The following is a 54,115-nucleotide window of genomic DNA, read 5'->3' as shown; positions in this document are numbered from 1 at the left end:
AGCCACTTGATCATTCTGACGGTCCGGTGCCGCCCGGAACAGCAACCGGGCGACACGTCACGACGAGGCGAACGTTGCCTGATGCGGCACTAGCGACGTCCCTGATCCTGGCAATCAGTCGCTTCATCTTCACCTCCCCTCGGAGCGACTGGGGTTCCTCCTGTCGTCCTAAAGCGTCAGAGTAGCAGCTCCCAGAGACTCGTTGCAGGGCATGATGAGGCATCAAGTCCTTATAGATCATTTGGAGTTGGGCTACCGCATTGCGCGACCTGGCCAAGGCGGTGATCGCGTCTTTCCCGAAGTCGGTTGACGAGCGATTCCCGTGTGGAATCGGGGCCGGCGCCCGCAGTCCGCTCCCGGGAAGTTGACGTTGTCGGGTTGGCCCCCCAACTGACGTGGGGCCCAAGATCAAGTCGCCTGTGCGGAGTTGGGCTGTGGTGGAGTGATCTCGCGAGCGTGAGGCCGACTGCGGTGTGCCCGGGTAGCTCCTCCCGTCGAAGCGCGATCGACCCCCGTGGGTGCGGGGTGGACCACGTGCAGGCAAAGGGCCGCGGTGGCTCCGGGACATACCCCCGCGAGCGCGGGGCCGACGTGTGGAGTTGGGCTACCGCGGAGCAACCCCCGCGAGCGCGGGGCCGAGGGTAACAATACGGGACGGTGCTGTCGGGGAAGACGACGACGCCCTCCTCCACGACGGGCTGCTTGTCGGCGACGGCGTGCAGCTGGGCGTCGGCGTCATCCGGCAGCTGAGGGTCGGGCGGTCGTCGGTGTCGTCCCGCCGCTCTCACGCGCGGACCAGGGCGTGCCGGTGAGAAGGAGGGAATTTGCTACCGCTGTTACCGTCGCCCCACTGTCGAGGCGCCCTGTGTGGTCTGCGGCCAACAACGCCCGTGCTACCGGGAGCGAGGCGGCACCTTGACGTGCTGGGCCTGCCGGCCCCTGCCCGAGCGGACCTGTACCCGCTGCCGCCGAGCACGGCCGGTAGCCGCCAACTGGCCGTGGGCCCGGTCTGCACCCCCTGCTACCAGCGCATCCGCACCCGACCCGAGCCCTGCCCGCAGTGCGGAACCCGTCGTCCTCTCATCGGCACCGCCCAGCTCCCGGGCACCGGGGAGACGCCGATCTGCGGACCGTGCGCCGGAGCCGACACCAGCTACCGCTGCACCAACTGCGGCAGCGAAGAAGGCGCCTACGCCGGCGGCCAGTGCCTGCGTTGCGTTCTGCATCACCGCCTGCGCGACCGCCTTGCTCGGCCCGACGGAGCACCGCACCCCCAACTCAAGCCTCTGGTAACCGCCTTGACAGATTCGACGGAGGGTGCCAACACCTTGCGTTGGCTATCCGAGAGCCCCTCCGCTCGGCTCCTGACCCGCCTCGCCGTCGACGACCGGCCGATCGGCCACGACCTGCTGGACGAACTTCCTCCCGGACATGCCGAGCGCTACCTTCGCCACACACTGATCGCCACCGGCGTCCTACCGCCCCGCAACGACGACCTCGAACGCATCCCCGTCTGGCTCGACACCCACCTCGCCGAAAGACCCCCGCACCACGGCCAACTCCTCCGCCCGTTCACCACCTGGGTACTGCTCCGCCGAGCCCGCCGCCAAGCCGCCGGCAGTCTGCACACCACCTCCGCGGCCCAGCGGATCCGCCGCCGCGTTCGGCTGACCCTGGGGTTCCTGGACTGGCTCGACGCGCACCACCTCGACCTGGCCGCCCTCGACCAGAACCGGCTGGACTCCTGGCTCCTTGCGAAACGCTCCCACTACGAGATCAAGCCGTTCCTCGACTGGGCCGCCCAACGCGGCCTCACCAGCCCGCACACCATCGCCAACCCTCCCGCCGCCGCCATGGCCCCGATCCTGACCGAGGAAGAACGCTGGCAACAGCTCCGCCGATGCCTGACCGACACCAACCTGTCCCTCGAAGTCCGCGTCGCCGGATCCATCATCCTGCTCTACGGCATCCCTGGCGAACGGGTTCGCACGCTGACCTCCAAACAGATCCACGGCATCACAGTCGAGAAGACAGCCCTTCAACTCGGCCAGTCCAGACTGTGGATCCCACCCCGCCTGGCCGAACTCCTTCACCTGCTCGCCAACGCGCCTCACCAGCGCTCCACCATGACACGAAACCTCACCGACCAGACGCCCTGGCTGTTCCCCGGCGTCGTTCCTGGCCACCCGCTCAGCCGCAAAGCGTTCAACGACCGGCTCGCCCGCCAGGGCATCCACACCAGACCCGCCCGCACCGCAGCCCTCATCGCCCTCGCCACCGAACTCCCCACACCGGTACTGGCCGACCTCCTCGACATTCACATCCACACGGCACTGAAGTGGGCCCGCCGCGCGCAACGCGACTGGAGTACCTACCTCACCGCGAGGGCCACCGACCTCACAGCTGCCACGCAACCGGCTCGGCAATGAGCAGCCGGGCGGCGGTAGCGAAACGCTCTGCACCACAACCCGGTGGCGTCGTTGGAGGGTGGCGTAGAAGACTGCGAGCGTGTATCTCACCGACACAGGGCGAGAATTGACGTTCATTCCGATGGTTTCGTTCAGTGTGGGGCTGTCGGGTGGCACCCTGCTCATCCATCGTAAGGAGACCTGGCTTGACTGTCTCATGGGATCTGCTGATATCCACCGCAGGTGGTGTCACCGCAACGGTCGTGGGTGTCATCGCCGGCGGTGTCGTCGGGCGCCGCGGCCAGCACCAGCAGTGGCTGCAGGGGACGCAGACCGCTGCCTACGAGAAGTTCCTGCAGGCGTTCGGGGCCGTGGAGGCGGAGCTGCGTGAGGCATTCCTCGACGAGCGCAGGCCCGCCGTCGACTGGGTGCCTTTCGTGGCCGCCCAGCACTCGGTCAGCCTCGTTGCCGACCCGGCGACCAGCGCAGCAGCCGAGCGGGTCTGCGAGATCCTGGAGGACTTCACCATCCTGTTCCACGGTCGTCAGCCGACCGACCTTGAGGAACTGCGGCCGATTCATACCGCGCTGGGCGAGGCCCACTTGAGCTTCGTCAATGCGGCCCGGCGTTCCCTCGCCCCGTCCCAAAAGCACCTGGACCGATCACTGGGCGGCCCCTCGCCCTGGCGGGGTGTCGAGTCCTTCTACACCCGACCTGACAGAAGCCTCGACTGACCCTCGGCTAGACGTCCGACTGAAAGGCAGGAACATCAATGGATCTTCCGTGGGGAACCCTCATATCCACCGCCAGTGGAGCGGCGGCGACAATCCTGGGCATCCTCGTAGGTACCCTGGCCGGGCGCCGCAATGAATCCAGGCAGTGGATACGCGATCGGAAGATCGCGGCGTACGAGCGTCTGCTTCAGAGCTTCGGCGCGGTCGAGATCGGCATGCGCCACGCGTACTGGGAGCAGCGCGACCCGGAGGGGGTCGACTGGGAGGAGTGGAACGCCGCCTTGGTGTCGGTCAGCCTGGTTGCCGATACCGATGTCGGGGTGGCTGCGGAGCAACTCGGCATGGTCATCGGAGAGTTCAGTGCCTTCCCATTCGGGGAGCCGAAGGACATGGCGAAGCTTCGTCACATTCATACGAAACTCGATACCGCACAGCGGGAGTTCCTTCATGCCGCCAGGCGATCGATCCACGCGGCAGACACGAAGCAGGTCTCGTGGCGCCTGGGTGGTCCGCCACCCTGGGCGGAGCTTGAGGAGATCCATCAGCGCGACAATGAGACCGGCCGCGTCCTGCCCTGAACCGCATTGGCTCAGAGCGGCGTGGGACGTGCGCTGAGGTAGCCCGGCCCAGGGTGTGCGAGACCAGTAGGCATCACCCAACGCCGGTGCCGAGGCACACCGTGTCGGGCCGAAACAGTCATGCGAACGACGGCCACCGGTTGGCGGCCCACTCCCGCCAGCCCGCCCAGCCGAGGGGCGGGTTGGCGGCCCTGCAGCCTCCCGGCTCTGCCGCATCGGGCTCCTCGAAGTGCGCCCGCCCGTGCAGAATGTCGGCCTCGGTCATCGGGAACGTCTCCTCGGGAGTGGTCGCCCAGCGATGGGCGATCCGGGCGCGTTGGGTCTCATCGTTTACCGGCAGGTAGACCATGCGGAAGCACGCGTCCTCGGTCTCCACCAGCCAGCGGATCGCGGACCGTTCGTCTCGGGACCAACAGCCGTAGTCCACCACAACGTTGGTGCCCAGTCTGATCGCCTCCAAGGCGAGCCAGAGCATGCGCCCCTCCAGCACGTCACGCTTCCCGTCCGCCTCCGCCTCGCCAAACAGGGGAATCATCCAGTCGTCGGGCGTCAGGCGCAGCGCGCCGTGCTCATCGGCGAGCTGCCGAGCCCTCGTGGTCTTTCCGGCCCCTGGCAGGCCGACCATCAGGAACAACGTGGTCACGCCCAGATCGTGGCAGGGAAGCCGAGTGGACGACCACCGCTATATCTGCCTGATCCGGTCAGATCGCCCCGCCCCACGACCCGAACAAAGGCTCGATGTGACGCGTCACGTGGTCCGCCGGACAGAACCAAGCCCAAGGAATACTCCCCATGCTCAAAAACCCCACTGCACCAGTTGAACAGCGGCTGCGCGCCGAGCTGGCCCAGGACGACTTCGTCCTCGCCGGACCGGAGGCGTGACCGTGAGAACCCCGGGCAGCCGGCCTCGCACCGTCCGCAGGCGCAGAAGGGCGGCTGGAGCATGATGCTCCAGCCGCCCTCGCTCCTTCATCAGGCTGCCTGAACCGCTCGCCGGATCAGTGGTACTACCTTCTCCAGAGCGGCCGCCCCGCCGATCCGTACCTCCAGGTCCCCGGTGCCCAGGTGCCCGATCCCGCGCATGTCGCGAGTGAAGCCCTCCTCCAGCTCCACGGTGTCCGGGTCCAGCCGCAGGTTGAGCAGGATCACCTGGTGGCCCGGACGAAACACGACGCTTGCCACATTCCGCAGGCGGCGATAGGCGATGTAGTGCTTCTTGGCGAGGACCTCCACCTCGCCCGACGCGGTGAGTACCTCGTCTAGCTCGTCGTACAGATCCCGGAGGCAATCCGGGACGTCGCTGAGAACCGACAACTCGTCGGCCTCGGCAGCGGCGGTCGGCATCACGGCCACGCTCGATCTGCGCCCCGCCGCCGGGCTGACGGCTCCGGAAACCGGCTCGACGAGCTGGAGGCTCAGCAGCCCGCCGTCGAAGATCCGGTAGCGCACCAGCTCGATCCGCCAGGACCGGCCCAGGTCTCCGACCGCGACCCGGTCGTGATGCGAGTACCCGGCCGCGATGCACAGCGCCCGCGGAGCGCGCCAGTCGATGGACTTGGCCGCCTCCGCGCCCAGCTTCTCTCTTACGAGGGCCTCGAACTCGTGGCGGCAGCTCTTCAACCAGGTGAGGTAGGAGACGGCCTGCGAGATGACACCGGTGTCGTTGCCCTTCTTGAACTCGACCACGACGGGCACGTTGTTCTGGTCCAGGCCGAGCGAGTCCACCCGCCCTCGGTGCCAAGGGCCGGTCGAGTACTCCGACGCCAGGAACCGGATGCCGAGCATGATTTCCATCCCGGCCTCCACTCGGCGCTGCAACTGCACTTCCAGCGCCACCGTCGAGCCACGCAGCTCCACGTCCTGGCCGTCTGCCCCGAGCTGAAACACCTTGAGATCGCTCACCCAGTCCCCTTCGCACGATCGTACGAAGGGGCCAATCCAAGATGGCACTCCCATATTCCGCTTCGACTATGGCCGGAAGAAGGAAGATCGACCTTTCAAGGGAGGCGCCGGAGCGAGCCGCCGGTTCGCGGTCGCCCCCCGGACGGCTCGAAGACGCGACGGCAGTTGTGCCCGGTACGCCAGAACGGCGCGACGAACACGATCGCCGCGAGCACCTCGCTGGTCCCTCTACCGGACGGCCAGCACAGACTGTCACGCGCAGGAGGACAGAACCGGCCGTGCCGAAGATCGGCGCCGCCACAGTGGGCGAGCACCGCGCCCAGCAGCAAGCGGCGCTGATCCGGGCCGCCGTCGACGTCCTGGTGGAACGGGGGCCGCCGCCGTCACCTCGGCGAGCATGGGGGCTCGGGCGGGGCCCGCTTGACCCAGCGTGAGGTCGAACCGGATCATCACCAGCCGGCCCCGCTCGCTGGACGTCGGCCTGGTGGAGCTCCACCGTTCGAACAAGCCGAAGCAGGACGGCGACGTCCTGGCGGCGGACGAGGCCCGAGCCCGGTTAGTCGCCGACCTGATGTGCCAACAGGCTAGTGACTTCTGCACGTTGGTGGTGTGCAACACGGTCCGCTCCGCACAGCACACCGTCACCGCCCTCGACCACCTGCTCGATCAGGACGTGGAGGTCTTCCTGGTCCACGCCCGCTCGGCCTTGAGGCTCTCCTCCCCGTACAGACGGAGCTGCTCCAAGCAGATGAATGTGATGGTCCCAGCACTGCGTCTCCTCGCCGCGCGACGGCTGCGAGAGGAACCGCGGCTACTGGATCGATTTCGCTGACGCAATCGAACTGCGCGCTGACGAGTGGGTGGAACCACTCCCCGTGACCATCTTGGTCGTCCTTGCGGCAGGAAGCTGACGTGATTACGGGCGGTCCGACTTCGATTGTTCATGCCACAAACGTCTGGCGAGCGCGCAACACTTGGGACATGTCGACGCAACGTGACCTTCAACGGCAGATCCGACTGCTCTCCGAGGAAGAAGCAGTCAGAGCACTGGCTGCTGTGGTTGAGGATCGCGGGCTCCTCACCGCGGCTGGGGAGCTTCCCGCTCGCGGTGAGGAACTGCGGGACGCCGTAGGGGCTGAGGACCTGGCCGTATACGGGCGGCCGGAGGAGCCGCGCACGTCCGACGGGGAACTGGCGCGACTTGTGCTGGCGTATGCGGCGGATCGGGACGAGATGCTGGCTGGGACGGTCGGCGAGGCCGTCGAGTACGCGCGGGAGCCGGCCGAGCGCTTCGACGGGGCCATGCTCGGGGCTGCCGTGCTGGCCCTCACGCTGTTGCAGACCGATGTGCTCGTCAAGCGCGAGTCGAGCGGCCGATGGAGCTTCACCATCCGGAAGCGGGCGCTTCGGGAGTCCACCCTGGGGAAGGTCCTGACGGCGCTGCTGTCCCAGATCACCGGCAGCAAGTAGCCATCGGTGAAGGGAGGTTCGGCTGTGACGGTATCGGCGAGGGCCCTGTACGCATGGAACTGCCCGGAGTGCGGCCAAGGGTGCCAGGAGCCGGTCTGGCACATCATCGACGCCCGCGAGCGGGCGGACGTGCTGGAGGCCGACGGCCCAGGCGTGTCCTGGGTGGCCTGCACGGGCTGCGGGGCGCGAGCGCACATCGACGCGCCCGTGCTGGTGCTGCGCCCCGACGTGATCGTCCAGGTGCTGTTCGCGGCGTCCGTCGAGGACCTCCAGGCCGGCACCGGGGACGCCGCCTCCCGCATCCTGGCGGAGGCCGGGCGGGCCGGGGCGTTCGACGGCGGAACCATCACCGGGCAGACCATCCCCCTGCCACGCAGGGCGCTTCCGGTCGTGCTGGCCCGCGATGTCGACCGGGACCTCGACGACCCGGAGACCGCACGCCGTGAACTCCTCCGAGAGGGCCCGTCGACGGTCGCCAACTACGAGGTCTTCCTCGAATTTGCCCGGGCGGAGCGCGAGGCGGCGCGGGTGCGGTACCTGCTGCGTGCCGTGATGGTGACCCCTCCTGCCGCGTTCGCCCGACTCGTCGAAGACCACCCCGAGTTGACCACCTCCACTGACATCCGTGACGCCGCGAGGGAGGAACTGCGCTCGATGGCCGGCGCGCCCGTGGAAACCCTGCTCCGCGCGCGCCAGCGCCTGCTGGACGGCCTGTGCCGGAGCGACCCGCCACAGGAGGAGGTGATCCGCCGGTATTTCGGAGAACTGGAACGCTTCGGTCAGGGGCTGCGGGAACGGCTGGCGGTGCTGGACCGCAGGGCGCGGGAGACCAGAGGGGCCGAGGGCGTGCCAGCCGCGCGGGAGGCACTCGCCCTCGCCCGCCAGACCGGCGAGGCCGCACTGGAGACCGAACTCGCCGCGCTGCTAGGGTCCCGGCTGCTGGACGTCGTGCACGACGGGCTCGACACCGACCCGTCCGAGGCGATCGCCCTACTGGAACACGCCCTCGGCCGGCTCTCCGAGGGCAGCCTGGCCTGGGCCCAGGTGGCGAGCAACCTCGCCTCCGCGCACGAGCGGCGTCAGGACGGTGACTTCATGGAGAACTGGCTCACCGCCAGGGACCTCCTGGCTCGCGCGGCCGAACTGGACCACGACCTGCACCCGGACACCTGGGCGGTGATCCAGACGAACTACGGCTGGCTGCTAGCCTCGCGGCCCGGCGGCGGCCCGGAGGACCTCGGCCTCGGAATCGACCGCCTCCTGCTCGGCCTGCGAGCCCGCTCACCGGAACGCAACGCAGTCGACTGGGCCTACTCCATGCTCAACCTCGGCATGCTGCTCTTCCGCCGCGGACGGCCGGAGGACCTGCTCCAGGCGGAGCAGCGCTACCGCAGCGCACTCACCCACCTGCGCCCCGGAGACCACCCGCGACTGTGGGCGCAGCTGCAGTGCAACCTCGCGGACCTCCTGCTGTCACGGGCACCAGCGGACGCACTCGGCGCCCGCGCGGCGGTAACCGCCGCACTTGACCTGTCAGCCGCGCGGCCCGGCCTGGTCGACTCCGCGCGCGTCAAATGGCTGCTCGCGCGTTGTTATGACCGGCTCGACGGACCGGGCAGCGCAGAAGGACTCCGGCTGCGACGGGAGGCCCTTCTCGCCGCGCCGCCGACGGTCTCGCCGAGCCTGCACCTCGGCATCGGCAACGAGGTGCTCACGGCCCTCACCGACACCGAGCGGTGGACGGAGGCAGCCGACCTCGCCACCGGCCTGCTCACCGCGCTCGACGCGCTCTATGACGCCCAGGTCACCGGCCCCGGCCGCCAGGACGTACTCACCCGCTGGCCACCGCTCACCCGCTTCACGGCGTACCTGCTGACCCGGGCGGGGCGTCCAGAGCAGGCGGTCGAAGTGATCGAGCGCGGACTGGCGCGCGAGCTGTCGGTCGCGACCGGACGCGGCGCGGTGGCGCTGGCGGCCCTGGAGCGGATCGATCCCGCGCTGGCCCGTCGGTACCGGCAGGCGCAGGCGCGCTACCGGCGCGCCGCCGAACCGGCCGCCGCGGCACCGCACGGGCTCGACCCGGGAACGGCCGAACAGGCCGATGCGGAACGCGAGCTGCGGACGGTCACCGCGCAGATCAGGCGGATCCCCGGCATGGAACGCTTCCTGTCCACCAGCGGACCGGAGGACATCATCCGCGCCGCTGCCGGCAGGCCGCTGGCCTACCTGGTGCACACGCCGTGGGGCAGCTGCGTCCTGACGATCCCGCGGATGCCGGACTGCACCCCGCCCTCACCGGGCGCGAGCGCGAAGCCGCAGGTGGAAGCGCGGCCCCGGGTGCTGGGCACCGTCGTACCCGAGGTCTCCGGCGCCACCGTCCTCAGCCTCCTGATCACGGGGCAGGAGGACGAGCATGCACCCGGGGTGCTCCTGACCCAGCACGCCGGAGCCCTCAGACGGCGCAAGGACCTGCCGGCCGCCCTGGAGCGCCTCAGCCTGCTGGAACCGCTGCTGCGCCCGGTCGCCCGGCTCCTGGCGGAGGACCCGAGGCACGAAGCCGTGCTGATCCCGACCGGGTTGCTCGGCATGGTCCCGCTGCACGCAGTACCGGTCGGCCCCGGCCGGGCCGACGTGCTGGACGACGTCGGCACCCTCTACGTCTCCCCGTCGGCGGCAGTTCACGCGGCCTGCGGAGCAAGAGCCGTGAGTCCTCCGGAGGGGGCCCAGCTCCTGGTGGCGGTGGGCGACCCGGACGGCTCGCTGCCCGGCAGTCGGGCCGAACTCGACGAGGTCGTCCGTGTCTTCGAGCCGCTGGGGGAGGTCCACCGGGCGATGGGGGCCAACGCCACCGTGGGGTGGCTGCTCGACCACGTCTCGGAGGCGTCCGTGCTACACCTGAGCTGTCACGGCAGCGCGGACGTCGGCAGCCGGGGTGCCTCGCTGGCGCTGGCCGACGGACGGCTGGACGTCGAGGTCCTGGCCCGCCGCCAACTGCGCCGCTGTCGGCTCGTGGTGGCCAGTGCCTGTCAGTCCGGCCACTTCGAGATCGTACGGATGCCCGACGAGTTCGTCGGGCTCCCGGCCGGGTTCCTCCAGGCCGGGGCGGCCTGCGCGGTGACCAGCCTGTGGCAGGTGGATGACCTCGCGACAGCGGTGCTGATGACGCGCTTCCACGAGTTGCTCGCACCTGCGGGTGCCGCCGGGAGCGACCCGGTGCGGGCGCTGCGCGAAGCGCGGTCGTGGTTGCGCGGCCTCACCGGGGCAGGGCTCGCGCAGTACATGGCCGGCCGCCCCGGGCTGGCCGGACTGGCCGACCGCTACGCCGCGCCGGCCGCCGACGGGCAGCCGTTCGCGTCGCCGCGGCGCTGGGCAGGGTTCACGGCCTGGGGAGTCTGACCGCCCCCTTGGTCAGTCCAGTGACATGGGGCCGCCCGGTCGCAGCAGGTAGGACGCGAAGGTGTGCGGGGAACCAGGGGAATTGATCTGCATCCGCGTGTACCGGCCGCCCACCAGACCAGTGACGGTGACCTTGGCCGGGGCGTGGACCGGCCGACCCAGCGCGCAGTTGGGGACGCACGGCACCTCCTCCTTGGTGCCGATCGCGGTGGCGGTGGGCGTTCCCCAGCCGGACCAGGTCAGGTCCAACAGCGAGAGCTTGCCGTCCCCGCAGGCGAGTAGCAGGTACGTCGGCTCGACGACGTTCCCCTCGTAACAGCTGGCGATCAGGGCCGGCTGCGTGCTCGGTTTCGTGTCGGGTGGCGGGGCCGGTGTCCTGGTGGCCCGTTCCGGCTCCGCCGTCGGGGTGGGGGTGCGCTCGGGGACCACCGTGGGGGTGGGAACGACCACGGGTGGTGGCGTGGAACTGGGCGTCCCCACCGTCGGGCTGGGCGTCGCCTGCCGCAGCGGGGGCTGGGTGACGACCGGGACCGGCTTGCCGACCTCGCGGATGCCACCGTCGGACAGAAGTTGCGGTACGAGCAGGCCGCCGGTCACCGACAGGGCGGCGGTGACGGCGCCGACCACCAGGAGTTCCCGCCGGGCGGCGCCCGACCACTTCCGGAGGGCAGGCTTCCGGGCAGCAGATGCGCCGGGCGCCGGACGCTTGGATTCCGTACGTGCCGCCTCCGCACGTTTCGCCTCTGCGCGGAACCGGGCGACCTCGGTTTGCTGGTGTTCGATCAGCTCGTGGACCGCAGCCGGCCAGGGCCGGTGAACAGGAGCGGCGAGCCGGGCGAGGGAGTCCAACAGACTGCCGACGCTCGGCCGTAGTCCGGGATCCTTGGCCAGACAAGGAGCGGCGATGCGCTGGATCTCCTCGGGAAGCCTTCCGAGATCCGGTTCGGTGTAGACGATGTTGTACAGCGTCTGCGGAATGGACGGTCCGATGAACGGGCACGCGCCGGTGTAGGCCAACAGTAGGACGGCACCCAGCGAGAACACGTCGCTGGGCGGGCCAGCCGGAAGCCCCTGGGCTTGTTCGGGGGACATGAAGGCTGGGGAACCGACGAGCAGCCCCGTGTGGGTGAGGGTGGTCCCGTCCTCACTGTCGGCCGCGCGGGCGATGCCGAAGTCGATGAGCTTGGGACCCTCCTCGGCGAGCAGGACGTTCGACGGTTTGATGTCCCGGTGCACCAGTCCGGCGTGGTGGATGTCGGCCAGCGCCGTGGCGAGCCCGGTGGCCAGTGACAGCAGGGATGGCGCGGGCAGGGTGCCGACCGTCTCCACGGCTTCGTGGAGGGAGAGTCCTGGGATGAAGCCCGAGGTCAGCCAGGGCTCGGGCGCGTCCGGGTCGGCGTCGAGGACCGTCGACGTATTGGCGCCGGTGAGGCTCCGGGCGGCCTCCACCTCACGGCGGAAGCGGGCCCGGAAGCCGTCGTCCTCCAGGAACCGCTGGTGCACCTGCTTCAGCGCGACCAGCCGTCCGTCCGGAGCGGTACTCAGCAGCACCCGGCCCATCCCACCCCGGCCCAGTTCCGCGATCGGTCGGTACGGACCTACCGCGATCGGATCGGTCGGCATCAGCTGCTTCATTCGGTCCCCCGAGACCGGTAGACAGTTCTGCTGGAAGTCTGGCTGTCCCGCGCGGCTGATCGCAAGGAACACGTGGAGAAAAATTGCTGCAGACTAGGCACTTGATCGACGATCATTTCCGTCAAGTTAGGCCCCTGGAAGGTTCGCAACTGGTTCGCCTTTGCCACCTTGTCGTTCGTGGTGGCTGAGTCATGGCGCAGCCCTGGAAGGCTTGACGTACCAGGGCCTCTATCGCTGTTCACACAACGGGGCGTGCATCGGACCTGTCCTCTGGCTTGGAGAGGACCGATGCCCGAATCAGGTGTTGCGTTGCGCTGGGCGCGGCTCGATCATGGGCTCCAGCCAGGCCAGCATCTGCTGCAGCCGAAGCCGTTTCAGTCCGCTGAGCTCGGGATTCTTGATCATCTCACGCAGCCAGGTGGCCGATTCCAACCCGGCATCGGCGGCCCAGGATGTCCTGGAGGAGAGCGAACTCCTGATCATCCGGCGGCCGGAGGAATTCCAAGGCGTGGCGCCAGCAGTCGAGGGCGGCCTCTCGTTGGCCGAAGCTGGCCAGACCTCTGGCGATGTCCCGGAGGTCCTCGGTGTAGATCTGTGGTCGACTCTTGAGCGTCGTGAGCAGTGTGGGAATGTAGCTCAGGCCCTCGATCTCGGTCAGGGTGAGGAGTGCCTCGATGACGGGCCGCCCGACTGTTGTCGGGGCTGCGAGTAGCCGGTGCGCCAGCGTCGCGGCGAGAGAGGCGAAGGAATCGATCGATTCTGTCGTGAGCGGCGCCAATACACCTCTCATCCATTCGGGATCGCACTCAGGCCGCTCGGCCAGAAGCTTTGCCAGGAATGGGCCACACTCGTCGGGCTGCGCCTTGATCAGGATGCCTACGGCTTCCTCGTAATTCGTCTTTCCCTGCTGTGAGCTGTCCGTGAACAGGTCTCGTCGCGGACCGCGCCGACGCCGTGTAGGCCGGGCGGCCATCCACCTCGCCGGTATCTTCATCTGGTTTGCTCGGTGATCCGCAAGAAACGGCTTGTGGTGTCCGGGGGCTCGGGTTCAGGCGGTGCGGGTGGCGGTGATGAGGTGGTAGTCGAGGAGGCCGTGGCGCCAGGCGTGGAGGAAGTTGCGGGTCCAGTGGTCGGTGGGGACGGTGTCGGCGAGGTAGCGGTCGAGGCCTGGCCAGACGTCGGGGCCGATGGTTTCGGTGGTGACGTCGGTGAAGCTGGCGTTGGTGAGGTCGGTGGTGAAGCCGTCGAGGGTGTGGGGGACGTCGAGGCCGTCGGCGAAGCTGGCGAGGAGGATCTTGAGGCGTTCGGTGATCTCGGGGCCGGGGGTGGCGAAGAAGGTGGTGACGACCAAGCGGGCGCCGGGACGCAGGACACGGGCGGACTCGCGGACGAAGCCGGTGAGGGCGCGGAAGTGCTGGACGGCCTCGACCGAGTAGAGGCCGTCGAGCGAGGCGTCGTGGAAGGGGAGTTCGTCGGCCGAGCCGATGGTGTAGCCGAGCCGGTCCGGATAGGGCCATCGCGCGGGCGTTGACGGCGCGGGCGCGCCCGACCTGGTCCGGATGGATGTCCACGCCCGTCACCGAGGCGAAGCGGAACTCCCGTAGCGCCAGGGCCGCACCCAGCCCGCGCCCGCAGCCGACCTCCGCCAGCCGCAGCCGCTCGCGCGGCTCCGGGAAGGCGCGCAACACCCGCCGGTACAACTGCTCCTGGCTGCGCACCCGGTCCTCGGCGGTGGGGGCGGCGAGGTTGATCCCCTGCCAGTCACCGAAGTTGATAAATCCGCCGCCGAAGCTGGCCGCTTTGGCGAGGTCTTCGGCGCCGTAAGTCCGGCGCACGGTCGGGGGAATGGGGTCCTGGTTCATGGTCTTCGGTTCCTCGGGGTGGCGTGCAACCCCCGCGAGCGCGGGGCCGACCTCCGTCACTGCCGGGATGGAGCCGGCGCTCGGAGCAACCCCCGCGAGCGCGGGGCCGACATGACCACCCTCACCTCGTACGGGCCGCGCCAGGAGCAACCCCCGCGAGCGCGGGGCCGACTCGGTGTGGGCCTGGCCCCAGGCGACGAGCTCGGAGCAACCCCCGCGAGCGCGGGGCCGACTTCGGGACCGGCTGGGCCAACTTCGGCGGCCAGGAGCAACCCCCGCGAGCGCGGGGCCGACCGCACGGGCGCCTTGGAGCTGCCAGCGAGTGCGGAGCAACCCCCGCGAGCGCGGGGCCGACCCGCCGGGGTGGGTGCTCTGGCCGCGCCACACGGAGCAACCCCCGCGAGCGCGGGGCCGACGCCGCGCGAGGGTTCTCCCTGCGGTGCTGCTGGGAGCAACCCCCGCGCGTGCGGGGCCGACGGGAACCGGCCTTCGAGGAGGCCCTTGTAGAGGGAGCAACCCCCGCGAGCGCGGGGCCGACCTGCCGATGCAGGATCCGAGCAAGGCCCCCGTCGAGCAATCCCCGCGAGCGCGGGGCCGACTGCTTCTTGTCGAGCGGCTTGATCACGATCTTCGAGCAACCCCCGCGAGCGCGGGGCCGACGCCGGTGGCGACGATGGCCATGACGGCGAGGAAGAGCAACCCCCGCGAGCGCGGGGCCGACGGCAGGGGAGTCGGCGACGTGCTGAGGGTGACGGAGCAACCCCCGCGAGCGCGGGGCCGACAACCCGACCCGGGGCAGGGGCGCCGACGCTCTGGAGCAACCCCCGCGAGCGCGGGGCCGACTGGGAGCCGTCCGCCGTCGTCCACAGCGTGCAGGAGCAACCCCCGCGAGCGCGGGGCCGACCCCATGCTCCTCCTCCTCCTCGACGACGGCCAGGAGCAACCCCCGCGAGCGCGGGGCCGACGGTCGGCCGGTCGGGCGAGCTGTGGTGCTCGCGGAGCAACCCCCGCGAGCGCGGGGCCGACGTCGAGCGGCGAAGCGCGGCGCAAACAGTGGGGGAGCAACCCCCGCGAGCGCGGGGCCGACTGCGGCACCTGGAGGCCGGACCACCGGCACTGGGAGTAACCCCCGCGAGCGCGGGGCCGGCCGGGCAGGGGCTGCTGGGTGGGCTGCTGGTCGGGAGCAACCCCCGCGAGCGCGGGGCCGACAGGACGCCGGGGGCGGCGATCCCGCACATCAAGGAGCAACCGCCGCGAGCGCGGGGCCGACGGTACCAGCTGATAGCCGAACTTCTCGGCTACGGAGCAACCCCCGCGAGCGCGGGGCCGACGGAGGAGTTCAAGGCACACGGGAGCTGACCGACGAGCAACCCCCGCGAGCGCGGGGCCGACGACGCCCGACTGACCGTCCTGTGTGGGCACGCGGAGCAACCCCCGCGAGCGCGGGGCCGACCGCGTGCCGCTCGTCCCGGTCGCTGATGCCGACCGAGCAACCCCCGCGAGCGCGGGGCCGACCTCTCGGCCGCCGCCGGACGCGGCCACGCCGACGAGCAACCCCCGCGAGCGCGGGGCCGACGCGGTCGCGAACACGTACCGGAACCTGCTCAAGGAGCAACCCCCGCGAGCGCGGGGCCGACGTGATGGCGGGGTGGGTGAAGGTGTGGCGCTGCGAGCAACCCCCGCGAGCGCGGGGCCGACCGTACGGGCCCCGTACCGGCGCCTGACCTGCGGGAGCAACCCCCGCGAGCGCGGGGCCGACGTGGTGGCCGCGTTCGGCGCCGTCACCGCCGCGGAGCAACCCCCGCGAGCGCGGGGCCGACTTCGGCGGGTCGGACGGTGAACCGGCCGGGCCGGAGCAACCCCCGCGAGCGCGGGGCCGACGGTCTGCCCGGGCCTCGGCTGGGGTCCACCTTGGAGCAACCCCCGCGAGCGCGGGGCCGACCCCCGGCCCGACACGCCGGGCGCGTCGATGGAGGAGCAACCCCCGCGAGCGCGGGGCCGACCCCCGGCCCGACACGCCGGGCGCGTCGATGGAGGAGCAACCCCCGCGAGCGCGGGGCCGACACCAACACCCGTGCCAGCGGCGGGAGTTGGGGAGAGCAACCCCCCGCGAGCGCTACAACACGTAGCCCCCGTACGAGACGTTGTAGCCGGAGCAACCCCCGCGAACGCGGGGCCGACCGGCCGCCGCCCGGGGGGGCCGACGACCACCGGAAAGAGCAACCCCCGCGAGCGCGGGGCCGACAACAACAGCCGTTCCATCGGCGGGAGTTGGGGAGAGCAACCCCCCGCGAGCGCGGGGCCGACAACACGTAGCCCCCGTACGAGACGTTGTAGCCGGAGCAACCCCCGCGAGCGCGGGGCCGACCGCTGCAACAGCCTCTGGAACACCTGAAAGCGAGAGCAACCCCCGCGAGCGCGGGGCCGACCGGGAGGCAGTCGACCGGGCGGTGCGGACGGCGGAGCAACCCCCGCGAGCGCGGGGCCGACGTCCACGCGCCATGCGAGCACCACGGGAAGCTGGAGCAACCCCCGCGAGCGCGGGGCCGACACCAGCACAGCCGGCGGGAAGCTCACCGCCCGAGAGCAACCCCCGCGAGCGCGGGGCCGACCTCTCGGCCGCCGCCGGACGCGGCCACGCCGCCGAGCAACCCCCGCGAGCGCGGGGCCGACGTCAAGGCCGGCGCCGACGCGGACGGCTCGCTGGAGCAACCCCCGCGAGCGCGGGGCCGACGGCCTTCACCTGACCCGCGAGCAGGAGGCCGCGGAGCAACCCCCGCGAGCGCGGGGCCGACGAGACGCACCACCTCCGCCTGGACCGGGGAAGAGAGCAACCCCCGCGAGCGCGGGGCCGACCGAGCATCGGCCAGCTGACGAGTGACTGGTGTCGAGCAACCCCCGCGAGCGCGGGGCCGACGTCGCAGTCGCGGCCCGTTGCAGCGGGTCGCTGGAGCAACCCCCGCGAGCGCGGGGCCGACCGCAAGACCCGTGAGCTGACCGGGCGTTCGCCGGAGCAACCCCCGCGAGCTCGGGGCCGACACTGACCCCCCAACTGGAGCTCCCCTTGGCCGAGAGCAACCCCCGCGAGCGCGGGGCCGACGCGCAGCATCTCCGTCGGCGTCAGCAAGAACCGGAGCAACCCCCGCGAGCGCGGGGCCGACCGCAAGACCCGTGAGCTGACCGGGCGTTCGCCGGAGCAACCCCCGCGAGCGCGGGGCCGACTGGTCGGGGGAGCCGGTGCCCTGCGTCCAGCTGGAGCAACCCCCGCGAGCGCGGGGCCGACTGGTCGGGGGAGCCGGTGCCCTGCGTCCAGCTGGAGCAACCCCCGCGAGCGCGGGGCCGACCACGTCAGTCGACTTGCGGATGATCCTGACGTTGAGCAACCCCCGCGAGCGCGAGGCCGACGAGGGTCAGGTCAGCGCCGTAGAGCCGGACGTGGAGCACCCCCGCGAGCGCGGGGCCGACAGCGGGGCGGACGATGCGAAGGTGTACCACGCGGAGCAACCCCCGCGAGCGCGGGGCCGACTTCCCCAAGCAGCCCCCGGCCGACTCGCCGTGGGAGCAACCCCCGCGAGCGCGGGGCCGACCACGTCCGGGCCCTGGCTGCGTACGACGCCGGGGAGCAACCCCCGCGAGCGCGGGGCCGACCCTCTGACCTGCGGCGGAGTCCTGAAAGTGGGGGAGCAACCCCCGCGAGCGCGGGGCCGACGGTGCCGTCCTTGTGGCCGAGGATGTGGCCCAGGAGCAACCCCCGCGAGCGCGGGGCCGACGCGACGGCGGCTTTGTTGTTCGACTGCTGGGGGGAGCAACCCCCGCGAGCGCGGGGCCGACCCTGCGCGTATCTGCTGCAGCGGTGCGCGCAGAGAGCAACCCCCGCGAGCGCGGGGCCGACTGTTCCTTATCCGCCGGGCGCTGGGCTGGCACGGAGCAACCCCCGCGAGCGCGGGGCCGACACGTCGCGGCGGCCGAGGATCTCGCACAGCACGGAGCAACCCCCGCGAGCGCGGGGCCGACCAGGTGGCGCTGGCCGTCCGCGTACGCGCGCAGGAGCAACCCCCGCGAGCGCGGGGCCGACGAAATGTGCGGACGGACATGGGTCGTCCTGCCGGAGCAACCCCCGCGAGCGCGGGGCCGACCCTTCACTGCCAGTCAGGCCGTCGACGGTGCCGGAGCAACCCCCGCGAGCGCGGGGCCGACGAAGCCCACGGCGTCGGCACCCTGGGCGCCATGGAGCAACCCCCGCGAGCGCGGGGCCGACAGACGCTCGGCCGAACCCGTCGGCGCGTGCCCGGAGCAACCCCCGCGAGCGCGGGGCCGACTGGCGTGGTGGCGGCGGAGAAGGGTGAACACGGGAGCAACCCCCGCGAGCGCGGGGCCGACAACTTTTTGCGCTACCCGAAGCTGCCGAACCTGGAGCAACCCCCGCGAGCGCGGGGCCGACTTCTGCCCGCTTCCGGACTCGTCACGTGACGAGGAGCAACCCCCGCGAGCGCGGGGCCGACCTCGGTGGCGCCACGGCGCTGGCTGGCCGCGCGGAGCAACCCCCGCGAGCGCGGGGCCGACGAGCCTTCGCCACGTCTCGGGGCCCGGGTAGCCGAGCAACCCCCGCGAGCGCGGGGCCGACCGCCGCCCCTTGCCGGGCGGAAGTCGCAGCGCGGAGCAACCCCCGCGAGCGCGGGGCCGACTTCGAGCGAGCCCGGGGTGTCGATCAGCACATCGAGCAACCCCCGCGAGCGCGGGGCCGACACTATCTGACCTGCAATGATTGGCGTCAGGAGGAGCAGGTTGATTCAGTTCGATCGGTGGGTAGTCCGGAGACGACTCGATGCATTGCCTCCATCTCTCCCTGTTCCGAACCGACTTGTCAGTGATGTGCTCTACGCTCCGCAGCGTACTCGTACGTGGAGGTTGGGGCATGGTCGAGGACCGTTGGCAGTGGTATCCGCCCGAGGTCAGGGGTTGGTTGGGTGCGTTGTGGGGCAAGTCTGCGGGGCGGGCCGGGGGGACGGTCAACCTTCTGCTGTCACACATGCTGGACACCGCCGCGGTGGCGGAGATCGTCTGGGACCGTTACCTGCCGCAGGTGACGCGGTGGCGTCTGGATTCTGTGGCCGGCGGCGCGGGCAAGGGGCGGCGTCTGTTCGCGTGGTTGTGCGGGATTCACGATCTCGGCAAGGCCACTCCGGCGTTCGCACGTCTCGATCCGGCTGGCGAGGCTGATGTTCGCCGGTCGGGGCTCTCGTGGGACAAGTACGTGGTGAATGCGACGGCTTGGCGGCACGACAAGGCCGGCGGCCGGCTACTGCGGGCGCTGCTGGAGAAAGCGGGCTGGGAAGAGGGGCAGGTCGACTGGGTGTGGCCGCTGGTCGCCGGCCACCACGGGTTGTTCCCCACGTTGGGGCAGTTGGCTCCGAAGAGGGAAGACCTGCAGGGGAAGGGGCCGTCGTGGAAGTTGGCGCAGTCGGCGCTGGTGGAGGTGTTCTCCCGGGAGCTCGGCTACGAAGGTGAGTCGCCGCTTGCCGGTGTGGAGCCTGCGCTGGTGCCGAGCCGTGCGGTGCAGCTCCAGTTGTCGGGCTTCGTGGTGATGGCGGACTGGATCGCCAGCGATGAGCTGCACTTCAAGGGTGTGCCCGAACTGGCGAAGGTGACGATGTTTCAGGCGCGGCAGCGGGCCGCGGACGCGTGGTCCAGGCTCGGTCTGCGCGGCGGGTGGGGCGCGTTGGCGGTGCCCGGCCCGGAGACGTTCCGGGACCGATTCGGCCACGGGCCCAGGCCATCGCAGGAGTTGGTCTTGGACGTGGTGCGTCGGATGGGCGGGCCGGGCCTGGTGATCGTCGAGGCGCCGATGGGGGAGGGGAAGACGAAGGCGGCGCTGGCGGCGGGCGAGCTGCTGGCCGCGCGTTACGGCGCGGACGGCGTGTTCCTTGGGATGCCGACCCAGGCGACCGCGGACCCGATGTTCACTCAGCTCCGATCGTGGCTGCGCAAGGTCGAGGAGGGGCTGGAGGACCAGGTCGCGCTGCTGCACGGCAAGCGGATGTTCAACAGGAAGTGGCGCGCCCTGCTGGAGGATGCGGGGGAGTGGGGACAGAACGCCGACTGCCGCTTCTCGTCGGTGGACGAGTTCGGAATGCGGGACGACTGCTTCGACGGCTGCGAGGGCGGCGAGCGCAGGGCTCCCGCCGAGTGGTTCCTCGGCCGTCGCCGTGGTCTGCTGAGCCCGTTCGCGGTCGGCACCATCGACCAGCTCCTCTACGCCGCGACCCGCACCAAGCACGTGATGCTGCGCATGGCCGGCCTCGTCGGCAAGGTCGTGATCCTGGATGAGGTCCATGCCGCCGACGTCTACATGTCGCAGTTCCTGCTGGAAGGCCTGTGGTGGCTCGGACAGGCCGGGGTGCCGGTGGTATTGCTGTCGGCGACGCTGCCGCCGGAGCAGCGGCGCCGCTTGGTCGCCGCCTACCTGGCCGGCACGCAGTCGGCGGAGGCTTCGCAGGTGCTGGAGGTCCCCGAACCGCAGGGCTATCCGAGCGTGACGGCGGCCTGGTCGGGGCAGGACGGCCGGCTGGAACTGCTGGTCGAGAGCACCGAGTCCTGGCGCGATGATCTCGCGGTGCGGGTCGAGGTGCTCGACGAGCCACCAGCGCAGACCGATTCCCGGCCCTCGGAAGACGCCGGCAAGGCGGACGCGGCCGTGGTTGACTACCTGAAGGAGCGCCTGGTCGACGGCGGATGCGTCCTGGTCATCCGCAACACCGTGGCCCGCGCCCAGTCCACGTTCGAGGCCCTGCACAAGGAATTCGGCGCCGACGTCCACCTCCTGCACGGCCGCCTGCACGCAGGCCACCGGGCCGACCGCACCCAGGAGGTCCTGAAACTCCTCGGACCGCCCGCCGAAGGCTCCCAGCGCCCCGAGCGGCTCATCGTCGTCGCCACCCAGCTCGCGGAGCAGTCCTTCGACGTCGACGCCGACCTGCTGATCACCGACCTCGCACCGATGGACCTGCTCCTCCAGCGCATCGGACGTCTCCACCGCCACGACGGCGTCAAACGCCCCCGCCTGCTGTCGAGGCCCACCGTCGCAGTCACCGGCATCCACCTCGACGATGACCGCGCGCCGCACATCCTGCGCTCGTCCGAGGGAATCTACGGCCGCTACCTCCTGCTGCGCACTGCCGCCGAGGTCGAGCGGGCAGCGACAGCCGACGCAAGCACGTGGAGCATCCCCGGTCAGGTGCCCGACCTGGTTGCTCGGGTGTACGGCACCGAGCCCATCGTCCCGGCCGAGTGGACCGAGGCAGAGGAACAGGCCCGGCAGGACTGGGAAAAGCGGCAGGCTGAGCGTCGCGCGCAAGCGTCCCAGTACCTGCTGACCCGGGCCGGCGAGCACGGAGCGCCAACCCTGGAGGGCCTGCACTTCGGAGCCCACAGCAGGCTGGCCGAGGGGCAGTTCGAGGCGCTCGTGCGCGACGGGGACCGGAGCGTGGAAGTCATCCTGGTACGCCGCACCGGGGATGAGGAGATCCACGCGATGACGGGCCGCAAGCTTGGGCCGAACGGCGAGGTGGCGGCCGAGATTTTGGACGACGTGCTCTCCGGAACGGTACGCCTGCCCACCAAGCTCACCGGGGTGGCCGAGCAGGCTCTCGGTCCGCTGCCGGGCTGGCGCGACCATCCGTGGTTGCGGTACAGCCTGGCCCTGGAACTCGACGAGCAAGGGGACGCGGTCCTCGGCGACTTCCGTCTACGCTACGACGACCTGCGAGGCCTCGAGGTGAGCGGCGGGCCCGAGTACCGGTAGAGCGTGCGGGCAGAACAGGCGGAGTTCCCGTTCCGCCCACGCGCCCCAACCCCGCGACCGCGGGGCCGACTTGCAGCCGAAACCAGCTCGCAGACAGAGCCAGGGGCCATCCCCGCGCACAAATCCTGCGGGGCCGAAAGGCAATTCAAGCATTCGCCCCACAACAGACCTTCGCCGGTGCCACGATGAACCAGCAACAAGCTAGACAGAGCTAGTTGGGAGAAGTTCGCGTGCCTGGGTACAACCTCGTCGACGAACCGTGGCTGACGGCGCGACCGGTCAGCGGCGGGCCGCCCGTAAGTCTGGGGATCGCCGAGGTCCTGGCCCGGGCCCACGAACTCGAGGGCCTTGTCGTCGAGCTCTCCACCCAGCTGCCAGCCGTTCTACGCCAGGTGTTGCTGCCCGTAGTCGCCCATGCCGCGGGTGCACCCCGAACCCTCCGCGAGAAGGCCGAACGGCTCACGCAGAAGGGCGGGTTCACGAAGGACGAGCTGGGTGACATCCAGGCCTACCTCGACGAACACCGAGGGAAGTTCGACCTCTTCGATCCCGAGATGCCGTTCGGGCAGGTCGCCGGGCTGCGCACCGCCAAGGGCGAGACGAAGGGCTCCGCCGCCTTGGTGGCGACGGCGGCGAGCGGTAACAACGTCCCACTGTTCGCCAACCGCACTGACGCGGACCCCCTCGACCTGACGCCCGCCCAAGCTGCCCACTGGCTCCTACACGCGCACTGCTGGGACACGGCGGCGATCAAGACCGGCGTCGTCGGTGACCCCGAGGTCAAGGCGGGCAAGACGACGGGAAATCCGACCGGCCCGCTCGGCCAGCTCGGCGTCATCATCCCCACCGGGCAAACCCTCTACGAGACCCTCATGCTGAACCTCCCACTCACCCCGCCCGGCAACCTTGGGGTCCCGCAGTGGCTGCAAGGCCCCCACAAACCCGCGTGGAAGTCCCGCGAGGCCGAGGGCCTTCTCGATCTATGGACGTGGCAGGCCCGGCGCATTCGACTCATCCCGCACCACGACGAGAACGGTCAGCTGAGGGTCGCCCGGGTGGTCATCAGCGCCGGTGACCGCCTCACGCCCCTGCCCGAGAAGGAGCCGCACACCGCCTGGACGTTCACCGCCCCGGCCAAGAAGTCCGCTTCGGCCCTGCCCGAGCGCAGGCCGCGCCGTCACACCCAGGGCAAGGCCGCCTGGCGGGGCCTGGACGCTCTCCTCGCGGCGACCCGCCAGGGGCCGGAGGGCACCTTCGAGACCAGCGTCCTGCTCGACGAGATCAGCGCCCTACGGGAGATTGGCCGACTCGAAGGCAACTACCCGCTGCAGGTCGAGACCTTCGGCATGGTCTACGGCACCCAGTCCTCCGTCGTCGAGGATGTCATCCACGACGCCATCCCGCTGCCGCTGCTCGCCCTCCAGCAGGACAGCGAAGCCCACCAGCTGCTCCTGGACGTCGCCGAGCAGGCGGAACGGCTCGCCCAGGCCGTCAACAACCTCTCCGCCGACCTGCGCCGGGCCGCCGGAACCGACCCCATCCCCTGGGACAAGGGCCAGCGCCCCGGCGAACTGCTCCTGCACACCCTCGACCCCCAGGTGCGCCGCCTGCTCGCCGGCGTACGCAAAGCCGGCACCGGCGCCGACGACGTCCTGGACCAAGGCCGACTCGCCTGGGAGCACGTCGCTTCCCGTCACGCGTGGGATGCGGCGAACACGCTCCTGCTGGCCGCACCCGCCACCACGTTCGGCGGCCGCACCCTCGATCAGAGCGGCAAGACGGGCAAGACGCACACCTATCGGCTCGGCACGGCCGGCGCCAACTTCCGGCGGCAGGTCGACGAGATCCTGCCTCGCCACGCCGACGCCCTACGGCAAGCAGCCGCCGCCCGCGCGGCCGAGACCGGGCCCGCCATCGACTCCGAATCCGACTCTGGAGCGGACTTTGACTACTGAGCACAAGAACGCCGTCAAGCGACGTCCGTACTGGGAGAGGTTCACCGCCCCTGACCACACCTGGCGCATCGACCCCCGCAGCGGGCAGCCGCGCCGACCGCCCGGAGAGGACCTCGCGGCCCTGCGCTCCGGCCTTGGGCGCCCCGTCATGGACAGCCCCAAGATGTGGCCGCTCTACAGCTGTGAGGTCGATGACGTCCTCGCGCTGCGCGACGAGGTCTCTGACGAGCAGAAGGCCGAGCACGCCGCCCTGGCCCTGTTCGGCCTCCACCAGCAGAGCCAGTCCAAGCCCATGCACCGCCGCGGCGTCAAGCTCGGTCAGGCTCTGCGCGCCCTGCGTCGCAGTGGCAAGTTCAGTGAGGAGGCGCTCGACACCCGGGTCGCCCAACTCGCCGGCGCCACCAGTGTGTCCGCGCTGCTGGTCCACCTGCGCGGCTTGATCACCCAACTGCGCACCGTCGGGCAGCCGTTGGACTACAACCACCTGATGGCCGACATCCAGGCCTGGCACCACACCGACCGGCGCCCGCAGGTCCGCCTCAAGTGGGCCATCGGCTACCAGACGTGGAAGGACCAGACACCCGCCGACTGACCGCAACTGCGACAACCCGCTGCCCAGGCGCACCCACCACCATCAGACCATCACCCTTCCAGGAGAAGCGCATGACCGACCACCTTTACATCGACGTGCACATCCTGCAGACCGTCCCGCCGGCCAACCTCAACCGCGACGACAATGGCAACCCCAAGGAGGCCTACTTCGGCGGCAAGCGCCGCTCCCGCGTCTCCTCCCAGGCCTGGAAGCGCGCCACCCGCATCCACTTCGCCGAGGGCCGCGACCCACAGGATCTCGCCACCCGCACCAAGCGGATCGCCGCCCAGCTCGCCAAGGGCATCGCCGAGCGCACCGGCATCGCGGCCGAGGACGCGCAGCGGATCGCCGACGCCCTGATCAAGGAGACTGGGATCTCCGTGGGCAAAAAGGAAGGCGACACCGCCTACCTCCTCTTCTACGGGCGCCGCCAGCTGGGCAGCATCATCGACCTCGTCGCCGAGAATGCCACCGGCCTCGCCGCCCTCGATGCCAAGGCCCTGGCTGAGGCCGCCAAGGCCCTGCCAGTCAAAGAGCAGCTGCAGACCGGCCACCCCGCCGACGTCGCGCTCTTCGGCCGCATGGTCGCCGACATCCCCAGCCTCAACGTCGACGCCGCCACCCAGGTCGCCCACGCCATCTCCACCCACGCCGCCGAACTCGAATTCGACTATTACACCGCCGTCGACGACGAGAACACCGCCGACGAGACCGGCGCCGGCATGATCGGCACCATCGGCTTCAACTCCGCCACCCTCTACCGCTACGCCACCGTCGGCCTGCACCAGCTGCGCGACAACCTCGGCGACGACAAGGCCGCCATCGACGCCGTCGACCTCTTCGTCGACTCCTTCGCCCGCTCCATGCCCACCGGCTACGGCAACTCCTTCGCCCACCGCACCCGCCCCAGCCTGGTCGCCGTCGTCGTCCGCGCCGACCAGCCCGTCAACCTCGTCTCCGCCTACGAGAACCCCGTCCCGGCGAGCCAGGGCATCGTCGCCGAGTCCGCGCGCCGCCTCGCCGCGGAGTTCACCACCGCCACCGAACAGTGGGGCGACACCCCGCTGTACGTCGGCATCTGCCACACCCTCGGCACCGACACCGACGAGACCGGGCAGCAGCTGGCGAAGGCATTCGGCACCAACCGCACCTTCACCGAACTGCGCGACGGCCTGCGTACCGCCCTCACCGAGCGGGTGAACGACAACTGATGCCCGCCGAGCCCACCCGCGCACCGGCCCCGGAGCAGGATCAGGCGGTCCTCGTCCTCCGCCTCGCCGCACCTCTCCAGTCCTGGGGCGAGCGCAGCGCCTTCAACCGCCGTGACACCCCGCCCCAGCCGACCAAGTCGGGTGTGGTCGGACTGCTCGCCGCCGCCGCAGGCCGCCCGCGGGAAGCGGACATCACCGACCTGGTCGGCCTACGCCTGGGCGTGCGCATCGACCAGCCGGGCACGCTGCTGCGCGACTACCACACCGTCAGCGACTACCGGAGCCGGCCGCTGCCGCAGGCCGGCGTCAACGCCAAGGGCCTGCAGAAGCCGACCTCCCCCGCCAAGGACACCCACGTCACCCACCGCTACTACCTCCAGGACGCGGTGTTCGTTGCCGCCGTCCAGGGCCCGGCCGCCCTCGTCACGACGCTCGCCGAGGCGATCCGCCGCCCCGCCTTCCCCCTCGCGCTCGGTCGGCGCTCCTGCGTCCCCACCCAGCCGATCACCCTCGGCGCGGTGCGCGGCGGCGCCCTGGAGGACGTCCTGGCCGAGGAGCCCTGGCAGGCGGGCGCCGCCGCCAAGAACGCCTATCTTCGTCGGGCCGAGCGCGCCCCGGAGCCGTTCTCCCCCCACCGGATCGACCTGGCCGCGACCTTCGATGATCCGTCGGGTGAGGACACTCTGCAGGACGTGCCCCGCTCCTTCGCACCCCGCGAACGCGGATTCTCCACCCGGCGGATCCGTCACACCTGGCTCGATGTCCCCACCGGCCTCCGCTCATCCGCCACGACCGCGCAGCCGGCTACGGAGGCCGGCGGCCACGACCCGTTCGCCCTGCTGGGCTGGTGACCCGATGACCTACCTCTCCCGCGTCCGCATCAACCCCCTGCGTGCCGCCAGCCGTAACCTGCTCGCCAACCCCCGCTCCCTGCACGGCGCTGTCCTGGCGGGCATCCCCGACACCGCCCCGGGCGACCGGATCCTGTGGCGACTGGACGCCGACCACCCGCGCCGCCCCATGCTGCTGGTCCTCACCCCCTCCAAGCCCGACTGGACCCACATCGTCGAACAGGCCGGATGGCCCGACGCCGAAGGCGAGCACTACGCGATCCGCGACTATAGCCCGCTGCTCGCCCAGCTCGCCGTCGGCCGCGAGTTCGCCTTCCGGCTCAAGGCCAGCCCCGTCCAGAACACCTCCAAGCCCGAGAAGGCGAGCGCGCACCACTCCAAGACCGCCGCCGAACTCCACCACCGCTCCTACCGGATGGCCCACCGCACCGCCGCCCAGCAACTCACCTGGTTCCTGGACCGCACCACCCGCTGGGGCTTCACCATCCCGGAGTCCCGAACGGACCGCCCCGCACCGGGTCTCGAACCGCACGCCGCCGATACCCCGGCCGAGGCGCAGACCGCACGGGAGGTGAGGATCACCGACCGCAGCCGCGTCACCTTCACCAAGCCCGGCACCCGTACCCCCGTCACCCTCACCACTGCCACCTTCGAAGGCCGCCTGCGCATCACCGACCCCGGCCTCCTGCAGGCCTCGCTCCTCGGCGGCATCGGCCCGTCCAAGGCCTACGGCTGCGGCCTGCTCACCTTCGCCCCACTGCCCGCCGGAGCCCGCTGACCGATGGCCGACATCTGGTGGAAAGCCCACCCCCACGACCTGCACCGCCTCTCCGACCGCGTCTCCAGCGTCTACGTCGAGCGCAGCCACATCGACCGCGACGAGAACGCCGTCGTCGTCATCAACAAACGCGAGACCGTCCGCGTCCCCGCCGCCATGGTCGCCGTCATGCTCCTCGGCCCCGGAACCCGCATCACCCACGGCGCCGTCAACCTGCTCGCCGACTCCGGCACCACCGTGTGCTGGGTCGGCGAGCAGGGCGTACGCATGTACGCCGCAGGGCTCGGCCCCAGCCGAGGCGCAGCCCTCCTCAACCGGCAGGCCTGGCTGGTGAGCCGGACCAAGGAACGCCTGGCCGTCGCACGGACGATGTACCGCATGCGGTTTCCCGGCGAGGACGTCAGCACCGCCACCATGCAGCAGCTGCGCGGCCGCGAAGGCGCCCGCATCCGCAAGCTCTACCAGGCGGAATCCCGCCGAACCGGCGTCCCATGGAACGGCCGCGTCTACAAGGCGGGCGACGCCTACGCCGCGGGTGACGACCTCAACCGCCTCCTGTCGGCGGCCAACGCCGCCCTCTACGGAATCTGTCACGCGGTCATCACCGGTCTGGGTGCGAGCCCCGGCCTCGGGTTCGTCCACACAGGCCTGGCGACCTCGTTCGTCCTCGACATCGCCGACCTCTACAAGGCCGAATACACCATCCCCCTCGCCTTCGACCTCGCCAAGCAAGGCCACACTGAGGAACGCGACGCCCGCCTCGGCCTGCGCGACCGCATCGCCCAAGACAAGTTGCTGGGCCGCATCGTCCACGACGTCAAGGCCCTCCTCAGCCCGGACGGCACCGACATGCCCGACGTCGAGGTCAACGAGCTCTGGGACGAACGAGTCGGCACCGTCCAAGGCGGCGTCAACTGGTCGGGCACTGAGGACACGCTAACGGTCTCTGTCTCGGACCCGGGAATGGGCGATGAACACCTGGCCATCATCGGCCCGGAGTTCACGCAGGACACGAGCAGCCCGTGACCGTCATCATCCTCATCGCAGCCCCCGAAGGCCTACGTGGGCACCTCACCCGCTGGATGGTCGAGGTCAACGCCGGCGTCTTCGTCGGCACCCCCAGCCGTCGCATCCGCGACCGTCTCTGGGACCTCCTCGCCACCCGCATCGGCGACGGCCAAGCCGTCCTCGTCGAACCCGCCACCAACGAACAAGGCTGGACTGTCCGTACAGCCGGAAAGGACCGCTGGAAGCCCGTCGACTTCGACGGACTGATTCTCTCAGCCCGCTCCCGCCGATAAACCCGCAGGTCACGAAGCGTCGGCCCCGCACGCGCGGGGGTTGCTCCCGGCCGCCTGACCCCCCTTGTCCCCCAGGTCAGTCGGCCCCGCACGCGCGGGGGTTGCTCCGCCGCAGGGCCCGCCCCCGGTGAGGGGGACGGGGTCGGCCCCGCACGCGCGGGGGTTGCTCCACGCAGGTTCGGCTACCGAACCCCTACCGACTGTCGGCCCCGCACGCGCGGGGGTTGCTCCGCGGGTTTCTCCACGATCCGGCTCCCCCGAATGTCGGCCCCGCACGCGCGGGGGTTGCTCCCGGCGCGGTAGGCCACGTTGGCGATCTGGGCGGTCGGCCCCGCACGCGCGGGGGTTGCTCCCCGATTGCGGCCCCGGCACCCAGTGCTCGGAGGTCGGCCCCGCACGCGCGGGGGTTGCTCGGGGGATGTTCCTTCGCCATCTCCCACTCCCTTGTCGGCCCCGCACGCGCGGGGGTTGCTCCTGAGAGAAGCGAAATCGAGGGTGGCACGGGTGGTCGGCCCCGCACGCGCGGGGGTTGCTCCCTCGCCGGTGCACTCGCCGAGCAGGGCAAGCGGTCGGCCCCGCACGCGCGGGGGTTGCTCCCGTCCATCCCGTCTCTATCCGGCCGCACTCCCGTCGGCCCCGCACGCGCGGGGGTTGCTCCGGTGGTCGAGATGGGGCGGGGTGCCGTCAGGGGTCGGCCCCGCACGCGCGGGGGTTGCTCCCCGTCCGACTGGTGGCAGATCTCCGACCCGGGGTCGGCCCCGCACGCGCGGGGGTTGCTCCCCTTGGTCCCCGTGCTCACGGCCGGCGGTCAGGTCGGCCCCGCACGCGCGGGGGTTGCTCCACCATCCGACTCCCGCGAATGGGCTCGCTCATGTCGGCCCCGCACGCGCGGGGGTTGCTCTCCAACGTCCTCACTCTCCGCTATCACCATCCGGTCGGCCCCGCACGCGCGGGGGTTGCTCGGCCGGCGACGTCGCCCCCGAGGCCGGCGACGAGTCGGCCCCGCACGCGCGGGGGTTGCTCCCCGGGCGAGTCGGTCGGCGACGCGCTGCGCCTGTCGGCCCCGCACGCGCGGGGGTTGCTCCGGCATGTACGCCGCCCAGATGGGCCGCGCCAGGTCGGCCCCGCACGCGCGGGGGTTGCTCCCGACGCTTGAATTCCTCCCACGGGACGAACTCGTCGGCCCCGCACGCGCGGGGGTTGCTCCCGCCCGGCGTAGTCGGCCTGTTCGGGCTGCACGTCGGCCCCGCACGCGCGGGGGTTGCTCCCTCGCACGCGCGCGACGCACGCGCGTGTATAGGTCGGCCCCGCACGCGCGGGGGTTGCTCCTCGACCGAGGACGTCCGGGTCTACTGCAACACGTCGGCCCCGCACGCGCGGGGGTTGCTCGTGTAGGGGGTGCCCGTGAAGGGGAGCAGGATGGTCGGCCCCGCACGCGCGGGGGTTGCTCCCCGCAGCGCGAGCCTCACGCCCGGCACCGTGCGTCGGCCCCGCACGCGCGGGGGTTGCTCCACGCCCTCCGCATCGCCGCTGTCCCCTGGGCGGTCGGCCCCGCACGCGCGGGGGTTGCTCCACGGTGACGATCACGGGCGGCAGGAAGTAGAGGTCGGCCCCGCACGCGCGGGGGTTGCTCCGATCCGGGGGCGCCGCCGAGCCTCAGCGCGCCGTCGGCCCCGCACGCGCGGGGGTTGCTCTTGGGGTGCGCTCCCCTGGTGAGACGTCCCCGGGTCGGCCCCGCACGCGCGGGGGTTGCTCCCAGTTCTGCGTGTTCACCGGCGCGTCGGGCACGTCGGCCCCGCACGCGCGGGGGTTGCTCATAGCCGGTATATCCTGCCGAATCAGTGAGTCCGTCGGCCCCGCACGCGCGGGGGTTGCTCCTCACCGATGCTGACGGTCGACCAGACCACGGAGTCGGCCCCGCACGCGCGGGGGTTGCTCCACACTGACCGCGTGGCTGCGCACCGCCGGCCTGTCGGCCCCGCACGCGCGGGGGTTGCTCGGCCACTTGAGACGGACGCTGCGGCGGCTGATCGTCGGCCCCGCACGCGCGGGGGTTGCTCTTCTCGCGGTACCGTCACCGGCCCAAGGTCAAGGTCGGCCCCGCACGCGCGGGGGTTGCTCCTTCCCCGGGTCCACCCAGACGAGTGCCGGCTGGTCGGCCCCGCACGCGCGGGGGTTGCTCCTGCCAGAAGTGGGTGCGCGCCGGCCGGGCCTCGTCGGCCCCGCACGCGCGGGGGTTGCTCGCCCTGGCCGTCCTCGTCTCCGGCCTGGTCGGCCCCGCACGCGCGGGGGTTGCTCTCTCTGGTACAAGTCGCAGCGCGCGCACAAGGCGTCGGCCCCGCACGCGCGGGGGTTGCTCCCCCGTCCGGAAGAACCGGCGGCTCTCTGCCTGGTCGGCCCCGCACGCGCGGGGGTTGCTCCCACCCGGAGGAATCCGTGACCGCCACCGACCGGTCGGCCCCGCACGCGCGGGGGTTGCTCCCTGCGCCTGGTCGAGGCGGCCCGCGCCCGGTCGTCGGCCCCGCACGCGCGGGGGTTGCTCCGTGACGGTTACCGGGTCGGTCACGGCCGACCGGTCGGCCCCGCACGCGCGGGGGTTGCTCCGCCGCCCGCCGTGACAAGCCGGTCGCCGACATGTCGGCCCCGCACGCGCGGGGGTGCTCCCAGCAGGACGAGGGGCCAGCCGCGGACCTCGCGTCGGCCCCGCACGCGCGGGGGTTGCTCCGTAGAGGAGCAGCATCGTGAACCTGAACCCGTGTCGGCCCCGCACGCGCGGGGGTTGCTCCGCCAACGTCGACCACCTGCTGATCGGCCCGGCCGTCGGCCCCGCACGCGCGGGGGTTGCTCCTGCTCGACCACCCACGCGCCGATCTGGGCATAGTCGGCCCCGCACGCGCGGGGGTTGCTCCTCGCCGCCCTCCTTCCGCGGCCCGGGCTGGAGGTCGGCCCCGCACGCGCGGGGGTTGCTCCCGCTACATCCGCGCTTACCAGGAAGGCGACACGTCGGCCCCGCACGCGCGGGGGTTGCTCCACCGCGTCGTTGCGGAAGGCGAGCACCTCGTTGTCGGCCCCGCACGCGCGGGGGTTGCTCCCGACCCCCTACCCCTACCCCTACCGAGGTGTGGTCGGCCCCGCACGCGCGGGGGTTGCTCCCGGATCCGCCGGTGCCACTGGAGCGGCCGGGCGTCGGCCCCGCACGCGCGGGGGTTGCTCCGCTGCCTGGCCGTCGCCGAGGTGCGGTGCGGCGTCGGCCCCGCACGCGCGGGGGTTGCTCGTGGTTCGACACCGGGAGCGCGGCGCCGGCCGGGTCGGCCCCGCACGCGCGGGGGTTGCTCGAGCTCTGTCCAGGGTGCGTTCCTCGGCCAACTGTCGGCCCCGCACGCGCGGGGGTTGCTCCTCCTCGCCCGCGTCTTCGACGACGTCGACACCGTCGGCCCCGCACGCGCGGGGGTTGCTCCGCGCAAGTCTCGCCACGAGGGAGGTCCACGCAGTCGGCCCCGCACGCGCGGGGGTTGCTCCGCCCCATGGACCTGTTCCGCGAGTTCGTGATGGTCGGCCCCGCACGCGCGGGGGTTGCTCCGGCGGCGCGCATGTGCAGGGCGGCCGCTGCCGGTCGGCCCCGCACGCGCGGGGGTTGCTCCCCGAAGACGACCGAGCCGTACAGGCTGCTGGAGTCGGCCCCGCACGCGCGGGGGTTGCTCCCGTGCGGTCCGTACGGGTGTGGGCCGTACGGCGTCGGCCCCGCACGCGCGGGGGTTGCTCTGCCGCCTGACCTGCGACGTTGTCGGTTCCAACGTCGGCCCCGCACGCGCGGGGGTTGCTCCTGCACCGGCCACTGCGAGCCGTCCCCCTGCTGGTCGGCCCCGCACGCGCGGGGGTTGCTCCGGCATTACTGGCTCCTGTTTCTCGGTGGGCGGGTCGGCCCCGCACGCGCGGGGGTTGCTCACATCTTCGGCACCCTGCGCGAACTCGGGTCGGCGTCGGCCCCGCACGCGCGGGGGTTGCTCCCGGGGTACCGTCTCGCTTCCCCCTCTCGGGAGGTCGGCCCCGCACGCGCGGGGGTTGCTCCCGGTGGCGGTGATCTCGCTGTGCCCGTGCTGGGTCGGCCCCGCACGCGCGGGGGTTGCTCCTCGGTTCCGGACCAGGGGTTGGTGGTGGTGCCGTCGGCCCCGCACGCGCGGGGGTTGCTCCACCGCCAAGGCTTCGTTCTTCGGCACGGGACAGTCGGCCCCGCACGCGCGGGGGTTGCTCGCCGCAGCAGGGCCGCAGGACTGACCTGCACCCGTCGGCCCCGCACGCGCGGGGGTTGCTCCACACGCGGGCGGTACGGTCCGTGGTTCAGCTGGTCGGCCCCGCACGCGCGGGGGTTGCTCCGGTGTCCTCGTCGTCCTCGACGCCCGGCCAGCGTCGGCCCCGCACGCGCGGGGGTTGCTCGTGAAGTCCGTCGGTCGACCCATCGGCCACACGGTCGGCCCCGCACGCGCGGGGGTTGCTCTGCGGATCAGGATTTCCCGGCGCCGTTCGTCGTGTCGGCCCCGCACGCGCGGGGGTTGCTCCGGGGACACGGACACCTGCATGGCGCTGTTCGAGTCGGCCCCGCACGCGCGGGGGTTGCTCCCCTTCGACGTGACCGTGATCGACGCCTCCCGCGTCGGCCCCGCACGCGCGGGGGTTGCTCCCACGATGTTCGCGTAGTACTCGGCGTTCGCCGGTCGGCCCCGCACGCGCGGGGGTTGCTCTACGCAGCTCAACAGCGCTTCTCAGGTCAAAGGAGTCGGCCCCGCACGCGCGGGGGTTGCTCCGAAGGGGAGGGGAAAGGGATGGCAGGGATTCCGTCGGCCCCGCACGCGCGGGGGTTGCTCCCGCCACTTCTCCCGCCCGAGGATGGCGCTGCAGTCGGCCCCGCACGCGCGGGGGTTGCTCCGAGATCGCTGAGGCCCGGCTGAGGCAGCGCCTGTCGGCCCCGCACGCGCGGGGGTTGCTCCAGAGCGTCGGCGCCCCTGCCCCGGGTCGGGTTGTCGGCCCCGCACGCGCGGGGGTTGCTCCTCCCGCTCCGCCGGGCTGGTGAGCGGGCTGTCGTCGGCCCCGCACGCGCGGGGGTTGCTCCTGGGGGCGGCGATGACCACCAGGACCGTGGCTGTCGGCCCCGCACGCGCGGGGGTTGCTCCCTCAAGCGCCGGACGAGAGCGAGAGCTGACCGGTCGGCCCCGCACGCGCGGGGGTTGCTCCCCGCCCGAGGCTGTCCAAGTGAGGACTCGGGAGTCGGCCCCACACGCGCGGGGGTTGCTCCAGCCGGCCCGTCCGGCGGGTACGCGGCCAGGAGTCGGCCCCGCACGCGCGGGGGTTGCTCCAAGGGGGTCGGGATGGTGCCGCTGGGCATCGTGTCGGCCCCGCACGCGCGGGGGGTTGCTCGTCAGACACCCACACCTCGGGGTTCCCGCCGTCGTCGGCCCCGCACGCGCGGGGGTTGCTCGCCGCAGCTAGCCAGCGCGCCAGCCTGCAGACGGTCGGCCCCGCACGCGCGGGGGTTGCTCCCTGGTGCTCGGCGCCCAGGCCGCCGTGCCGCCGTCGGCCCCGCACGCGCGGGGGTTGCTCCGGGTACCTGAAGATGACGCTCGCGTCCGTCGGGTCGGCCCCGCACGCGCGGGGGTTGCTCCCAGGCCGCGTACTGGCCGCTGGTCTGGGGCAAGTCGGGCCCGCACGCGCGGGGGTTGCTCCTTGACGTCGCGGATCTGCCACCGGGTCGACACGTCGGCCCCGCACGCGCGGGGGTTGCTCGGCCGGCGGATCCGCCTCCACCACTCGCGCCGCGTCGGCCCCGCACGCGCGGGGGTTGCTCCGCGAACGTGGCGTTCAACGAGGACGGGCCGGCGTCGGCCCCGCACGCGCGGGGGTTGCTCCTGGACGGTGTGCAGGGCCGGGGGAGTCTGCGAGTCGGCCCCGCACGCGCGGGGGTTGCTCCGGCCTGGAGGCACTGTGGGAGAGCGCGGTCACGTCGGCCCCGCACGCGCGGGGGTTGCTCGCCGGTGTTCTCCGCCGTTCCACGGGACATGGCGTCGGCCCCGCACGCGCGGGGATTGCTTCAGCCCCAGGGCCGGGTTTTGCGACGACGTCCAGTCGGCCCTGCACGCGCGGCGGCTGTCGACGACCTCGAGGTCTCTGACCCGGTCGCCGACTGCCAGCAGGACTGGGGCGGACAGTAATGATTGACGACGATCCGGGCTGACGAATCCGGTGAGACGGGTGCCCACTACCAGGCTTAAGCGGCGCGGCCAAAATCGGCGAGGCCGCGATGATTGCCACGGATCAGCCGAACAGAGGAGAAATCCGTGCCCGAGCAGTTCATGAGTGTCAAGCAGACGGCCGAGTATCTGAACATGTCTCTTGCCTGGGTCTATCGCGAGGCGCCCCGATTGGGTCTCTCCGCGTACAAGTTCGGAAATGGGAGGAATGCAAAGATTCAGTTCAAGGTGTCGGAGGTGCAGGCGTGGGTGAAGCAGCAGAACACGCCTGCACCCTGAGCATGTTGGTCAAGCGCTGAGAGGGCCCGCTCAACGGCGGGCCCTCTCAGCGCATTCAGGTGGCCAGGCCGAGATCGAGGAGTTGGGCGGCTCGGCTGATGGAGCCGGGCATGAGGTGGCGGTAGATCGTGAAGGTGACGTCGACGCTACGGTGGCCCATCCATTCCGCCACGTCGGTGATCGGTATGCCGGTGCTCAGGCAGTTCGACGCGAAGAAGTGGCGGAGCCCGTAGAGCACCATCCCTTCGGGGATGTCGACCTGGCCGGACTTCTTGATCTTCCGCCACTGACTGTCGATGACGTGGTGCGGAATGGCCTGGGTGATGTCCTTGGGATTGCGGAGGAGGTAGCCGTCCACGGTTCCGTACGTAGCGGCGTACTGCTCGATGGAGTGCTTGGTGCGGGCCGGCAGCGGAACGTCGCGGTACTCGCCGACCTTGCGGTGCTTCAGGCGGGCGTAGGCCTTGGAGGCCTGGTTGACCTGTTCGGTGACACGGTAAACGTTGTCGGCGACGATGTTGTTGATGTTGACTGCATACGCTTCGCCGTTGCGCAGACCACAGCCGCTCATGAGGTCGGTGACCAAGCGGAAGGCGTCGTCGCCTGCGGTCCGGATCTGCTGCAACTGGGCGACGGACGGGATCACCGCACGCTCCGGGTCGTACTGAGGTGCTTTGACCCCGTCGAGCGGGCTATCCTCATAGAGGCCGAGCCGGTGGGCGTCCAGCAGGATGGTCTTCAGGCTGATGAAGACGTTGATCTGGGTGGCCATGCCGATGCCGTTTCGCTCCATCGTCTGGATGAACGCTTCGACAACCTTGTGGTCGAACGTACCCATGCGGCGACTGCCGAAGGCGGGCAGGAGGTGGTTCCTCAGAAGGGAGTCGAGGTTCCGCAGCGACGTGGGGCTCAGGTCGCGTTGGCCCTTGAGCCACTCGGCGACATAGTCGGAGAAGCGCATCCCTCCGTACTTCTGGATGCGCTCGGCCTTGCGCTGGCTCTGGGGGGAGTTCTTCCACGCGTGGTAGACCTCGGCGAGACGGGTCTTGGCCTTGTCCTGGGTGGCGAAGCCGGACTCCTCCGTCTGGCGCCCCGCCGCGTTGCGGAACCTGATCTTGTACTCGTGCGGGCACTTGCTCCAGCGGGACTCGGGGTGCTCGCACTCCTTGAAGAAGCTGCCCATGCCGCGGGTGAGGCCTGTGGTTGCCACGGTGCTCGGAACCTCCGGGAGTCTTGCTGACCTTATGCTGACTCCGGATGGTCGATCATGCCCCTGAGCTGGGTGGAAACGTCAGTCTCGTGATATCTGGGCGAAGTACGGGTTGGTGTAGCTGGTGCCCTCGGTGGCCTTGACGTAGGCGAACCGGGCGCCGTTGGCCGCCGCGGTGGACCAGGCGACGTTGCCCTGGTAGCTGGCGACGTCCATTCCGGCGGTCTGGGTGACGGCGAGGGAGGCGGCGGGCGTCCCGCCGGGGCGGCCCTCGTGGGCGACGACGGTGGATCCGGCGAAGTCGCGGTCGGGGTGGAAGGCCGGACGGCCCTCGACGACGGGGGCGACGGAGGCGGCGGCGGCGGGGGCGAGAGGGGCGGGGTCGGCCGCGTAGGCGGGCGCGGTGACACCGGCGACCAGGGCGGTCGCGGCGGCCAGCGCTGCCAGGGCGGGCAGTCGGCGGCCGGCTCCTGGTCTGGTGGTACCGGTGGGGCGGGCGGAGCGGGAAGAGCGAAGCATGGACACTCCTCTGGTTCCGGTGCGGGTGGCCCAACTGGATTGCTACGGCCGCTAGTTGATCCGGCCGGAGGAGAAGGGTAGCCATGTGCCCGCCAATTGCGCCAGGTGTCTGCCGCCACACCGTGAACTCCGCGACCTGTGGCACCATGCCCGGAAGTCGACATTCTTCGAGGAGAGGACCAGCAGCATGTCCGACACCGCCACGGGGCCCGGCGCCGTACCCGCCGGGGAGCCCGCCTTCCGGGTCGCGACCCTCGCCGACGTCCCGGCGCTGGTCGAACTGGTCGAGTCCGCCTACCGGGGCGAGGCGAGCAAGGCCGGCTGGACCACCGAGGCGGACCTGCTGGACGGGCAGCGCACCGACGCGACGAGCGTCGCCGAGGCCGTCGAGGACCCGGACGGAGTGGTGCTGCTGGTCGAGCGCGACGGCGAACTGGTCGCCTGCTGCCAGCTGGAGCGGCGCTCCGACCGTGCCTACTTCGGCATGTTCTCGGTGCGCCCGACGCTGCAGGGCGGCGGGATCGGCCGGGTGGTGCTGGCCGAGGCGGAGCGGGTGGCCCGGGAGGAGTGGGGCGTCGGGCTGCTGGAGATGAAGGTGGTCGAGCAGCGCGGCGACCTGATCGCCTGGTACGAGCGGCGCGGGTTCCGCCGTACCGGCGAGTACAGCCCTTTCCCGTACGGGGACGAGCGCTTCGGCATCCCGCGCCGGCCGGACCTCCGGTTCGAGCTGTTGACCAAGGAGCTGAAGGGGGCCTGAAGGAGGCCCGAGGGGCCTGTCGCTGACCTGTGCCGAGCCCGCCCGACGACGAGGAGCTCGGCGTCGACGTCTTCTTCGTCGTCTCCGGCTTCCTGATCACCGGCCTGATCACCGGCCTGCTCACCGGCCGCGCGCTCGGGCCCGTGGGGCTCAGCCGTAGAACTGGTGGCAGAGGCGGGCCTGCTCCGAGCCGGCCGGCCAGCGGCCGATGCGTTCGGCCTGGTCGCAGATGTTGCCCGGGCCGAGGGAGGGCACCTTCTGGGCTCCGCCGTTCGGGGTCGGGCGGGTGCCGGGGCTGGGGTGCGGGGTGCGGCCGGACCTGGGCTGGGCGCCGGGGGAGGGATGCCGGCCCTCGGTGTGCCCCGGCCCGGCCTGGGCGGCCGCCGGGGTGGCCGGGTCCCCGCTCGGCGGGGTGGCCGAGTCCTCGCCACCCGCCGGAGTGCTCCCGGCGCTGCTGGGCGAGGGCAGCGGGGACGGCGCGGGCATGCCGTCCGTCAGCGGGTCCGACGGGGTGGCGGAGGGCGAGGCGTCCGGCATGCTCACCACCCGGACGTCGTCCCCCGAGCCCGGGCCGCACATCACCAGGACCGCCGCCAGCACGGCGAGCGTCCCGCCCGCCGCCACCGCCCACGCCTTCCGCGAACGGCGCGGCGGCTCCGGCGCCGGCGGCACCGGCGGGCCCACGCGCGGCGGGCCCGCCTGGGGCGGAATCGGGACCGGCGGCGGCTGCCAGGCGTTCGACGGCCACTGCCACTGTCCTCCGGTGGGCTGCCCAGTCATCTGATCGTCCTTCCAGCGCGCCCCCTCCGTACCTTTCCGTGCTCAACGAGCGCGCGGACTCCGGGACATGACCCGGAAGAGGGGTCTGGACGGGCGCGGATTGCCGCCGCGCCACATGCTGGGGGTCATGGAGACCAACAGCACGACCGCACACCTGGTCGAGGTGGCCGAGTTCCGCACCGACAGCCGCTACCGCCTCGTCCACTTCGAGGGGCACGGCTGGGAACCGCTCGCCCCCGAGGAGTTCGAGCCCCGGATCCACCAGCTCTTCCCCGACGTCGACCCGCGGGACCCGGTCAAGGTGCACTGGGCCGACCGGCCCTGGGAATGGCCGGCCTGGCACCCCGGTGAGGCCTGATCCACCGATCACCGCGCCGCCGTTCGCTACGCTTTCCGGGTGAGCGTGGATCACTTCTGGCGTCGCCTGCCGGGTCAGGCCGTGGACACCTGTTCGCCCGAGGAACTCGGCGAACTGGTGCCCCGGAGCCGCGACCGCCGGTACGACCGACTGGCCGCCGACGGACTCGCCCTCGGGGTGCGGCAGACCGCCGCCCTGATGGAGGTCGCGCTCACCGAGAACGGACTGCACCCCGACCCGGCCGCCCGGCTGCCCGTCTACGGCGGCGCCCGCCCCGGAACCGGGATGCTCGTGCTGCGCCCCGAACAGGTCGCCGCGGCCTCCACCTTCCTGCGCGGCTCGGCGCTCGGCGAACTCGTCCGCCAGCAGGACACCGTGCTCGCCCGGCGGGTCGCCCAACTCGACGCCGCGCCGCCCTGGTCGGAGACCTGGGCCGCCCGCGTCGTCCACGACCTGCGCGAACTGCGGGACTTCTTCGCGGGCGCGGCCGCGGCCGGGGACGCGGTGGTCGTCCGGGAGTCGGCGGGGGCGGTCCGATGAGCACCGCGGGGAGCACCGCGGGCGCCACGGGTGGTGCGGGTACCGCGAGCACCGCCGGTTACGGCGAGGCGGCGGAGCAGCTCGCCGTCCAGTACGAGAGCGTGGCCTTCACCGACGTCCACCGCTCGCGCCTGCACCTCTACCCGGCCGCGCCCGCCGCCGTCCTGGACGTCGGCGCCGGCACCGGACGCGACGCCGCCGCCCTGGCCGCCCTCGGCCACCGGGTGGTGGCCGTCGAACCGACCCCCGAACTACGGGCGGTGGGCCGACGGCTGCACCCGGACGCGGACATCCGGTGGGTCGCCGACGCGCTGCCCGAACTGCCCCGGCTGAGCGCCGAGGGCGAGCGCTTCGACCTCATCCTGCTCACGGCGGTGTGGATGCACCTCACCCCCGCCGAAGGCCCGACGGCCATGGACGCCCTCGCCCGCCTGCTCGCCCCCGGCGCCCGCCTCGCCCTCACCCTCCGCCACGGCCCCGTCCCACCCGGCCGCCGGATGTTCGACCTCCCGCCCGAGCACACCATCGCCCTGGCCCGGACCCGCGGCCTCCACCTGCTCCACCGCGGCGCCCGCCGCGACCTGCACGGCCGGGAGGGCGTCAGCTGGACGGAGCTGGTCCTCGGGCGCGAACACTGACCGGCTGCGAACACTGACCGGCGGCGGCACTGACCGGCGTACCCGGCAGGATGCGGGGACGCCGTCGGCGGTCGGGTGGCGGTTGTTCCCGGGATCGTGCCGGTCGCTACGATGCGCGGCGTGCTTCTCGCTGTTGACGTGCATTCGCATGCCTACCAAATCGGACAGTATTCGGCCGAGTGGGGCATACCCGCCCTGATCGCAGTCGTCATCGCCTGGTGGTGCACGCGCACCTGGCGCAATCCCCGCGCGCACACCCTGGAGGAAGCGCCCCGGATCGCGGCAGTGCGGAGGAGGCGTACGAACGTCAGCATCCTGGCCACCGCCGTCGCCGCCGGCGCCGTGGCGGCCGCGGTGGTCGTCGAGGTGGCCACGGACCGCGACTACGGCCCGGCGGCCGTGTCCGGACCGGCCGGGCGCACCGTCGAGGCTCCGGAAGAGGTCGCCGGCTACCACCTGATGACCGGCGAGGCCGCAGCCGCGCTGTCGGCCCGGATGCCGAGTGCGAGCCCCGATCACTACTGGTTCTACTCGTCCACACCGGGCGACACCCGGCCGAGCCTGATGCTCAGCGCCTCCACCACGGCGTGGAGTCCCCGGCTGGCCAAGGAGAAGGCCGCGCACTCGGTCTCCTGGGGCCTGTTCAACTTCTTCGCGGGCGCCCGGGTCGACGATCCCCAGGACGTCGATGCCGGTCCGCTGGGCGGGGCCATGCAGTGCGGGTACCGGGACGGAAAGGCGGCGGCGATGATCTGCCACTGGGACGACGCCTCGACGTCGGCCTCCGTCGCGGTCTTCGGCATGACGGACGTCCACCAGGCCGGGGCGATCGCCCTGCAGTTCCGCAACGCGGCGGAGCACTGATGGCCGGGCCCACGGCGAACCGCACGCCGGGCGGTCCGCCGCCCGGTCACCGGGCCGTCGAGAACCTGGTCGCGCGGTACGCCGAGCTGGTGGACGACGGGGACTTCGCGGGGGTGGGGGAGCTGTTCGCGGACGCCGTGTTCGTGGGCAGCGGCGCGCCGGTGCGCGGGCGGGAGGCGGTGGAGCGGATGCTCCGGGAGAGCGCGATCGTCTACGGCCCTGGTGGGCGATGTGAGCCGCCACCTGCGGCGGTCGGCCGGGCAGGGGTAGTACGGCGGCTGCGGGTCAGCAGCGCAGTTCGGGCGGGAAGCCCGTCCAGCGCAGGTCCTCGGGCAGGTGGCCCTGGTCGTTCAGCAGGAGGACGGACGAGGGGCGGCCGGGGGCGAAGCGCAGGACGGTGAGGGCCGCGTTGGCGGCGTTGAGGCCGAGCCAGCGCCACCTGGGGGCGTCCAGGGCGTGGCGGACCAGCCAGCCGACCAGGAAGGCGTGGGTGACGACCAGTTCGTGCCGCTCCTCGCCGCCCGGGACGGGCCCGGTGAACCGCTCGACGGCCCGGCGGGCCAGTTCCGGGCCCCGGGCGAGTTCCTCCGCCGAGGCGCCGGACAGGAAGTTCAGCAGGAACTCCGCGCTGTCGGTGGGCAGTTCGTCGGCCGAGGGCAGGTAGGGGACGTAGTCGTCGGCTTCCTCGCAGACCGACACCGCCGCCTCGCCCAGCTGCTCCCCGACCAGGCGGGCGGTCTCCACGGCCCGGGGGAGCGGCCCGTGGTGCACCGCCGTGATGGGGCGGTTCGCCAGGTGGCGGCCGAGCAGGACGGCCTGGCGGCGTCCGGCGGCGGTGAGGCCGCCGCCGTCCGGGCCGTCGGAGGAGGCCTCGCCGTGGCGGGCGAGGTAGAGGTAGCGGGTGGCGGTGTCGGGCATGCTGCGGGGCTCCTCGGCTCTTCGGTGATCTTCGGGCTCGATGCTCCTCAGCGACGCCCGCGGAGCCGCTTCCGGTTCCGGGTCAGCCGGCGTGGGCCTGGTCCAGCAGGGCGAGTTCCTTCGCCGTCAGCCGCACCGCGCCCGCGGCGATGTTGTCCTCCAGGTGCGCCACGTCGCCGGTGCCCGGGATGGCGAGGACGTGCGGACCGCGGTGGAGCGTCCAGGCGAGCCGGACCTGGGCGGTGCTGATCCCGCGGGCCCCGGCCACCGCCTCGACCTGGGTGGGTTCGGCTCCGCGGGCGCCGCCCTCCCGGCCGTCGCCCGCGATGGCGTAGAAGGGGACGAAGGCGATGCCCTGCTCGCCGCAGAGGCGCAGCAGTTCGTCCTGGGCGGGGGAGGCGCCGATGCCGTACGGGTTCTGCACGCAGGTGACCGGGGCGATGGTCTGGGCCTCGGCGAGCTGGTGGGGGTGGATGTTGGACAGCCCGAGCCGGCGGATCAGGCCGGCCTGCTGCAGTTCGACGAGCGCGCCGAAGCGTTCGGCGATCGAGTCGGTGCCGAGGATGCGCAGGTTGACCAGGTCGAGGTGGTCGCGGCCGAGTTGGCGCAGGTTCTCCTCGACCTGGGCGCGCAGTCCGGCCGGGGTGCGGGCGTGCTCGGTCCACCGGCCGTCGGGGCCGCGGGCGGGGCCGACCTTGGTGGCGATCACCAGGTCGTCCGCGTACGGGGCGAGGGCGCGGTTGATCAGCTCGTTGGCGGAGCGCAGCGGCGAGAAGTAGAACGCGGCGGTGTCGATGTGGTTGACGCCCAGTTCGACGGCGCGGCGCAGCACCCGCAGGGCCTGCTCGCGGTCGCGCGGCACGGCGTCGGGCATCAGCGCCGGGCCGGTCTGCGGCAGGCGCATCGCGCCGAAGCCGATCCGGTGGACGGCGCGGTCGCCGAGCTGCCAGGTGCCGGAGGCGGCAGCGGTCACGGTGGTCACGGTGGTGTCGGAGGTCATGCCGGTCATGATCGCTTCTGCACTAACCTGACCGCCATTGATTCGCGGATGTGCGAATCCATGCGAAGCCAACGGGACGGCCGGGGAGCGAGTGGTGGCGGAACTGCTGTTCACGGCGGGCGACCTGGCGCGGATGCGGTTCGCCGTCGCACCGATGTGGGAGGTCGGACCGAGCCTGCGCCTGCTGCGCTCGGGGCTCCCGCACGCCGTCCACGCGCCCTGGGCGGAGCAGGTGCGGCCCCGGCTGACGGCGCTGGGCCCGGCCTTCGGACTGCTCGCCGAACTCGTGCCGCCCACCGGCTACGTCCCGGACTTCATCAACCCGGCCCCGGCCGGGCCCGCGCCGACCCTCGCCGAGGAACTCGCCGCGATCCGGGCCACCCCCGCCGAGCAGGTCCGCCGCGACCTCGACCGGCTCGCGGCGGAACACGGCACGCTCGGCCCGAGACTGCGGGCCCTGCACGCCGACCCGGCGGCCGGGCTGCGACGGCTCGCCGAGGCGGTCGAGGCGTACTGGGAGCTGGCGCTCGCGCCGTACTGGGCGAGGATCCGCGCGGTGCTCGACGCGGACGTGCTGCACCGGGCCCGGCAGGCCGCCGAGCACGGCGCCGAGCGGGTGCTGAACGACCTGCACACCGAACTGCGGTGGGCGGGGGACACCCTGCGGCTGAGCCACCGCACCCGCCCGATGTCCCGCCGGACGGCCGGGCCGGGCCTGCTGCTGATCCCCTCCGCCTTCACCGGCCCCGCTCTGTACACCCTGGTCACCCCACCCGGACCGCCCCAACTCGCCTATCCGGCCCGGGGGACCGGCAACCTCTGGGCGACCGGGACGGCGCCCGGAACCGCGGCCCTCGCGGCCGTGCTCGGCCGCTCCCGCGCCCTGCTGCTCGCCGAACTCGCCGCGCCCGCCTCGACCACCGAACTCGCCCGCCGCACCGGGCTGTCGCCCTCGGCCGTCTCCCAGTACCTGACGGCGCTGCGCGACGCCCGCCTGGTCAGCGCCCACCGCGCGGGGCGCTCGGTGCTGTACGCCCGGACGGCCACGGCGGAGGCACTGCTGAACCCCGACGCCGGAACCGACGCCCGTTAGGCTGCCCGGCACGGAACCCGTGGAGCAGCCGCAGGGCCCGCTGACCGTCTTCGACGGAAGCCTCGTCCTCGACCCGGACGCCCGGACCGCCACCGTGGACGGCCGCGAGGTCGCGCTCACCCGCCAGGACGTCCGGGGCCTGCGCACCCTGATCGAGCTGGGCGAAGGGCTCCACGACGCACGGGACATCCTGCTGCACGGATGCCGGCGAGGCGGTGGAGGACATCGAGGCCTGCCTCAAGGGTGAGCCGATCCGCCGTCTGGGCTGACACCGGCGTCCGCGCCCCGGCGCCCGGTCGCATACTGACGGCATGACGAGCGGAGACGGCCGCGGCCACCGGGGGACGGGCCGGCGCGGGGTGCTGCGGGCGGGGGCGGCGGCGGTGCTGCTGGGGGCGGTGGGGTGTTCGAGCGGCAAGCCCGTTGGGGCGCTCTCCGGTTCGGGTACGACGACCCCGACCGGGATCGCGTCCCCATCCCTGACTGCGACGCCCACCGCGACCCCGACCCCGCTGCCCAACCCGCCGCTCTGGCAGCCCGGCCCCGGCGAGATCCAGCCCGACGTCAAGCGCCGCGCCGCCGAGCTGGTCGCCGCGCTCGGGGCCTGGCCTCCCGGCGGCCAGGGCGCGGAGGCGGCCCGGTCCCGGGTGGCGGCGCTCGGGCTGCCGACGGGCCTGGCGGACCAGGCCGGGCGGCTCGCCCCGGCGGCGGCCGAGGCGAGCCTGGAGGTGATCGACGCCCAGTACGGCGGGATCCTGGCCGATTCGGCCAGTGTGCTGGTGGTCTGCCGGCAGTGGACCCGGCAGTCGGACGGCTCGGTGACCCCGGGCGGGATCACCGTGGACGTCCGGCTGAGCCGGGCCGACCCGCGCTGGACGGTCACCGCACTGCACCCGGGCGACCCGGGCCCGGCCGCCGCCTCACCCGCCCCGGCGGTGGCGAAGGTGCTGGCCGAGCCGAGGATCGAGCTGCCGCCGGGGGCGGCGGACGACCTGCGCAGCGGGACGGTGCACGACACCGTCCTGACGGCGATGCTGCGGCTGGCCGGCCCGTACACGCTCTCGGTGAGCGTGGTGCGCAGCGGCCACCCGCTGGACGTCTTCGGGACGACCCGGCCCAGCGACCATCCGCTGGGCCGGGCCTTCGACGTCTGGCGGATCGACGGCCGGGCGGTGGTGGACCCGGCCACGCCCCGGCAGCTGATCGAGTCCTTCATGCGGGACGCGGCGGCGGCCGGTTCGTACAACGTGGGCGGGCCGGTGGCGATCGCGGGCGCCGGCAACCAGTTCTTCACCGACGACACCCACCACGACCACGTCCACATCGGGTTCAACAGCTAGCGTCACCGGGCTGGTTGACGCCGACGACCGGCGGCGCGGCGCGGGGCTGTCGGGGCTCCCGCCCGGGGGCTAGGCTCTCGGGGCATGGACGGATGGGTGGGGGCCTGGACCGGCGGGCGGGCGGCGGTGCACCTCGGCAACGTCGCGGACTTCAACGCGCAGTTCTTCGCCCCGGGCATGGACACGGAGCAGCGCGCGCGGCGGCTGCGGCAGGCCCACCACTACGCCTGCCTGGCCGTCGGATACAGCCCGGAACCGGCGGTGCTGGTGCTGCCCGCCGAGGTCGACCGGGAGTGGACCGACTGGCTGGCCCGGGAGTTGGCGTGGGGGCCGGTCGAGGTGCACAGCGGGGTGGCCCCCGGCCTGACCCTCGCCGAGGCGCTCGCCGCCCGGCCCGCCCTCGCCGCGCGGATCGCCGACTCCGGCCACCCGGTGGTCAGTTGGGGCCGTACCGCCGCGCAGGGCGAGGGGCCGGAGCTGGCCGCCGTCCGCCGCTACGAGTCCAAGGCCGCCGCGCACGGGCTGTTCGCCGCCCTGGCCGCCGAGCACCCCGGGATCGTCGTCCCCGCGCAGGAACGTCCGGAGAGCCGCCGGCGGGCGGCGAGGCGGCTGACCGTCCGCGCCGCCCGGGGTCTGACCACCGTACTGAAGAGCCCGCACGGCGTCGGCGGTTACGGCACCGTGGTGGTCGAGCCCGCCGAGCTGTTCGCCGCGGGCGGCGGGGGCGCCCTGCTGCGCCGCCTGGTCCGCTCGGAAGTCCTGCCTCGGCAGGGCGAGTTGCTGCTGGAGGAGTACGTCGACCCGGGCCCGACCGCCCGGCTGCGCGACCTCACCTACGACGCCGTGGTCGGCCCGGACGGCACCGTCCACCCCGTCGGCGCGGGTGCCATGGAGGTGGCCGGCACCCGCTACCAGGGCGTCACCGTCGGCCCCGGCGCCGTCCCCCGGGCCGCCGCCGAGACGGCCCGCCGGTTCGCCCTCGCGGTGGGGCAGCGGCTCGCCGCCGACGGCTACCGGGGCTGGTACGACGTCGACTTCGTCACCGACCGGCAGCGCCGGCTCGCCCCCACCGAGATCAACCTGCGGCTGACCGGCCCGGCCATCGCCTTCGTGCTGCGCGAACGCCTCGACCAGGTGCGCGGCCCGGGCCACCTGGTCCGCACCCTGGACGCGCTGCCGCTCGGCGCCCGGCTCGCCCCGGAGGCGCTGCACGACCACCTGGACCGGCTGCGCCCGCGCTGCGCCCGGCTCGGCGTCACCCTGCTGCCGCTGATACCGACGGCGGGCCGGGACCCGGAACCCGCCGTCGGTCTCGCCCTCGCCGGGCCGGACACCGAGGCACTGGACGCCGCCCAGGCCGTGGTCGAGGCGGCCAACCACGCCCTGGCCGGCATGTTCGAGGCGCTGCGCTGAGGCCCTACCTCCTCGCCTTCGGCCGGCTCAGCAGGAACACCACGACCACCACCGCGGCCAGCATCAGCGGGATGTTGAACACGTAGACCATGGTCGTCTCGCGCGGCCAGTCGGTGGCGGCCGTCAGCCGGTACAGGTTGTCCTGCGGCCACCAGGACGCGAGCAGCCAGAACACCGACAGGTACGTCAGCAGCGACAGCCTGAGCGAGCGGCCCTGCCGCAGCACCGCCGGGAGACCGAGGAGGAGGAAGGCCAGCCCGGCGCCGAAGGAGGCGGATTCGGCCCAGTAGAGCAGTCCGAACCAGAAGTGGTAGTCGGCGGGCACCCCGGAGAGGTCCGTCGAGCCGGGGTAGAAGTAGTCGGTGGTCCACCGGGCGAGGAAGGTGGCGGTCACCGTGACGAAGAGCGCGAAGCAGCCCACCCCGTCCCTGTCGGACGCCCCGGCCGGCCCCCCGGCCTTCCCGCCGCCCTTGCGGCTGCCACCCGCCTTGGCGGAGCGCGGCGCGGTGTGCCTGGGCGGGGCCGGCAGCGGCAGCGCGGCGCGGTCCAGCTTGCCGGCCCGGGTACGCGGCAGCTCCGGGACGGGGATGACGGCGGCGGGCGCGGAGAAGCCCTTGAGCCGCCCCGCCAGGTACTGGCTGAGCGACCACCCGTCCACACCGTCCGCCTGCGGAGCGGTCACCGCGTAGCCGACCATCAGCCGCTTCCCGGGGGTGGGCTCCACCTCGACCACGGCCGCCTCCCGCACCGCGGGGTGGGCGCGCAGCGCCCCCTCGGCCCGGGCCGCGGCCTTGACCCGGGTGGTCACGGTGGTCACCCGGGCCGACCCGAGCGGACCGACCACGGTCGCGGCCCGCCCGACGAACTCCAGCACGCCGTCCGCCCGCAGCAGCCCGAGGTCGCCGGTGAGCAGCACCCGCCCGTCCGGGTCGAAGCTCGCCCGGATGAAGCGCCGGGCGGTCTCCGCCGACCGGTTGAGGTAGCCGCGGGTCAGCCCGCCGCCCGCGACCGCGATCTCGCCCACCCGCCCGGGCGGCACCGGGGCGCCGGTCGGGCCGAGCACGTACACCCGGGTGCCGGGGAAGGGCCGGCCGATCAGCGACACCCGCTCCGCCCCCTCGGCGACGGCCGTGCCGCGCACGTCGAAGTAGGTGCTGTCGACGGTGGCCTCGGCCAGGCCGTAGACGTTGAGCACCCGGGTGAAGTCACCGAGCAGCCGCTGCAGGGCCACCTGCTCGTCCAGGTACCACTTCTCGGCGCCGACGGTGACCAGCCGCACCCCGGGCAGCCCGGTGCCGCCGGCCTCCAGCAGGGCGGTGAGGCGGCGGGCGGTGCGGACGTTCAGCTCCATGACCGTGATCCGCTCCTCCGCCACCAGGGCGGGCAGGGCGGCGAGATCGGCGGTGCGGTCCAGGGTGAGGTTGAACGGGGTCACCACCAGGGTGGCGCCGGTGCACAGCGCGCGGACCCAGTCGGCGGTGAAGACGTCGAACTCCAGGCTCGCGGTCTGCAGGATCCGGTCCCCGGCCGTCAGCCCGTACACCTCGCGCCAGCCCGCGTACGCGGCCAGCAGGTTGCGGTGCTCGACCAGGGCGCCGGTGGGCAGGCCGGTGGAGCCGGAGGTGTAGAACACGCAGGCCAGGTCGGCCGGCCCGACCTCGGGGCGCTCGAACTCCCCTTCCGGCGGGCCCGCTTCGGCCGGGTCGTCCAGGCAGACCAGCCGCGACCCGCCCGCGTCCGCCAGCCGCGCCCGGTGGCGCTGCTCGGTCAGCACCAGGTCCGGTGCCGCGTCGGCCAGCACGTGCCGCAGCAGCGCGTCGGGCGCGGTCGGCTCCAGCGGCACGAACGCGGCGCCCGCCTTGAGCACCGCGAGCACCGCCACGTACACCTCGGTGCCCCGGCCGAGCGCGACCGCGGCCCGGCCGCCCGGGAGCAGTCCGCGCCGGGCCAGTACGGCGGCCAGCCGGTCGGCCCGCGCGGCCAGCTCCCCGTAGCTCAGCTCCGACTCGCCGCAGCGCACCGCGACCGCCTCCGGGGCCCGGCGGGCCCGCCGCTCGACCAGCCCGTGCAGGCTCTCCGGCCGCTCCTCCTCCGCCACCATCACGCCTCCCCCTCGCTCCCCTCGGAAAGGCACAATCCTCCTCCCAACTCCCCTCGGGCAACAGGGTTCTGCGAGTCCACGCACCGGACGGCCGGACTCCGCCCGGGCCGACGGTTGTACGGTGCACACGGACGGTCCGTGCCGGCCGGTCGGTACGGCGCTCCCGTCCGTACCCTGCCCGGCGCCATGAATCGGAGTTCCCCCATGAGCCCGTCCTTCGACGGCCCGCTGCTGCGCACCCAGGACGTGGACGTCGTACGCGACGGCCGGCACCTGCTGCGCGGCATCACCCTGGAGATCCGGCCCGGCGAGCACTGGGCGCTGCTCGGCCCCAACGGGGCGGGCAAGTCCACCCTGCTCGCCCTGCTCGGCGCGGTCTCCCACCCCACCCGGGGCACGGTGGACGTGCTCGGCCGCCGGCTCGGCCGGGTGGACATCCGCGAGCTGCGCGCCCACCTCGGGCACGTCAACCCGCGCCACCCGCTGCGCTCGCCGCTGAGCGTGCGCGAGGTGGTGCTCACCGGGTCCACCAACACCATCGAGCCCGAGTGGCACCGCAAGCCCGCCCCCGAGGCGGTGGAGCGCGCCGAGCGGCTGATCGAGACGCTCGGCATGGGCGCGATGGCCGAGGCCCCGTGGACCACTCTCTCCCAGGGCGAGCGCGGCCGGGCGCTGATCGCCCGCGCGCTGATGCCCAGCCCCCGGCTGCTGCTGCTCGACGAACCCGCCACCGGGCTGGACCTGACCGCCCGCGAGCTGCTGCTGGACAGCCTGGACCTGCTGCGCCACCAGCACCCCGAGCTGGCCAGCGTGCTGGTCACCCACCACCTGGAGGAGCTGCCGGAGAGCACCACCCACGCCCTGCTGCTGCGCGGGGGCGAGTGCGTGGCGGCCGGGCCGGTGGACGAGGTGATGACCACCGAGCTGATCAGCGAGACCTTCGGCCACCCGATCCGGATCAGCCGTCACGAGGGCCGCTGGACGGCCCGGGCGGCCGCCCGCCGCGTGCCCGGGAGGTAACGGTTCGGGCCGGGCAGGGGGGCCGGGTATCGACGGTAAAGAGTTCTTACGTAAGGTATGCCTTAGCTAAAAAGGAGGCACCGGCCCGGCCGGCGCTTTACCCGGCCTTGGCACCCCCATGCCCTTTTCCGTTGGAGCTCCCATGCCCGCCCGCCGCCGTTCCACCGCAGCCGCCGTGCTCAGCCTCGCCGTGGCGACCGCAGCCCTGGCCGGCTGCGCATCGAAGAAGGACGACAAGGCGGGCGGCGCGGACGCGGTCAAGGTCAACGCCACCGACACCGCCTGCGAGGTCTCCACGACCAGCTTCCCGGCCGGCCACGTGGTGCTGGACATCAGCAACAAGGGCGCCAAGACCACCGAGGTCTACGTCTACGCCCCCGGCGACAAGATCGTCACCGAGCGGGAGAACATCGGCCCCGGCACCAAGGCCAGCATCAACGCCGAGATCAAGGCCGGCTCGTACGAGATCGCCTGCAAGCCCGGCATGGTCGGCGACGGCATCCGCCAGAAGATCACGGTGACCGGCGAGGGCGGCAGCACCGCCCCGGCCGACCCGCGCCTGGCCGCCGCCGTCGACTCCTACCGCAAGTACGCCCAGGAGCAGGCCGACGCCACCGTCCCGGCCGTCGAGGCCCTCGCCGCCGCGATCAAGGGCGGCGACCTGGAGAAGGCCAAGTCGCTGTACGCGCCCTCGCGCACCGGCTGGGAGCGCACCGAGCCGGTGGCCGAGAGCTTCGGGGACGTCGACCCCAAGACGGACACCCGCGAGGACAAGCTGGAGCAGGGCCAGGCGTGGACCGGCTGGCACCGGCTGGAGAAGGCGCTCTGGGCCGACGCGAAGACCGGGGACGACGAGAAGAAGCTCGCCGACCAGCTGGTCGCCGACCTCAAGGACTGGCAGAAGAAGATCCCCGAGGCGGAGATCACCGCGACCAGCATGGCCAACGGCGCCAAGGAGCTGCTGGACGAGGTCGCCACCAACAAGATCACCGGCGAGGAGGACCGCTACAGCCACACCGACCTCGCGGACTTCCAGGCCAACGTCGAGGGTGCCCAGAAGGCCTACGAGCTGCTGAAGCCGGTCGCCGCCGAGAAGGACCCGGAGCTCGCCAGGACGCTCGACTCCGAGTTCGCCGCCATCAACGCGCTGCTGGCCAAGTACAAGCAGGCCGACGGCACCTTCACCCCCTACGACAAGGTCACCGAGGCCGAGCGCAAGACCTTCTCCGACGCGGTGAACTCGCTGGGCGAGCCGCTGTCGAAGCTGGCCGCCGCCGTGGTCGTCAGGTAGGACCTCGACCAGATCCTCAAGCAGCCGGTCCCCGGCCGCAGTTCAGTAGTTCCGCAAGAGTGAGAAGGGCCCGCCCGCCGATGGACGCCGAGAACGAGCAGCAGGACGGCACCCCGGCCGCTGCCGCCACTGCCACCCCCGACCGGACCACGGTCAGCCGGCGCGCCGTCATCGGCTGGGCGGGCGCGGGCGTCGCCCTCGGCGCCGCCGCCGTCGGCTCGGTCACCGCGGCCGTCCGGCAGGACGACGCCCCGGCGCCGGCGGCGAACGCCGTGGTCGGCGGCGAGGTGCCCTTCTACGGCGAGCACCAGGCGGGCATCTCCACCCCGGTCCAGGACCGGCTGCACTTCGCGGCCTTCGACGTCTCCGAGAAGGCCACCCGGGAGTCCCTGGTCAAGCTCCTCAAGGAGTGGACCAAGGCGGCCGCCGCGATGACGGGCGGCCGCGAGGTCGGCACCGGCGCGGTCCCGGCCTCCGCCGAGGCCCCGCCGGACGACACCGGCGAGGCGCTCGGCCTGCCCGCCTCCCGGCTCACCCTGACCATCGGCTTCGGGCCGAGCCTGTTCGAGAAGTCCGGCCCGGACGGTCAACCTGTGGACCGCTTCGGCATCCGGGCCCAGCGCCCCGACGCCCTGATCGAACTGCCGAGCTTCAAGGGCGACAAGCTCGACCCGCTGCGCAGCGGCGGCGACCTGTGCGTCCAGGCCTGCGCCGACGACCCCCAGGTCGCGGTGCACGCGATCCGCAACCTGGCCCGGATCGGCATGGGCACCGTCAACATCCGCTGGTCCCAGCTGGGTTTCGGCAAGACCTCCTCGACCACCCCGGACGAGCAGACCCCGCGCAACCTGATGGGGTTCAAGGACGGCACCCACAACATCGCGGGCACCGACACCGCCAACCTGTCCGAGCACGTCTGGGCCGCCCCCGGCGACGGTCCGGAGTGGATGACCGGCGGCTCCTACCTGGTCGCCCGGCGGATCCGGATGCACATCGAGACCTGGGACCGCGCCTCGCTCAAGGACCAGGAGGACACCTTCGGCCGCACCAAGGGCGAGGGCGCCCCGTACGGCAAGGCCAAGGAGCACGACGCCCCCGACCTCAAGGCGATGCCCGCGACCTCGCACGTCGCCCTGGCCCACCCGGACGCCAACAACGGCCTGATGATCCTGCGCCGCGGCTTCTCCTTCACCGACGGCACCGACGGCCTCGGCCGCCTCGACGCCGGGCTGTTCTTCCTCGCCTACCAGCGCGACACCCGGAAGGCCTTCGTACCGCTGCAGCAGCGGCTCGCGGCCTCCGACAAGCTCAACGAGTACATCCAGCACGTCGGCTCCGCCCACTTCGCCTGCCCGGCGGGCGTGCGCAAGCCGGGGGAGTGGTGGGGCCAGGCCCTCTTCGGCTGAGGCCTGTCCACCCGCCCATCACCACGAGGAGTCAGCCGTGTTCGGCAACTACCTGATCGGCCTGCGCGAAGGCCTCGAAGCCAGCCTGGTCGTCTGCATCCTGATCGCCTACCTGGTCAAGACCGACCGCCGGGACAAGCTGCCGCCAGTGTGGCTCGGCGTCACCGCGGCCGTGGTGCTCTCCATGGCCTTCGGCGCGGTGCTGCAGTTCGGCTCCTCGCAGCTCACCTTCGAGGCGCAAGAGGCGCTCGGCGGCTCGCTGTCGATCGTCTCGGTCGGGCTGGTGACCTGGATGGTGTTCTGGATGCGGCGCACCGCCCGGCACCTGAAAAGCGAACTCCACGGCAAGCTGGACGCGGCGGTCGCGATGGGCACCACGGCCCTGGTGGTCACCTCCTTCCTGGCGGTCGGCCGTGAGGGCCTGGAGACCGCGCTGTTCATCTGGTCGGCCGTGCAGGCCACCGACGACGGCTGGAACCCGCTGATCGGCGCCGCGCTCGGCCTGCTGACCTCGATGGTGCTCGGCTGGCTGTTCTACCGGGGCGCGCTGAGGATCAACCTGGCGAAGTTCTTCACCTGGACCGGCGCGATGCTGGTCGTGGTCGCGGCCGGTGTGCTCGCCTACGGGGTGCACGACCTCCAGGAGGCCGGCTGGCTGCCCGGCCTGCACTCGCTGGCCTTCGACGTCTCCAGCACCGTCCCCAAGGACAGCTGGTACGGCACCCTGCTGAAGGGCGTGTTCAACTTCCAGCCGGACCCGACCGTGCTGCAGCTGGTGGTCTGGCTGGCCTACCTGCTGCCCACCCTGGCCGTCTTCTTCAACCTGTTCGGGACCAGGGCGAAGCCCGTCGCCGCCAAGTCGGCCGCCTGACCCGGCAGTTCGACCTCACTCCACCCGCCCCGCCCGGCCGTCGAAGGCCCGGCGGGGCGGTGTCGTTCCCGGTGGCGGGTGACCGTCCGTGAGCGCTGCTCCTCGTACGCACCACGCGGGATCGCCGGGTGGAGTGGCACCTCCGGCCTGCCGCGGTCATGCTGGGAGGCGGACGGCCTCGCTCGACCTGCGTACCTCGCACCACCCGCGTACTCACGGAGAGAACATGAACGTCCACAAACCCTCGCGCTCGTCCGTCATCGGCACCGGCACGCTCGCCGCCACCCTCCTGCTCACGGTGTGCGGCACTGCCGGAGCACAGACACCGCCGACGGCGGTTGACAAGGCCACCACCGCCACCGCGGTGGCGCCTCCCCGGTCGGCCCCTCCCCGCTGCACCGCCGACGACCTCGCCGCGACCGTACAGCTCCAGAACACCGGCTCCGCGAAGAACGCCGGCTCCGCGATGGTGATGCTGCAGAACAAGGGCAGCCGCACCTGCACCCTGCGGGGCTACCCGGGCTTCGCCGGACTGCTCGCCAACAACCGCTCGGACACGCTGGCTGTCAAGCGTGTGCCGCACCCCGGGCCGCCGATGCCGGTCACCCTCAAGCCGGGCGCGACCGCCTTCGCCGGTCTGAAGTGGGCCGCCTGCCAGAAGTCCGACAAGAACTGCCACGTGATCGCCGGGCTGCGGCTCACCCCGCCGGACGAGACCAGGCAGCTGACCGCCAAGGTGCTCGGCCTGGACGGCAAGCCCGTCACCCGGCTCACCGTGTCCGCCGCCGGTTTGACCACCGGCACCCTGCAACCCGTCAGCCAGGGCGTGGTGTTCCCCCCTGGGTCGTGACGCGCTCCCGCCCCGACGCGCCCCTGACGCCGGACCTCCTGACACGCCGGAGCCCCGAACGGTGAAGAACCGTCCGGGGCTCCGCCGACCCGGTTTCGTCTTTCGTCTTTCGTCATGAGTACGTCACAGCCGCAACCGGGCCGGCCGCGGA

Annotated in this window: 41 protein-coding genes, 1 pseudogene and 3 CRISPR repeat arrays; of the genes and pseudogenes, 30 read left to right on the top strand and 12 right to left on the bottom strand. The window is 72.3% G+C overall.

Features of this window, described 5'->3' with window-relative positions:
• Positions 1-1,328: 1,328 nt before the first annotated feature.
• From ACZ6Z8_RS04670 to ACZ6Z8_RS04660, 3 genes are all read left to right on the top strand, one after another.
• Positions 1,329-2,429 (top strand): hypothetical protein, encoded by a 1,101-nt coding sequence (locus ACZ6Z8_RS04670; RefSeq protein WP_465606273.1) that lies wholly within the window; start codon positions 1,329-1,331, stop codon positions 2,427-2,429.
• 185 nt (positions 2,430-2,614) lie between these two features.
• Positions 2,615-3,142: a hypothetical protein gene (locus ACZ6Z8_RS04665; RefSeq protein WP_465606272.1), complete on the top strand. Its 528-nt coding sequence runs from the start codon at positions 2,615-2,617 to the stop codon at positions 3,140-3,142.
• 38 nt (positions 3,143-3,180) lie between these two features.
• Positions 3,181-3,720 carry a hypothetical protein gene (locus ACZ6Z8_RS04660; protein ID WP_465606271.1) on the top strand — a complete coding sequence of 180 codons (540 nt, stop codon included), beginning with the start codon at positions 3,181-3,183 and terminating at the stop codon, positions 3,718-3,720.
• Between the two features lie 118 nt (positions 3,721-3,838).
• Here ACZ6Z8_RS04660 and ACZ6Z8_RS04655 read toward each other — a convergent pair whose 3' ends face one another.
• Positions 3,839-4,363, bottom strand: coding sequence for a P-loop nucleotide/nucleoside kinase family protein (locus ACZ6Z8_RS04655; RefSeq protein WP_465606270.1), 525 nt, complete (start codon positions 4,361-4,363; stop codon positions 3,839-3,841).
• Between the two features lie 329 nt (positions 4,364-4,692).
• Positions 4,693-5,622 carry a DUF5655 domain-containing protein gene (locus tag ACZ6Z8_RS04650; RefSeq protein WP_465606269.1) on the bottom strand — a complete coding sequence of 310 codons (930 nt, stop codon included), beginning with the start codon at positions 5,620-5,622 and terminating at the stop codon, positions 4,693-4,695.
• Between the two features lie 430 nt (positions 5,623-6,052).
• Between ACZ6Z8_RS04650 and ACZ6Z8_RS04645 the strand changes: the two genes are divergently transcribed.
• The 3 genes from ACZ6Z8_RS04645 (at position 6,053) to ACZ6Z8_RS04635 (ending at position 10,488) form a co-directional block, all read left to right on the top strand.
• Entirely contained in the window at positions 6,053-6,454 is a 402-nt protein-coding gene (locus ACZ6Z8_RS04645; protein ID WP_465606267.1) for a hypothetical protein, read from the top strand.
• Between the two features lie 149 nt (positions 6,455-6,603).
• Entirely contained in the window at positions 6,604-7,092 is a 489-nt protein-coding gene (locus tag ACZ6Z8_RS04640) for a hypothetical protein (RefSeq protein WP_465606265.1), read from the top strand.
• A 24-nt stretch (positions 7,093-7,116) separates the two neighbouring features.
• On the top strand, positions 7,117-10,488 hold the full coding sequence (locus ACZ6Z8_RS04635; RefSeq protein ID WP_465606263.1) for a CHAT domain-containing protein: 3,372 nt from the start codon (positions 7,117-7,119) through the stop codon (positions 10,486-10,488).
• 12 nt (positions 10,489-10,500) lie between these two features.
• Here ACZ6Z8_RS04635 and ACZ6Z8_RS04630 read toward each other — a convergent pair whose 3' ends face one another.
• The 4 genes and pseudogenes from ACZ6Z8_RS04630 to ACZ6Z8_RS04615 all read right to left on the bottom strand — a co-directional run.
• Positions 10,501-12,111 carry a serine/threonine-protein kinase gene (locus ACZ6Z8_RS04630; RefSeq protein ID WP_465606261.1) on the bottom strand — a complete coding sequence of 537 codons (1,611 nt, stop codon included), beginning with the start codon at positions 12,109-12,111 and terminating at the stop codon, positions 10,501-10,503.
• Between the two features lie 418 nt (positions 12,112-12,529).
• On the bottom strand, positions 12,530-13,117 hold the full coding sequence (locus tag ACZ6Z8_RS04625) for a hypothetical protein (protein ID WP_465606259.1): 588 nt from the start codon (positions 13,115-13,117) through the stop codon (positions 12,530-12,532).
• 54 nt (positions 13,118-13,171) lie between these two features.
• Positions 13,172-13,474: a hypothetical protein gene (locus ACZ6Z8_RS04620; RefSeq protein WP_465606257.1), complete on the bottom strand. Its 303-nt coding sequence runs from the start codon at positions 13,472-13,474 to the stop codon at positions 13,172-13,174.
• Between the two features lie 51 nt (positions 13,475-13,525).
• Positions 13,526-13,609: pseudogene (locus tag ACZ6Z8_RS04615) on the bottom strand (hypothetical protein); the annotation flags it as partial.
• A 398-nt stretch (positions 13,610-14,007) separates the two neighbouring features.
• Positions 14,008-16,049: a CRISPR direct-repeat array (repeat unit 29 nt; unit sequence GGAGCAACCCCCGCGAGCGCGGGGCCGAC).
• A gap of 87 nt (positions 16,050-16,136) precedes the next feature.
• Positions 16,137-18,731: a CRISPR direct-repeat array (repeat unit 29 nt; unit sequence GGAGCAACCCCCGCGAGCGCGGGGCCGAC).
• Between the two features lie 169 nt (positions 18,732-18,900).
• Here ACZ6Z8_RS04615 and cas3 point away from each other — a divergent pair.
• From cas3 to ACZ6Z8_RS04570, 9 genes are all read left to right on the top strand, one after another.
• Positions 18,901-21,786, top strand: coding sequence for a CRISPR-associated helicase Cas3' (cas3, locus tag ACZ6Z8_RS04610; RefSeq protein WP_465606255.1), 2,886 nt, complete (start codon positions 18,901-18,903; stop codon positions 21,784-21,786).
• A gap of 230 nt (positions 21,787-22,016) precedes the next feature.
• Entirely contained in the window at positions 22,017-23,741 is a 1,725-nt protein-coding gene (gene casA, locus ACZ6Z8_RS04605) for a type I-E CRISPR-associated protein Cse1/CasA (RefSeq protein WP_465606253.1), read from the top strand.
• Entirely contained in the window at positions 23,731-24,333 is a 603-nt protein-coding gene (casB, locus tag ACZ6Z8_RS04600) for a type I-E CRISPR-associated protein Cse2/CasB (protein WP_465606251.1), read from the top strand. The genes casA and casB overlap by 11 nt, the downstream gene beginning before the upstream one ends.
• A gap of 71 nt (positions 24,334-24,404) precedes the next feature.
• Positions 24,405-25,544 carry a type I-E CRISPR-associated protein Cas7/Cse4/CasC gene (gene cas7e, locus ACZ6Z8_RS04595; RefSeq protein WP_465606249.1) on the top strand — a complete coding sequence of 380 codons (1,140 nt, stop codon included), beginning with the start codon at positions 24,405-24,407 and terminating at the stop codon, positions 25,542-25,544.
• Positions 25,544-26,395, top strand: a complete 852-nt coding sequence (gene cas5e, locus ACZ6Z8_RS04590) for a type I-E CRISPR-associated protein Cas5/CasD (protein WP_465606247.1) — start codon at positions 25,544-25,546, stop codon at positions 26,393-26,395. Before cas7e ends, cas5e begins: the two co-directional genes overlap by 1 nt.
• A 4-nt stretch (positions 26,396-26,399) precedes the next feature.
• Positions 26,400-27,173 carry a type I-E CRISPR-associated protein Cas6/Cse3/CasE gene (cas6e, locus tag ACZ6Z8_RS04585; RefSeq protein WP_465606246.1) on the top strand — a complete coding sequence of 258 codons (774 nt, stop codon included), beginning with the start codon at positions 26,400-26,402 and terminating at the stop codon, positions 27,171-27,173.
• A 3-nt stretch (positions 27,174-27,176) separates the two neighbouring features.
• On the top strand, positions 27,177-28,199 hold the full coding sequence (gene cas1e, locus ACZ6Z8_RS04580) for a type I-E CRISPR-associated endonuclease Cas1e (RefSeq protein ID WP_465606244.1): 1,023 nt from the start codon (positions 27,177-27,179) through the stop codon (positions 28,197-28,199).
• A complete protein-coding gene (cas2e, locus tag ACZ6Z8_RS04575; RefSeq protein WP_331744407.1) occupies positions 28,196-28,474 on the top strand; it encodes a type I-E CRISPR-associated endoribonuclease Cas2e in 279 nt (92 codons plus the stop codon). The genes cas1e and cas2e overlap by 4 nt, the downstream gene beginning before the upstream one ends.
• 18 nt (positions 28,475-28,492) lie before the next feature.
• A CRISPR array of direct repeats spans positions 28,493-34,558; the repeat unit is 29 nt; unit sequence GTCGGCCCCGCACGCGCGGGGGTTGCTCC.
• Between the two features lie 245 nt (positions 34,559-34,803).
• Positions 34,804-34,995 carry a helix-turn-helix transcriptional regulator gene (locus tag ACZ6Z8_RS04570; protein ID WP_465606242.1) on the top strand — a complete coding sequence of 64 codons (192 nt, stop codon included), beginning with the start codon at positions 34,804-34,806 and terminating at the stop codon, positions 34,993-34,995.
• A gap of 55 nt (positions 34,996-35,050) precedes the next feature.
• On the opposite strand, the gene ACZ6Z8_RS04565 is transcribed toward ACZ6Z8_RS04570, so the two are convergent.
• Complete coding sequence (locus ACZ6Z8_RS04565; RefSeq protein ID WP_465606241.1) at positions 35,051-36,205, bottom strand: tyrosine-type recombinase/integrase; 1,155 nt, start codon at positions 36,203-36,205, stop codon at positions 35,051-35,053.
• A gap of 81 nt (positions 36,206-36,286) precedes the next feature.
• On the bottom strand, positions 36,287-36,724 hold the full coding sequence (locus ACZ6Z8_RS04560) for a GH25 family lysozyme (RefSeq protein ID WP_465606239.1): 438 nt from the start codon (positions 36,722-36,724) through the stop codon (positions 36,287-36,289).
• 187 nt (positions 36,725-36,911) lie between these two features.
• On the opposite strand from ACZ6Z8_RS04560, the gene ACZ6Z8_RS04555 reads away from it, so the two are divergent.
• The gene (locus ACZ6Z8_RS04555) at positions 36,912-37,481 is read left to right on the top strand and encodes a GNAT family N-acetyltransferase (protein ID WP_465606237.1); all 570 of its coding nucleotides are present in this window, start codon (positions 36,912-36,914) and stop codon (positions 37,479-37,481) included.
• Between the two features lie 150 nt (positions 37,482-37,631).
• Here ACZ6Z8_RS04555 and ACZ6Z8_RS04550 read toward each other — a convergent pair whose 3' ends face one another.
• Positions 37,632-38,261, bottom strand: coding sequence for a hypothetical protein (locus ACZ6Z8_RS04550; protein ID WP_465606236.1), 630 nt, complete (start codon positions 38,259-38,261; stop codon positions 37,632-37,634).
• A 127-nt stretch (positions 38,262-38,388) separates the two neighbouring features.
• Here ACZ6Z8_RS04550 and ACZ6Z8_RS04545 point away from each other — a divergent pair, with 127 nt between their 5' ends.
• The 5 genes from ACZ6Z8_RS04545 to ACZ6Z8_RS04525 all read left to right on the top strand — a co-directional run bounded on the left by ACZ6Z8_RS04545 (position 38,389) and on the right by ACZ6Z8_RS04525 (position 41,062).
• Positions 38,389-38,619, top strand: a complete 231-nt coding sequence (locus ACZ6Z8_RS04545; RefSeq protein ID WP_402817911.1) for a hypothetical protein — start codon at positions 38,389-38,391, stop codon at positions 38,617-38,619.
• A gap of 39 nt (positions 38,620-38,658) precedes the next feature.
• A complete protein-coding gene (locus ACZ6Z8_RS04540) occupies positions 38,659-39,159 on the top strand; it encodes a hypothetical protein (RefSeq protein WP_465606234.1) in 501 nt (166 codons plus the stop codon).
• Positions 39,156-39,797: a class I SAM-dependent methyltransferase gene (locus ACZ6Z8_RS04535; RefSeq protein ID WP_465606232.1), complete on the top strand. Its 642-nt coding sequence runs from the start codon at positions 39,156-39,158 to the stop codon at positions 39,795-39,797. The genes ACZ6Z8_RS04540 and ACZ6Z8_RS04535 overlap by 4 nt, the downstream gene beginning before the upstream one ends.
• A gap of 120 nt (positions 39,798-39,917) precedes the next feature.
• Positions 39,918-40,661, top strand: coding sequence for a hypothetical protein (locus ACZ6Z8_RS04530; RefSeq protein ID WP_465606230.1), 744 nt, complete (start codon positions 39,918-39,920; stop codon positions 40,659-40,661).
• On the top strand, positions 40,661-41,062 hold the full coding sequence (locus ACZ6Z8_RS04525) for a nuclear transport factor 2 family protein (protein ID WP_465606228.1): 402 nt from the start codon (positions 40,661-40,663) through the stop codon (positions 41,060-41,062). The genes ACZ6Z8_RS04530 and ACZ6Z8_RS04525 overlap by 1 nt, the downstream gene beginning before the upstream one ends.
• Here the strand turns inward: ACZ6Z8_RS04525 and ACZ6Z8_RS04520 are convergent.
• Together ACZ6Z8_RS04520 and ACZ6Z8_RS04515 are read right to left on the bottom strand one after the other, a co-directional pair.
• Entirely contained in the window at positions 40,947-41,579 is a 633-nt protein-coding gene (locus ACZ6Z8_RS04520) for a histidine phosphatase family protein (protein WP_465606227.1), read from the bottom strand. The two genes, ACZ6Z8_RS04525 and ACZ6Z8_RS04520, sit on opposite strands and share 116 nt — an antisense overlap.
• Before the next feature lie 82 nt (positions 41,580-41,661).
• A complete protein-coding gene (locus ACZ6Z8_RS04515; RefSeq protein ID WP_465606226.1) occupies positions 41,662-42,579 on the bottom strand; it encodes an aldo/keto reductase in 918 nt (305 codons plus the stop codon).
• Positions 42,580-42,670: 91 nt separating this feature from the next.
• Between ACZ6Z8_RS04515 and ACZ6Z8_RS04510 the strand changes: the two genes are divergently transcribed.
• From ACZ6Z8_RS04510 to ACZ6Z8_RS04495, 4 genes are all read left to right on the top strand, one after another.
• Entirely contained in the window at positions 42,671-43,672 is a 1,002-nt protein-coding gene (locus ACZ6Z8_RS04510) for a DUF5937 family protein (RefSeq protein WP_465606224.1), read from the top strand.
• A gap of 19 nt (positions 43,673-43,691) precedes the next feature.
• A complete protein-coding gene (locus tag ACZ6Z8_RS04505) occupies positions 43,692-43,919 on the top strand; it encodes a hypothetical protein (RefSeq protein ID WP_465606222.1) in 228 nt (75 codons plus the stop codon).
• Positions 43,920-43,983: 64 nt separating this feature from the next.
• Positions 43,984-45,012, top strand: a complete 1,029-nt coding sequence (locus tag ACZ6Z8_RS04500; protein WP_465606221.1) for a hypothetical protein — start codon at positions 43,984-43,986, stop codon at positions 45,010-45,012.
• Between the two features lie 84 nt (positions 45,013-45,096).
• Entirely contained in the window at positions 45,097-46,425 is a 1,329-nt protein-coding gene (locus ACZ6Z8_RS04495) for a hypothetical protein (protein WP_465606220.1), read from the top strand.
• Between the two features lie 4 nt (positions 46,426-46,429).
• Here the strand turns inward: ACZ6Z8_RS04495 and ACZ6Z8_RS04490 are convergent, their stop codons facing one another.
• Positions 46,430-48,526 (bottom strand): amino acid adenylation domain-containing protein, encoded by a 2,097-nt coding sequence (locus ACZ6Z8_RS04490; RefSeq protein ID WP_465606218.1) that lies wholly within the window; start codon positions 48,524-48,526, stop codon positions 46,430-46,432.
• Between the two features lie 186 nt (positions 48,527-48,712).
• On the opposite strand from ACZ6Z8_RS04490, the gene ACZ6Z8_RS04485 reads away from it, so the two are divergent.
• The 5 genes from ACZ6Z8_RS04485 to ACZ6Z8_RS04465 all read left to right on the top strand — a co-directional run bounded on the left by ACZ6Z8_RS04485 (position 48,713) and on the right by ACZ6Z8_RS04465 (position 53,964).
• Positions 48,713-49,546 carry an ABC transporter ATP-binding protein gene (locus ACZ6Z8_RS04485; protein WP_465606215.1) on the top strand — a complete coding sequence of 278 codons (834 nt, stop codon included), beginning with the start codon at positions 48,713-48,715 and terminating at the stop codon, positions 49,544-49,546.
• A gap of 142 nt (positions 49,547-49,688) precedes the next feature.
• Complete coding sequence (gene efeO, locus ACZ6Z8_RS04480) at positions 49,689-50,837, top strand: iron uptake system protein EfeO (RefSeq protein WP_465606213.1); 1,149 nt, start codon at positions 49,689-49,691, stop codon at positions 50,835-50,837.
• Positions 50,838-50,917: 80 nt separating this feature from the next.
• Entirely contained in the window at positions 50,918-52,243 is a 1,326-nt protein-coding gene (efeB, locus tag ACZ6Z8_RS04475) for an iron uptake transporter deferrochelatase/peroxidase subunit (RefSeq protein WP_465606211.1), read from the top strand.
• Between the two features lie 37 nt (positions 52,244-52,280).
• Complete coding sequence (efeU, locus tag ACZ6Z8_RS04470; protein ID WP_465606210.1) at positions 52,281-53,114, top strand: iron uptake transporter permease EfeU; 834 nt, start codon at positions 52,281-52,283, stop codon at positions 53,112-53,114.
• Positions 53,115-53,340: 226 nt separating this feature from the next.
• Entirely contained in the window at positions 53,341-53,964 is a 624-nt protein-coding gene (locus ACZ6Z8_RS04465; protein WP_465606208.1) for a DUF4232 domain-containing protein, read from the top strand.
• The last annotated feature ends 151 nt before the right edge of the window (positions 53,965-54,115 follow it).

This window comes from Kitasatospora sp. NPDC101108, from assembly GCF_055584725.1.
Note: the sequence above shows the minus strand (reverse complement) of the source record. Positions and strands in the feature narration are given on the sequence as shown.

What these genes read in the sequence shown, in the direction of transcription:
- cas1e (WP_465606244.1), top strand. Translation starts at nt 27,177, where the DNA reads ATGGCCGACATCTGGTGGAAAGCCCACCCCCACGACCTGCACCGCCTC.
- ACZ6Z8_RS04500 (WP_465606221.1), top strand. Translation starts at nt 43,984, where the DNA reads ATGACGAGCGGAGACGGCCGCGGCCACCGGGGGACGGGCCGGCGCGGG.
- ACZ6Z8_RS04490 (WP_465606218.1), bottom strand. Translation starts at nt 48,526, where the DNA reads ATGGTGGCGGAGGAGGAGCGGCCGGAGAGCCTGCACGGGCTGGTCGAG.
- efeB (WP_465606211.1), top strand. Translation starts at nt 50,918, where the DNA reads ATGGACGCCGAGAACGAGCAGCAGGACGGCACCCCGGCCGCTGCCGCC.
- ACZ6Z8_RS04555 (WP_465606237.1), top strand. Translation starts at nt 36,912, where the DNA reads ATGTCCGACACCGCCACGGGGCCCGGCGCCGTACCCGCCGGGGAGCCC.
- ACZ6Z8_RS04525 (WP_465606228.1), top strand. Translation starts at nt 40,661, where the DNA reads ATGGCCGGGCCCACGGCGAACCGCACGCCGGGCGGTCCGCCGCCCGGT.
- cas6e (WP_465606246.1), top strand. Translation starts at nt 26,400, where the DNA reads ATGACCTACCTCTCCCGCGTCCGCATCAACCCCCTGCGTGCCGCCAGC.
- ACZ6Z8_RS04515 (WP_465606226.1), bottom strand. Translation starts at nt 42,579, where the DNA reads ATGACCTCCGACACCACCGTGACCACCGTGACCGCTGCCGCCTCCGGC.
- ACZ6Z8_RS04485 (WP_465606215.1), top strand. Translation starts at nt 48,713, where the DNA reads ATGAATCGGAGTTCCCCCATGAGCCCGTCCTTCGACGGCCCGCTGCTG.
- ACZ6Z8_RS04535 (WP_465606232.1), top strand. Translation starts at nt 39,156, where the DNA reads ATGAGCACCGCGGGGAGCACCGCGGGCGCCACGGGTGGTGCGGGTACC.
- cas3 (WP_465606255.1), top strand. Translation starts at nt 18,901, where the DNA reads ATGGTCGAGGACCGTTGGCAGTGGTATCCGCCCGAGGTCAGGGGTTGG.
- efeO (WP_465606213.1), top strand. Translation starts at nt 49,689, where the DNA reads ATGCCCGCCCGCCGCCGTTCCACCGCAGCCGCCGTGCTCAGCCTCGCC.
- ACZ6Z8_RS04520 (WP_465606227.1), bottom strand. Translation starts at nt 41,579, where the DNA reads ATGCCCGACACCGCCACCCGCTACCTCTACCTCGCCCGCCACGGCGAG.
- ACZ6Z8_RS04660 (WP_465606271.1), top strand. Translation starts at nt 3,181, where the DNA reads ATGGATCTTCCGTGGGGAACCCTCATATCCACCGCCAGTGGAGCGGCG.
- ACZ6Z8_RS04625 (WP_465606259.1), bottom strand. Translation starts at nt 13,117, where the DNA reads ATGAAGATACCGGCGAGGTGGATGGCCGCCCGGCCTACACGGCGTCGG.
- ACZ6Z8_RS04640 (WP_465606265.1), top strand. Translation starts at nt 6,604, where the DNA reads ATGTCGACGCAACGTGACCTTCAACGGCAGATCCGACTGCTCTCCGAG.
- ACZ6Z8_RS04550 (WP_465606236.1), bottom strand. Translation starts at nt 38,261, where the DNA reads ATGACTGGGCAGCCCACCGGAGGACAGTGGCAGTGGCCGTCGAACGCC.
- ACZ6Z8_RS04630 (WP_465606261.1), bottom strand. Translation starts at nt 12,111, where the DNA reads ATGCCGACCGATCCGATCGCGGTAGGTCCGTACCGACCGATCGCGGAA.
- cas5e (WP_465606247.1), top strand. Translation starts at nt 25,544, where the DNA reads ATGCCCGCCGAGCCCACCCGCGCACCGGCCCCGGAGCAGGATCAGGCG.
- ACZ6Z8_RS04495 (WP_465606220.1), top strand. Translation starts at nt 45,097, where the DNA reads ATGGACGGATGGGTGGGGGCCTGGACCGGCGGGCGGGCGGCGGTGCAC.
- ACZ6Z8_RS04560 (WP_465606239.1), bottom strand. Translation starts at nt 36,724, where the DNA reads ATGCTTCGCTCTTCCCGCTCCGCCCGCCCCACCGGTACCACCAGACCA.
- ACZ6Z8_RS04465 (WP_465606208.1), top strand. Translation starts at nt 53,341, where the DNA reads ATGAACGTCCACAAACCCTCGCGCTCGTCCGTCATCGGCACCGGCACG.
- cas7e (WP_465606249.1), top strand. Translation starts at nt 24,405, where the DNA reads ATGACCGACCACCTTTACATCGACGTGCACATCCTGCAGACCGTCCCG.
- ACZ6Z8_RS04545 (WP_402817911.1), top strand. Translation starts at nt 38,389, where the DNA reads ATGGAGACCAACAGCACGACCGCACACCTGGTCGAGGTGGCCGAGTTC.